This is a genomic window from Lacrimispora amygdalina (assembly GCF_003432035.1).
Taxonomy (GTDB): Bacteria; Bacillota; Clostridia; order Lachnospirales; family Lachnospiraceae; genus Lacrimispora; species Lacrimispora amygdalina.
The window spans coordinates 1-57,671 of sequence record NZ_QOHO01000005.1; the positions used below are offsets into that span (position 1 = coordinate 1).

The window sequence follows — 57,671 nt, forward strand, 5'->3', positions numbered from 1 at the left end:
TGTACCGAGATACAAAAAAAGGAAACTGCAGACCATACGGCTGCAATTTCCTCTTTTACGCTGCTTTATCGTTTATGCTGCTGAGCAATTCTCCGGAGCTAATTTTTTTAAGTATTTTTCAAATTCTTTATCCTCTCCATTCAACTGGACAGTAAGAATCTTGGATAAATCCAGACTTAAAACACCTAATATAGACTTTGCATCAATAAGAACTCTATTGTAAAAAACGTCTATGTCGAAATCACACCTGGAAGCAGCAGCAACAAACTTTTTGGCCTCAGCAACTGTTGGCAACATAATCTTAAACTGTTTCATAAGCAGACTCCCTTTTCTATAATAGCTATGAAGTACTTATAACATGTTTGACGTCATTTGTCAAATTCTGTTTCATATCCGATTATATTGCCTGTTTTTGTGCATTATTTGTAATTTTCGCTAAAAAAGTCCGCAAAAATTAAGCATCTTTTTACTAAGACAAATTTTATATAAGGAATTATCTTTGCATCGCCCTTTTTTACTAATTCAATTTCACGGTTTTTGTGTTATATTTTTATCAAAAACGCCAAACAAACCGCCTGCCACGCAAGCGAATTCATAGGTTAATATTACCACAAACATTCATTTATGAACAGCAGAATAAATTTTTTATTTTTTTCAAAAAACTGTTGCAATATAAAATGTTCTATGCTATACTTTCAAAGTGCTCGGGTGAGCACACAAATTGACCATTTAGGGGAATAGTTCAATGGTAGAGCAACGGTCTCCAAAACCGTAAATGGGGGTTCGAGCCCCTCTTCCCCTGCTAAATTATAAGCCCTGCATATAGCCTGGAAATCATTGAAATGCGATGATTTTACAGGCTTTTTTTTCTGATAGTATAAACAAGGTACTAATTAGTATTTCGATAAGAGGCACTCTTTAATCTAAGATCATTGTTTACATTTTAGGAAATCTCTTCTTTTTATTTATTGAATTTGCAAATTCAATAAAATAAAAAAGGAGAAAAAAATTATGGCAGATTATGATAACTCAAGATACACATATGCGCAGGTGCTTTCAGGTACCGGCTATTACATGGTGGATGATAAACTTCGTTACAGCGCAGGCGTAAAAACAATGCAGGGAAAACTAAATACTGCAGGATACAACTGTGGTACTCCTGATGGTAAATTCGGCAGTGGTACAGATACTGCTGTTAGAAATTTCCAGAGAGCCAAAGGTCTTACCATAGATGGCAAGGCAGGTAAAGCTACCCTTAAAGCCCTTGATGCAGCAGATTCAGGTGATGGTTCAACATATTGCAGTAATAGTTATTTAACAACGAAACAAATGACCGTAAATGCTCAATACATTCTTAATTATTTACGGAATAAGGGTTGGACCAAAAATGCTGTCTGTGGTATGCTTGGAAATATGCAGACAGAAAGTACAATTAATCCAGGTATTTGGCAAAGTCTAAAGGAAAACAACCTGAAAGGGGGGTTTGGTTTAGTCCAGTGGACTCCGGCAACAAAATATAGAGATTGGGCTGATAGCAAGAATCTGACGATAGCTAATATGGATAGCGAATTGAAACGTATTCTGTATGAGGTCCGCGAAAATATTCAGTTTACTTCTACTTCTAATTATAATATGACTTTCTCACAATTCACTCAATCTACAAAAAGTGCATATTACCTGGCCTGTGCTTTTTTGCATAATTACGAAAAACCAAAAAATGCTTCCCAGGATGAGACGCGGGGTAATCAGGCAACACATTGGTATAATACATTGAATTAAAGGCACCAGATTACATGATACTCTAAAACAACGATTGACCAAGAGCAAATCCTTAGTCAATCGTTGTTTTATCAATACCTATTAATATTCCAGGACCTTACCTGAGCATGAGTATCCAAATTGTGCCCCGTGATCATTATTTATCTTCCCAATAATTCTGTTTGGGCAGATAAAACTGCTGTATATCGCTGTATTTAAGCTGAGCTTCGAAGTGATCACTTCCAGTTGCATGTACAGCAGGCATACTCAGCACAACGCCATCAGGCTTAAGAAAACAGGAAATGTTATCATCTATTGCAAAAGGGTCCACTGTTTGATATTCCGGTGATTGAAGTTTGAGCATTTCCGGGAAACTGGCTTCATCATATGAAGTTATTGGATTTGCAGGAAAAAAAGCTTTATCAAAAAACACCTTTTCAAACTCAGCATTTGTTGTATACAAATCTTTAATGGTAATCTCTTTCATAGACTGTAAATCTATGTTAAGCGTGATTAGATCATTAACCGAATATGCACCGCCTTCGATATAACTTGTTCCCCAAAATACAATGCTTACTATTTTATCGTTTTGCAGCGTAACTGCAGACTGATAATCAACAGTCAGGCTGGCATCACTTGAGAATAATGATGGATCAATTTTTGCAAAACTCTTTACTTTATCATAAACCAGTGTATTTAGCGTATCATTGTTAATGAAATTTGGATATTGAATTTTTATTGAACTATTTTTATTGGGTGCATCTGTATAAATCGATATCGTGTAACTTTGATCAGCAGCTTGTGGCTTATCAATATTATTCGCATTCTGCGACTCATCTGCATTATTCGCAGTTTTCGACTCATCTGTATTATTCGCATTCTGCGACTCATCTGTATTATTTGTAGTCTCAGACTCCTGTTCAATTATTAAAGCTTGCGTTTCATCATTTACTGCCTTTTTTCCACAACTTACAATAAAAAAGCAAAATATCATTATAAAACTTAAAAGAATTGTTTTCTTATACATTAAAATACCTCCACTCAAATAGATACAAATTGTACCAAATCGCTAGCGCGATGGCTAGCCTAGGTACTTGTTTCCTCTACATTTTCTCTAAACCAAAGTTTTTCTCTTCTTGATACTTCACTAAAGAATTATATCATATGTCTACAGGGAAAATATTCCAAAAATTGACAATTGGTTTTGTATAATCAGTATAGAACATATTTACGATGCATACATGTTCTTATATAATGGATTCAGTATTGCTGTTTTTTCAACTATATTTTTAAATTTACCTGGCAATAAAGCCTGATCACCGTCACTTAGTGCCGTATCAGGGGCATCATGGACTTCTACCATAATTCCATCACCGCCAGCCATTATGCTGCAAAGACACATCTTTTCAATTAATTCCCGTTTCCCCGTTCCATGTGACGGATCCACGATCACTGGCAGATAAGATAAAGTTTTTATTGCGGCTACTGCACTTAAATCCAGTGTATTTCTGGTATAGTTCTCTGTAGTACGTATTCCCCTTTCACATAAAATCACTTTTCTGTTACCGCCATTTAAAATCGCATATCGTAAAATCCTGGGCATAAACAAAGACTAATTGTTTCTCTATATAACCATAACCTGTAATCACACCATCATAGGGAAACTCTGAATCACTATATGTCCCCCCATGTTCTGCTACATCTTTTCCAATCTCACAAAAACTTTCTTTATCCAGCAGCAGATTTAACCGTTCTATGGCATGCAGCTTGAATCTGGCATGCTGTTTCATAATATTATAAGCCATTCTACCACTTCTTCCTTTTTCATCTGAATACCTGTCTCTCCTTTATCCTGGTTTTAATAAAAAAGTAAAGCAAACACAATAGTAATGTCAAAAGCTCTGCAATCGGTATTGACAGGAACACTTTCTCATCCATAAATATAGAATTTAATACCAGAATGAACAGTATTGGTAATAATAATGACCGTAGCGCAGAAAAGATAAATGACAATCCTGGTTTTAACGTACTTGTAAAATACCCCGTAATCACTATATTTAATCCGCTGATTAAGAAAGCAGGCCATAACAGTCCAATATATGTAACTGCAAGCTCACTAATATGAGCCGCTTTGTTCTTTAAAAAAATACTGACCCATAAATCATCAAAGAAATATAATGCAGCAGCAATACACGCCCCCATGATCAGATTGAATAAAATAGAAACTTTTAGAAACCCGTTTACTCTTTTTAATTTTTGGGCACCAAAGTTAATACTAATGGGGCCATTCATGGAAGCTACTACACCATAACTAATAAGACAGCCGCTATACAAAAAAAAGTTTATCGTCGTAAAAGCAGCTACGCCATCGACGCCGGATTGTCTCATTAGTACATGATTGAATACAAATGCAACAATTCCGCTTGAAGTTTCATTCAGGAATTCTGATATACCATTAAATATTGAGAATAATATATCCTTAGAGAATTTTACCGGCTTTATAAGCTTAAGAGCACTGTTTTTATTAAAAAATGTAGGTAACAGAATAAAAAATGTCATTGATTGTGATAAACCAGTAGCAAATGCAGCTCCTCTTATTCCAAGACCAGATAAAACTATAAATATAAAATCAAGAAACACATTCATCACTGCACTTAACAGCAATGCAAAGGAAGTTAAGCCGGGTCTGCCATTCACTCTTGAAAAAAAACTGAGTCCAATCCCCATGAGCTGAAATGGTAAAAAATAAGTATAATTTACTAAATATGTAACAGTATTATCAGCGACACTGCTATCTGCACCAAGCAGATAAGCAACATGATACGGGAACATTAAAACGATTACCCAGGGTATCAGTATTAATAGAAACATTATCTGAATAAATTTAGAAAATGTTCTGGATGCATCTTCTGTTTTTTTCTCACCCATAAGTTTGCCGCAAAGAACGCATCCTCCAGCTCCCAGCATAGTTATAACACCTAATAGCAAAGATACATATGGAACAATTAAATTAATAACAGCCAATGCGTTAGAACCAATAAAGCGTCCTACAAATATACCATCTACAATCGATGCTGATGAAATTGCCACCATTCCAAGTATTGTAGGTATGGCATATTTGATAAATATCTTTATAATACTACCTGATGTTACATCTAAATCGTCTTCCACCTTAATTTTCCTCCAACATTCTCAATATCTGTATTTTAAAAATCTATCTCTTATATGCAAGTACTGCCGAAAATGGCGAAACATAAACATCCAAATCTGCATTTACTTTTAGTATATCATATCTGGATTTTATGATTGTATATTTTTCAGTAAAATATTGACTATTCAGAAAATAGTAAGGGGCTTCCACATTCAAGTCTAAATTTTCCACATCCTTATTTCCTAATTGTTTTAAATGCCCCGCTATTGTTGCAATTCTCAATTTCAATAAATGGCCGGATAAAACCACCCAGTTTCTTATTATCAATGTAAACAGAAGGAATAAAATTTGCTATTCTAGTCGTATTTCTTTTCTTACCAATCAAAAGAAGTAGCTGAAATTCTTTGTAAACACAAAGGATTTCAGCTAAACCTTTTATCTGACATACTTAATGGTTTCCGGATTATACTTCACAGGACAGTTTTCATAGTGTATGATTAATCCGCTTTGGATATGGCGGACTTTGTCTTTGTCAACTGCATGCCATCGTTTCATCAAGTCCGAAAACGTCAGACAGGCGTAATTACCAAGTATATTAGGATCCATAATATAAAAACCATTGTCATAATAGCCGCAAACAATAATGTAATGCGCATTCTTCCAATCACAGGAATAATCGATATCATCTTCCAGACGCCATGCCTGGATTGTAAGGATTGGAGTTATTCCTATATCAATATAATTCATGAGTTCATCAATACATAAATTTTCTTGCATGGTTGCCTTTAAGCCAAGTAACTCTGCAAAGTATAGAATACTTTTATAGTCCGTCCCTAAAATTGGCTGGGAATTTAGAACATCAGCCAAAGAACTTTGTCTGTAATACATACCATAACGTGCTAAAACAGACTGTAAACACGCTATACCGCATGTATATTCTGTCTCCTGATAACAAAGCGGTGTAAAAATAAAGTTCTTACAGCATTTTTTGAAAACCGGATCAGCAATAAAATCTTTTGAATTCGACATAAAAGTACTTCCCGCACAAATATTATTTTATTTATATATATGCGAATATCTGTTATCAGGTTATACTTTCCCTGCCAAAAACGTTATAATATAATAATAGTATGGATCGGGGGTAAAGGGTGGGTATGATAAACGGGAAACGGTTTATGGATGTTTTTACCCGGGTGAAGGTGCTAAAGCAGCTGTACCTGTTCTTTTTTATTGCTATATTCATTCCTGTAACAACGGTGGGAGGCTACCTGATTTATCATACCCGGACCCAGTTGTTTGATCACTATTCCAAACAGACTTATTCCGATAATCTCCGGGTAAAATCCCTGATTCTTGATCTGACAGGCAATATCTACAACAAATCCCAGACACTGGTCTCAGATCCGGATCTGATTGCACTTTTAAATACCACATACCCATCCCAAAACGCCAGCAAAACAGCCATGAGTGCTTATCATGGACTGGAAACACTTCTTTCCGGTGATGCCTCTCTCCGCGACATCGCCGTATATACCTGGAATCCCACCATAGCAGACAGCCCGCGCATCCATCCCATAACAAACAGTATCCAGGCTCAGCCCTGGTTTAAACATGCTTCCTCCTCCGTGACTCCTTTCTGGACAGAGGAGCTGGAGAAAAGTGAGCGATACGGCACTGAAACGCAGAATCTCTGTCTGTATACCCGTATCTTTCTGCCCCAGATTCACAGTTATGCCATATTAAAACTTACAATCAGCAGCAATCACATCCGCAACCGGATTGAAAACAGTTCCATGCATACTGTCATATGGCTCAATGACGACGGCATATTTTATACCAGTGACAGGCAGATGAAAACTCCCGGTTTAGAGAGGTACGGCAATAATGCCAGAGGAACCGGCACTTATACAGGAAAAATAGAGTTAGAAAATGAAAAGGTTATCGGCAGCATTTCGTCACTCTCTGCTGTCTGCAGCGAAGACAATTTTTACATGGCCTCCTTAAGCTATGATGGCTATCCATATCTCAATCGGATTACCGGTATTTATACTGCAATCCTGATAATGGTGCTGATTATAACCAGTGTATTTATCTGTGCTTTCTCTCATTATTTCAGTTTCCGTATCAACACGCTGCGGGAAAGCATGCACAGGGCCAGTCAGGGAAACTATGAGATTGCAGACAGTTTCCGGGGCGAAGATGAAATCTCTGAAGTATTTTCCGATTTAAAACTGATGATCCATGAGATACTGGAAAAGGAAACTTCCGTTTATCAGGCACAGCTTAAAACCCGGGACTTAATCAATAAACAGCAGCAAATGGAATTTAAAATGCTCTCAGGCCAGATCAATCCTCACTTTCTCTACAATACACTGGAAACCATACGCATGCGTTCACTGAAAGCCGGCAACACAGAGGTGGCAAATGCAATCAAGCTCTTAGGCAAATCCATGCGCTATGCACTGGAAAACACCACCACTGCCGTCACCTCCCTTGCCAGGGAGCTGGATTATATTGAGACTTACTTAAGCATTCAGAAATTGAGATTCCACGACCGCGTCAATTATTCCCTGAAAATATGCCCGGGGTTAAATCTCCGGGATTACCAGATTATGCCTCTGCTATTACAGCCCATTGTTGAAAATGCACTTCTCCACGGATTGGAGGATGTAGAGCAGAACGGAAAAATAATCCTGAAGATCTGCCTGGTAAACGAAGCACTGCGCATTCAGATATTTGACAATGGCTGCGGCATGACAGCAAAGGAACTGGAACTGATGAGCCAGCGGATCTGCCAACATCCCAGCGACTCCTCCAGCGGTATCGGTCTTTATAATATCCAGCAGAGAATTAAACTGTGCTATGGAACCGGGTACGGTCTTGGAATTAAATCAAAAAAATCAATGGGAACCATGGTAAATGTGGTAATTCCGGCACAAAAATATACAGGAGGGGCTTAAAACATGAAGATTATAATCGCTGATGATGAAATAGATGTAAGAGAAGGCATCCGCTGTCTGTTAAACTGGTCTTCACTTGGCTTTACCATCTGCGGAGAAGGGAAAAACGGCCAGGATACCCTGGATCAGATCCGCAGACTGCATCCTGACGTTGTTCTGATGGACATCCGCATGCCTCGTTTAAGCGGTCTGGAAGTAGTAAGGCTTGCAAAAGAGGAGGGATTTTCCGGTATATTTATCATTATCAGCGGATTTTCAGACTTCTCTTATGCCCAGGAAGCCATGCGCTTTGGGGTTACCAGCTATCTCACAAAACCCATTGACGAACAGGAGCTGGAAAAGGCGGTGCTGGACGCCAGACAGTTTCTCACAGAAGAACTGGGGAAACAAAAAAAGCTGGTACAGTACCGGAATCGGGCGAGAGAATCTATTTTATGTGACATTCTTAATAATCAGGCCTCTTACCCATTGCCTGACTGCCATGATCTGCAGTTAGATGCCCCGGTTTATCAGGTTGTTCTCTATACCAGCTATAATCAGGAATCCCCTCAATCCACCTGGGATTTCGCCGGAATCCTGCGACTGGCTAACCACAATCACAATTCCCTGGACTATGTCCGGATCGGAAACCACAATGTTATCATTTTAAAAGGTGATTTTGCATTAAGACGTTTTGAAGAGCTTACAGACCACTACATCAGCCAGCCTCAAAAAGGCTCTCCTCTGGACGCTTTATTTCTTACTTACGGGCGCCCGGTCTGTTCCATTGAACAGATTCATATATCTTACGACGATGCGAAACGGCTTATGAAACGGCGCTTCTTTTGCAGCTTCAACCAGCATGTACTGTGTTATAAAGATATGCCGGTTGAAATTCAGTCTCAGGGAACGGGTTTTGTCATGGAAAATACATATTCGCAACAGCTGTCGGACTACATACAGTCTGGAAACCGCCATATGATGCTTAATGTTCTGGAAAAGCTGAGCCAGGCTCTTTACTGTTCCAGTCTGGAAATTTCAAATATCAGACATTATCTGGCGGATATCATGATCCAGATAAAATCCAGTATTATTTACGCTTATGGTAATCTGGGAACACTGTTTCCCAATAATGCGGCTATCATTTACACAATTGAGGAGAAATATTATCTCTACGAAATTCTGGGTTTCTTCACTCTGCAGTTTGAGATGTGTATGAATGCCATTGGCTCTCCCACCCGGGACAGTGTACTATATAATATCCGTCAGTATATCCGTCACAATTATCAGGAGGATTTAAAGCTGGGTACCATTGCAGAGCTGTTTGGCTACAACAGCTCCTATCTTGGAAAAGTTTTCACCAAAACCACAGGAAGGAATTTTAATGCCTTCTTAGATGAAGTGCGGATTGAAAACTCCAGGCGTCTCTTGTTGGATGATAATTATAAAGTATATGAAATCGCCCAATTGGTGGGATATGGAAATGTGGACTACTTCCATAAAAAGTTCAGAAAATATACCGGGATCAGCCCGGCGGAATACCGGAGAACGCACGCCGGAGCAGACATAAAAATGTCTGCTCCGTAAGTCATACTGCTCTTTGCAGTTATCTTATTTGCCTCGGCGGTTATATTCATCGATTGCTGTTTTTCTCGTTGCTGCGCGGTCTTTTGCATTCTTTAGATCCACTTCCAGTACCCGGTCATAGCCCAGACCGCGGACGGTATCCTGCATATGCTGCAAAGATGAATCAAACTCATCCTCATTCGATGCAAAAACCATTTTCCAGGAATCATCCACGATTACTGCCTTGCACTGTCCCCGCAAAGTTGTAATATCAGAGCTTTCCTTCGGCTGAATATAGGAAGTACCTGGTGCCACCGAAAGAGCCCCCCTCTTTTCCAGTAATTCGATGGTTGTTTTCGCTCCTTGTGCATATTTCTGCCAGTCAGTATCCACCGGTGTATGATTCATCTCAAGCACGGAGCTCCACATTGTGGTTAGGTACGGTTCATTTGTCAGAGGATCAATATCCACCACTGCTAACGGCTTGTAATTTAAGGCGCTCACACCGTCCTTCCAGCTGCCGCCGCCCCACTCCTCCGGTACGGGCACATCATTGTTAGGAAGAGCCTTCCATCCATAATCCGTATAAACTGCCCTTTTGTCTTTCATCTCCCAGGTCAGACCCTTGGGACCGGCTGCACCATTGGCCTGGCCTACCAGCTCCATTCCTTCCGGAGAATACAGCCAGTCGATAAAATCCGCAAGACGCTCCGGTTCTTTTGCCTGACTGCCAATGGCAATAACGGCCTTGCCGTTTCCCATGGAATAACAGCCATCTGTATAGGGTGCCATATCTTCTATAAAAGCAGGCATAATGCCTTTTCCTTCCTCTTTGCGTTCGCGTGTATTGTAGTAACTCTGTCCCTGCCAGGACCATAAAGATGTGAGCACCTGCCCGTCACGATACTTATCTGATAAAATATCATAATTCTGAGTCGTGGATTCCGGATCGACCAGCCCTTCCTGGTTGGCGTCAAAGAGGAAATGCAGAGCTTTTACATAATAACTGTCAGAATCAATGATATTCTGGAAATCGCTTCCATCGTATTTTTCCATTACAAAGCCAATTTCCTGATAACCATATAAGGAAGCATAGTTCTTGGCAATCATCATCATGTTATCATCCCAGTCCTTAAACAGAGAAAGAGCATAGGTTTTTTTACCGGAATCACTTTTCGGGATCTCCTCCTGCAGTTTCTTCATCACAGGTATCATGTCCTCCAGCGTTTTCATTTCGGGATAACCAATTGCCTTGTAGCCGTCCCAGCGAAGATAAGGTGCTACCAGAGGCTCAATTCCTTCTGCAGATACCTTGGGTGACTGGCTGGAAATTTCGCTTGGAATGGCATAAACGCCCTCCTTTTCCAATCCCTTATTCATATTTAAAATGGCATCTTCATAATCCTTATATACATTTTTTTCCTTTAAAAGCGGAGCCATATCCATTAAAAGTCCGGCTTTTACCATATTTTCAAAACGTCCGTTCTCGGTTTTGGTAATAATCAGATCGCCTAAATTGCCGGCAGCGGAACGGGTCTGAAACAGTGTATCTCCGCCGCCTGCCACATTGGGAGCAATGATATTTAACTCCATATTGAATTTATCTTTCACAATCTTTGCAAACCATCCGCTCTGGATTCCCTGGTAATTGGCAAGGGTATCAAACACATCCACAGTGATGAATTTATCATAGCTGCTGTTGCCTGTCATGTTTCCTGATGCTGCCTCTTTTCCGCATCCGGATAAAATGGCGGTGACTGAAATTGCCGCACACAGGATCACACTGATCTGTTTCATTCTCATCTTTTCTCTCCTCCTAACCTTTTACGGAACCAATCATGATTCCTTTTACAAAGAATCTCTGGAATATGGGATAAATAAATAATATCGGCAGCACTACAATCACCGATACCGTCATTCGTATGGAGGACGGTGTCTGCTGGCTTGCAAGAGCTGCTCCGCTTATTGCACCTGTCCCTCCGCTTCTCACCATTGCTGCAAGCGAACTGGCCTGATTAATGTATGTATACAGTAAATACTGCAGGGAATACAGTTTCTGGTCCGTCACATAGATTAACGTATCCTGAAAAGAGTTCCATTGGGAAACCGCTGCAAAAATGGCGACAGTCGCCATAATCGGCTGTGCTGCTGGTAGAATAATCTTTGTAAAAACTGTAAAAATTCCAGCCCCGTCAATCTCAGCTGCTTCCTGCAGTGATTTTGGAATCGACTCGATATACGTTTTCACCAGAATGATATAAAACGGCTGTACGACGGTGGGGATCACATACACCCAGAAGGAATTGGTCAGATGCAGTATCTTCATGGTAATAAACATGGGAATCAGCCCTGCGTTAAAGTACATGGTAACCACAAGGAAACGGTACCAGAATTTCCTGTGCCACATTTTCTCCTGTGTAAACATAAAACCTAAATAAGCTGAGGCAAACACAGTACATGCAGTACCTAATACCGTTCTGGCAATGGAAACTGCCGCAGCTGCAGAAAGTCCCCGCAGCCCCATCACCTGTTTGTAGTTTCCCAGATGTAATCCTTTTGGCAGGAAATTAACAAATCCGTTGGCGCTTAAATCATTGGCGCTGATGGTATTGATAATCATATAATAAAACGGGTATGCACAAATCAGAGTGATGATGCCAAACATCAGATAGTTGACAATGTAAAAAATTTTGTCGCACAGCTCGTTCTTTTTTCGTTTCTCAGATATTACTCTCACTGCTCTCCCTCCTATATAATGGTTTCACCCCTGGTTTTTTTCGAAACAAAATTTACAATCAGCAGCAGGGTGACACTGACCAGGCTTTTAAGCATACTGACAGCTGTTGCCAGTGATAAGCTGCTTCCTGTCATACCGATGTTATATACGTAGAGATCCAGCACCTGGATATGAGTCTTATTAAAAGAATTCTGAAATACATAATACTGGTCCATACCATTGTTTAAAAAATTAGCTATGGACAGCATTAGCAATACAAAGAACGTAGGCAGCAGACAGGGAATTGTGATGCTCTTCATCAGCTGGAACCGGTTGGCGCCATCCACACGGGCCGCATCATAAAGCTCCGGATCAATCCCTGCAATAGCAGCCAGATACATGATCGCTCCCCAGCCAAGCCCTTTCCAGAGATTCCACAGCGTCATCCACAGATACGTATGTGCATCACTGTCAAGAAATTTGATCGGCGCCTGAATGATCCTGTGATTGAGGAAAAAGGTATTGACCATTCCACTGTCAGTAAACAGGCAAAACGCCACCGAGTATACCAGCACCCAGCTTATAAAATTCGGCAGGGTAGTCAATGTCTGCACCAGATTTTTAAACCACCTGCAGTGAATTTCATTCAAAAAAACAGCAAATCCAATGGGCAGAAATGAAGTTGCAATGCCAAGGAGACTCATGGCAAATGTATTCTTCATAACCTGTAGCATCTGCCCTACCTGAGTCTTGTTAGCAAACAGCGTTGTGAACCATTTCCAGCCGACAAACTCACACTGGGACAGCTTTAACGGAGGCTTATAATCAAAAAACGCGTAAATCCAGCCGTAAAGCGGAAAATAGGAAAACAGAAAACATAGAATGATAAATGGTACAATGCAATAGAACAATCTGCGGCTCTGGATCGTACTTTTTGGAGTTTTTCCGGCTGGCGATAATCTCATAGTCCACATTCCCCCCTGCGCTTCTTACTTTAATAATACCATTATAGCGAAGGGGGCACTTTCCGATTACCATCATAATCAGCGGAAAACTGCTGTACTTTTTAGAGGTCGAGGCGTATCGGTTTGTCTGTATCACAAGTTTATTAATCACAAAAACAGAGCAGAAATCCATACAATCAGATTCCACCCTGTTTTTTGTGCAATAAGTATATATTTTTTGTCATTTCTCAAAGATGAATATCCGCATAATTCAAATAACAATTCCAGTCATATTCATCCATATCATGATTCCCTGTCTTATAATGGTGTCCGATCCTTCCCTGATAAAGCGGCTGCTCCGGCAAAGGCTTTCTATCGGTCTCCAGTCCTTCGATTCCAAACAGGCGGTACACCGGATCTGCCTGTACCAGGGACTCAAACTGTCCCTCCGGATCCGCCCATTTATCGAAGGTCTTGGAGGAGGTATAAACCAGTCTGGGAGCAATTAACCCAAGCAGCATATGCTGGTCAAAAGGAAGTGTTTCTTCCTTATCTATGTACTTCTGATAATTTTTGCAGAACCAGTAAGGAAAACGGGTTAAAATATCTTTAAGCCTCTCCCCTTTTGCCCCTCTGGAAAGCGCATCTCCGCTGTTACCTGCACAGCTGCTGACAGCCATGGCAAAACGTTCATCCTGTGCAGCGCCCCAGAGAGCAGTCTTGCCCCCTCTGGAATGCCCCACCAGCGCCACTCTTTTTTCATCAATCAAAGGCTCTGTCTCGAAGTAATCCATAATCCGGCTTGCTGCCCAGGACCATACGGTGATTGCTCCCCATGCATCGTCGGGCCTGTCCGTTACAAACTCGGGGAACAGCCTTGAAAATCCGGTGGTAAAACCTTCCTCATAATCGGGGGAAATCTCCTGGGTCCGGAAGGCAGCACAGGCGTATCCCCTTGAAACAATCGTCTCAACCGGATAAAACGGACTTAAAAAATGCCTTGCAGGATCACTGTCCTTAATTCCTCTGTTACATACAGTTACAAAAGCAGGAACGGGTTTTACGGCATCAGCAGGAATAAAAACAACAAAACAGAAACTGAAATGGATTCCTTTTCGGACAGCTAAAACCTCTACGGTCTTTCTGACCGCCCTGCCTTCCAGGATATCATCAGACTGCCTGGAATCTGCCACCCGGATTTGAAGCTTAACATCACTCATATCCGGCAGACGTCCGTATTCTTCTCTTTTAAAAAGCTCAAGCAGTTCCGGTCTGCGTTTCGTCACCCATATTTCCCAATCCGTCACCTCTGTCCCATCCATACAAGTCAGAACAGAGGGCACATTTCTTTTATTTTCCGGTAATTTCATCTGCTTCTCCTTCTTTCTCACTTACTGTAAAGTTTGATATCACTGGGTGCATAGCCAAACTGTTTTTTAAATACCTGGAAAAAATAGGAGTAATCACGGTATCCCAGCATATGTGCCACTTCATTTACCCGGTTCTGCGGGTTTTTAAGAAGAATTCTGGCATTCTCCATTTTCACCATGGTAACGTAATTAACGAATCCGACCCCTGTCTCTTTTTTAAAGCACTTACTGAAATAAGAGGTGGAAATCAACAGCTCCCGGCAGATAGCTCCCAGGGAGATATTATGCTGGATATGCTGGTCAACATATTCCAGCGCTTCTGAAACTGCGGTAGAATATTCCTGTTTTTTCTGCCTGATAAAGCGGATTCTTTCTTCCAGCGTATCCGGCACTTTTTCCGTTTCAAACCGGTCTTTTTTGAGAAGCGTACCGGCTGCTTTTTCCAGTGCCTGTTCCAATTCTTCCGTCATTACCGGCTTCAGAAGAAAATCACTGGCACCATACCGGATTGCCCGCTGGGCATACTCAAACTGATTGTATCCCGATATAATAATAAACTGAATATCCGGCCTTTTCCCCTTGATCTTCTCAATAATATCCAGTCCATTGAATCCCGGCATCTGAATATCAATAATTACGATATCCGGACATTTTTTATGAATCAGTTCCAATCCTGCAATGCCATCATAGGCAACTCCGGTCACCTCACAATGAAACGCTTCCCAGTTGGTTGATTTTACAATTGCAGTTACTGCGATTTTATTATCATCTATGACGACTACCGAGTACATAACAATCCCCTTCCCCTTAACTAAAGCAAAGGAAACTCCAGCCTGACTTCTGTATAACGAAGATATCCTGACTCGATCCATACACCGTAATCAGGTCCGTACATCAGCTGAATCCGATCCTTCACATTCTTAATCCCGATCCGTTTTTTTGCTTCATTGGTTTCAAACAGTGTCTTAAGCTTTTCCGGAGGAATGCCAAGACCATCATCCCATACTTTTATGACAAGCCGTTCATCCTCACTGTAGACGGAAATGCGGATTGTGCAAAGCCCTATCTTCGGCTCCATTCCGTGAACAAGTGAGTTTTCCACAATAGGCTGCAATATACAGCTTGGCACCATCATGTCAAGAAGTGATTCATCTACATCCCATTCCACTTCCAGCCTGTCCGGATAGATATTTTTATAAAGTTCCGTATAGTTTTTAATATATTCCATCTCTGCGTTTAAGCTGCAGGTGTTTTTGCTTCTTTCTATGTTTCTTCTGAAAAATCTGGCCAGCAGACCGATCAGCCTGCTCACCTGTTTATCACCGTTAATCTGTGCAATTCCATGGATCGACTGAAGTATATTGAACAGAAAATGGGGATTAATCTGAGCCTGAAGTTCATGATACTGGAATTCCAGCAGCTTATATTCATTTTGCTGCTGTATCTCCTTTGCACTTCTGATCTCATCCATCAGGGTCTGAATGCGGCCGGCCATCTGACTGATATGTTCAGAAATCAGGTCCATCTGGTCCCCTTTGACAAATGAAGTTGGTTCCAGCTCAAAATTCCCCATTGATACATGGGTAATATTACGCAGCAGTATCCGGAGATTGCCGGCCATATTCCCGAACATCAGCCATAAAAAAATAATAATAAGTACAAAGATAAACAGTCCGATAAAAGATATAAAATAAAGCAGATCAGAAAACCGCTCATTTTTTGCCTTTAAGTCTACCTCATGAGCAATCTTAATTCTTCCCCGGTTGATCTGGTATTCGGCATATAGATAACCGCCTTTTTTTTCTTTCTGCGCCCTACCGGCCTGTAGATAATTTCTTTCACTGGTTGTAAATAAAAGATTGCCGTTTATGTCATAAAGTGCAAAGTTGCCTACCTTACTGCTGTCTATATCCTGAAAAATCTCTTTTAAAACAGTATTTTTAAGTTCTGCGATAACACAGCCGCTGAATTTCATGGTATTTTCATCAAACATATACCGCATGACGATAATTCCGTCTTCGCTTGTACTTTTTGTCCATATGGTATTGCCAGGGCGGTGTGATACATCCTCTTTATTATCATAAAACAGCTTCAGCACAGATTCTTCAGCAGGTCTTCCCTCTTTTGGTCTGCTGTCCCGGCATGCCAGATATACGGTATCAGACATATCCACTACAGAAATCCAGTTGATGTCATAATTGGTGCTGAGCATTTCTTCCAGCTGTTTTCTCACTCTGGGCTTTAAAAACGGGTCATTTGCTTTGCCCGGTCCGGTCACAGTTCTAAGAAGCGGGGTCAGACGCTGGTTAGTGGCTGTCAGGGGAATGGTCCCTTCCATCAGTTCCGTTAAAGATATATCCACATTTTTACAAATCTGCTCCGTCAATGTATCGGACTGATAGGTCAGTTCTGTCTTAAACCATTTACAGGTGACATGATAGATACATATGAGAGCAAGAAGAAATGTGGCCCCCAGCAGTGCTGTTACTGCAATCATTTTAAAATAAAGCGTTTTTCTGAAATGAATCCGTTTTTCTGCAGATTCCATAATATACCCCCCCCTGTCTTTTCCCACTATAGCAACTTGGTAAAAGAATGTCAACGCCGGATCGGGGGCAGATTTTGTAACATCATCCTTTCACCGCACCCTGGGTAATTCCTCCGATTATATATTTCTGCAGCATCAGATACAGCGCTAATATAGGAATAACAGAAAGTATAAACAGCGCAAATGCCAGTCCCAGCTCAATGCTGTTTTCTCCGAAAAAGAAATACTGGGTCAGGGGAATGTTCCTGACCTGTTTTTGCTGAAGCAGCGTCAGAGACATCTGAAAATCATTCCATACATTGAGCGCGTTTAAAACAATGGAAGTCAGAACAATGGGCTTCATCAGAGGAAACACAATCCGAAAGAAAACGGAATACAGGCCTGCACCGTCAATGGCTGCAGCTTCCTCTAATTCCTTTGGAATACTTTTTACAAACCCCGATACTAAAAGCACTGTAAATGCAATCTGGAATCCGATTTTTGCAAAAATAAAGCCATGAAGCGTATTTAACAGCTTCCACCGTGTCATGTCAATATAAAGCGGAGTCATGATTGACTGAAACGGAATAATCATAGCACCTACAAAAAGATAGTAGATCAGGTTATAGAACCGGTTATTTTTTCGTGCGATAATATAGGAAGCCATCGTACAGGTCAGCGTGATGAATAAAACTGCCAGTACCGTTGTAACAAGGCTGTTTCTCAGTGCCAGTCCAAAATTCGAAGTTTCAATGGCTCTGGTAAAGTTATCCCAGTGTATGGTTTTCGGAAATGCCAGGCGGTCTGTTACCATCTCCTGCTTCGACTTCACGGAATAAATCAAAGCAATATAAAACGGACTGATCACAAGCAGCGTCATTGCCAGCTTTATAAGCACCGACAAATATTTCTGAATTTTTTTACTCATCAGATCTCCACCTCCCTGGCTCTTAAGGTTTTTGAAACCAGCGTGCTGACTGCAAAAATAGAAATGGTAAACACCACTGCAATCGCCTGCCCGTATCCCGCCTTAAAATAAGTAAACAGATTGTTGTAAATCAGCATTGCCACCGTTTCCGATGCTCTTCCTGGACCGCCTGCAGTGGCTGCCATGGGATAATCAAATACCTTCATTCCCCATGCCAGCAAAAGGGTAAAATTAGCGGTAACTGCGGGAGCAATCATTGGAAATGTAATTGCTTTAAATTTCTGCCAGGAAGTGGCACCTTCAAGCTCTGCCGCCTCATAATAATCTTTTGATACTCCCTGAATGGCTGCGATATAAACCACCATGCAGTATCCCGCATCCCTCCATATAGAGATAACAGCAAGTCCAATCATAACCCAGGCTGTACTTCCAAGCGGGCTGGCAATCCCAAATTTGTCGTAAAACACATCACTGTAAACGTATCGCCAGATATAAGAGGAAAGCACCAGACTGAGGCAGTAGGGCATAAAGATACAGGTTCTTAAAACGTTATTCAGTTTTGATTTCTTTGAAATCATCAGGGCAAACAACAAACCGAACAGATTGGAAAAAACCATTGTAACAGCCGTAAACAGCAGGGTATTCTTAACGGCATTCGTTACATTTGCATCCTGAAAGATTCTGATATAGTTTTTAAGCCCGACATATGCCTTGACAGGACTCATGCCATCCCATTTGGTAAAAGAGATGGGAAATCCCTGCAGAAACGGATATGCTACAAATATGGTAAACATAACCAGTGCAGGCAAAATAAAAGTAAACTCCTGAAGCTGTTTTTTCATTTTTCGGTTCATACTGCCTCCAACTTGGAATAAAAAAGCCAGGGAGTCATATAGCTCCCGCTACACTGCCACCCTGACTTTCTGAATTTATATCATTTCTTCAAAAAATTACTGTCGAATGGATGCGATCTCATAATCAATGTCCTGAAGCAACTTGGCAACATCACGCTGGCTGTCATCTAATGTGACAAATTCCTGAAGTTTGGTACGGAACGCGGTGCTGTACTCAGATGTATAATCCGGAACCTGACTCTTGGATACTATCATATCGTTATCGATGTAAGATTTGATTTCTTTAATGAACTCATCGGAATCATCCGTTGACACATTCACATTGCTTGTCATAAGCTTTGCTGTTTCCATCCAGATCTTTGAGGACTGCTCGTTAGCGAAAAAGCTCAGTAATGCCATAACTTCATCCTTGTGCTCTGTCTGGGAAGATACCACAAATACATCATCAATACCAACCCAAAGCTTATTGTCCTCCGGCTTATCAGACCATGGGGTGGGGAACATACCGAATTCTCCGTCAGGGCTTGCAGCCATTACATCACCCATCAGCCATCCGCCGTTCATATACATCGGTCTCTGTCCTGCTGCGAAGTTCTGAATTCCCTGGGTCTGGTCAACAGCAGTGTCTCCCGGATCTTTATAAGAAGCAAACTTGGAGAACATCTCCATTGCATCTTTGACAACTGCGTTATCAGATAACTCTTTTGTTCCCTCCTGGGAATCTCTCCAAACCGTCTTATTGTCTGTTCCCACAGCCATGGAGGTAAAGAAGGAGTCTAACTCATGGAATACTCCATGAATGAAATTATATGGATGGATAAACGGGTTAATTCCTTTTTCCTTAAAGGTATCAGCGACTTTAAAGAACTCTTCTCTGGTCTTTGGAACCTCTACTCCCGCTTCCTTAAACATCTTTTTATTATAGAAGCATGCCTTTACCTGTGCATCCAGAGGGAACCCGTAAACGCCTCCGTTTACTGTACATTCATCCTTTAACATAGGGAGAACGTTTTTCATGCACTCTTCATTGGAAATATCCATGAAATATCCGCCATCTACGAATTCCTTCATCGTCTGGGGTTTTCCGAACATGATATCAGGAGCTTCTCCTGCTGCAATGTAATTCTTATAAGTAGCAATATAGGAAGAGGAAGCTACTACCTCCACTTCAACATTGATGCTTGGATATTCTGCTTTAAATGCTTCCAGCATGGCATCCAGTGCATCTCGCTTGGACTGCTCTCCCATATAGTGTACCAGACGCAGTGTTACGGCATCCCCTCCTGCAGTTTTGCTCTGGTCTTCCGTTTGCTTTACCTCTGCTTTTGTGGTCTGCTCTGTTGCTGCCACTGTGGTTTCATCCTTGCTGCCTTTGGAGCATCCGGTGGCAGATGCAGCCATCAGACCGGCCAGCAGAAGAGCAGAGATCCGCTTAAAATACGTTTTTCTCATAATACATCCTCCTAATAACTATCATATTTAATGTTGCATGATAGTTATATTTTAGCAGACGAAAGCGTCAGATTATATATGAATTTTTAGCTGTATTATTATATATCTTGTCATTTTCTGTAGTCATACAGCGAAAAAGGGCAGGTTTTATAACTGCAATGCAGATACAAAACGCTGTCCTTTAAAGCTCTCTGTTTCTTTCATTAATTTGAAATGCCAGCAATTGCTTCCCTTACATTTTCCACGCCGATCAGCTTAATCCCCTCAACAGTTCCCATCTTCTCCAGAGAAATCTTTGGCAGAATGCAGGTATGAAATCCCAGCTTCTTTGCCTCATTTACTCTCTGCTGTGCCATGGAAACTGCTCTCACCTCTCCAGATAATCCCACCTCTCCGAATATGATGGTTTTGGAATCAATGGCCCTGTCCTTCATGCTGGAAACAATTGCCATAAGAATTGCCAGATCCAGTGCCGGTTCATTCATGCGAAGTCCTCCGGTAATATTCACATAAGCATCAAAATGGGACAGATCATAGTGTCCCCTCTTTTCCAAAACTGCCATCAGAAGATTTACCCGGTTATAATCTGTACCTGCCGCCGTACGCCTTGGCATACCAAAGGCAGTGGGGGTAATGAGAGCCTGTACCTCAATCAGCATGGGCCTTGTTCCCTCCATGGAACAGGCGACTACTGCCCCGGAAGCATCCTCCGGCCTTCCGCTTAACATAAATTCAGAGGGATTCTTCACCTCAGCCAGTCCGCTTTCAACCATTTCAAAAACACCGATCTCGTTGGTGGATCCGAACCGGTTCTTTACTCCCCGGATGATCCGGTAGGATGCACTTCTCTCCCCTTCAAAATATAAAACCGTGTCCACCATATGTTCCAGCACTCTGGGACCTGCAACCACGCCTTCTTTTGTTACGTGGCCTACGATAAATATGGCAATTCCTTTGCCTTTTGCGATCTGCATGAGCAGATTGGTGGATTCCCTCACCTGGCTTACGCTGCCTGGAGCAGATGAGATCTCTTCCCGGAACATGGTCTGTATGGAATCAATAATCACAACATCCGGTTTTTCCTCATGAATGGCGGTTTCTATGAGATCCAGGTTTGTCTCACATAAAAACAGCAGATCTCCCTTCACTTCTCCGATCCGGTTCGCCCGCAGTTTAATCTGCTTTAATGATTCTTCGCCTGATATATATAAAACCTTCTTCTCTGATAATGCCAGATTCCGGCATACCTGCAGCAGAAGGGTGGATTTTCCGATACCCGGATCTCCGCCCACCAGGACTAAAGAGCCTCTTACCACACCTCCGCCTAAAACCCGGTCTAGCTCCTCATACCCGGTTTTCATCCGGTCCTGTTCGTCAAGTACAATCTCAGACAGTCTGGCAGGTTTTATCTTCCCGCTTATCCCTCCGTCAGCTGCGATCTTTGAAATCCCCCGTTTTGCGGAAGCTTCTGCCTTTGATACCGGTTCCTCCACAAATGAATTCCATTCACGGCAGACCGGACACTGGCCAAGCCATTTTGCCGATTCGTAACCGCATTCCCTGCAAAAAAATGCAGTTGTTTTTCCTTTCGCCATTGGTACCTCCTGGTTAAACAAGAAAAATCCGGGTCCGAATCTCTTTCAGAAAAAGAGCCGGACCCGGACTAAAGTTTCATTACTTTCTGCTGATCTTTACCTTCACTGGTGTTCCTTCGTTCAGTTCCACACTGGCTGACAGCTTCCCGCTCATGTTCGTTCTCATGCCGCCTGCTGCTGCGCCGTCGACAAACACTTCATACTCGGTATCTTCTGCCAGCTGGACCGTCAGCTGAGCATCCTTATCGCCTTCTACATCAAATTCCACACCGTCATCAGATACTGTAAACATCTCCACTGCAGTCCCTGGTACGGATTCGTATACAAACATTCCGTTACGCTCCAGCTTGGTTATCTCATAAAATGTCTTGACTTTATATAAATCACCATCGTGCTCAAAATCCTGTAATTTTGACTTTGTTCCTAATTTGTAATTACCAAAGCTGATTGTACCGTTCTTTTCTGTGCGGATTAATTCTTCAATTACCGGCATCGGTTTGCCCTCCTAGTATTTTCTTTACTTATCCCTGTTGGCGAAGAAAAGATCCTTTCGCTTGTAGTTATTATACACGAATTGCAATCAATTGGCTAGCTGTTTATCAGCTCTCTTACAGAAAATTTCAGTCCGTCATCTCCTGCAGTAACCAAAACTGTATCGCCTGTTTTTACAGTTCCGGAAAGGATCTCTTCTGCAAGCTTATCCTCTAAACTGCTCTGAATGGTACGCCGCAAGGGTCTCGCACCGTATTTTTCATCATAACCCTTCTGAATCAAATAATCCTTAGCCGCCTCATCAATCTCAATTGTGATGCTCATCTGATCGGAAGTACGTCTCATAATATCTTTCATCATAATGGTCACAATATCTTTCATATGAGTCTTATTCAACGGATGGAACACAATAATCTCATCAATTCTGTTAACAAATTCCGGTTTAAACAGCTTTTTGACTTCTTCCATAACCCGGTCTTTCATAAGCTTGTAATCAGCCTTTTCATCGGCTGCAGCACCAAATCCCAGACGTTTTGGAGAGATGATATTTTCTGCTCCTGCATTGGAAGTCATAATAATTACGGTATTTTTAAAATCAATCTTTCTTCCCTGGGCATCTGTGATATGACCGTCATCAAGCACCTGAAGAAGAATGTTGAATACATCGGGGTGAGCCTTTTCGATCTCGTCAAAGAGAATTACGGAATAAGGGTTTCTTCTTACCTTTTCACTTAACTGTCCGCCTTCATCATAGCCCACATATCCTGGCGGGGAACCGATAATTTTGGAAACACTGTGCTTCTCCATATATTCAGACATGTCGACACGGATCAGAGCACTGTCCACGCCGAACATGGCTTCTGCAAGGGCTTTGGAAAGTTCTGTCTTTCCCACTCCCGTAGGTCCAAGAAACAGGAAGGAACCGATGGGGCGCTTAGGATCCTTAAGCCCTACCCTTCCTCTTCTGATCGCTTTTGCAACTGCAGTAACAGCCTCTTCCTGACCGATCACCCGTTCATGAAGAATGGATTCCAGATTCCGCAGGCGCTCGCTTTCTCCCTCTTCCAGTTTCTTTACGGGGATCTTTGTCCAGGTGGATACAACATCTGCAATCTCCCCTTCATCAACAGTTGGTATCTTAGTTGCTTTTTCTTTCTGCCATTTATCACGGATCTTATCGATCTTTTCTCTCTTTTTCTCCTGCTTTTTCTTTATAGCACCAGCCTTTTCGTAAGCCTCTGACTTGATGGCAGCTTCCTTCTGGTCTTCTAAAAGCTCAATTTCTGCCTCCAGCTCCTTGATTTCAGAGGGCTCCGTAAAGGTGGCAAGCCGAACCTTGGAGGAAGCCTCATCAATTACATCAATGGCTTTATCCGGAAGGAACCGGTCATTGATATAACGGGAGGATAACTTCACTGCTGCTTTTATGGCTTCATCCGTAATTACAACCTTATGATGCTCCTCGTATCTGCCTTTCAAACCTCTTAATATACCCACCGCTGCCTCTTCGGAAGGCTCTTCCACAGTCACTGGCTGAAAACGCCGTTCCAGGGCGGAGTCCTTTTCAATGTATTTGCGGTATTCTTCAATCGTGGTTGCACCAATTAACTGCAGTTCCCCTCTTGCCAGAGACGGTTTTAATATATTAGAGGCATCAATGGCACCTTCCGCCCCTCCTGCTCCGATGATGGTGTGAATCTCATCGATGAACAAAAGTACTTCACCGTCTTCAATCACTTCTGCAATCACTTTTTTGATTCTTTCTTCAAATTCCCCACGGTATTTGGAACCTGCCACCATGCCGGATAAATCCAGGGTGAGAAGCCTTTTGCCTGCAATCGTCTCCGGTACTTCTCCCGATGAGATCATCTGGGCAAGTCCTTCCACTACAGCGGTCTTACCTACGCCAGGTTCACCGATCAGACAGGGATTATTCTTCGTTCTGCGGCTTAAAATCTGAATGAGACGTGTAATCTCTGATTCTCTTCCGATTACCGGATCTAACTTACCCTTCGCCGCAAGCTCCGTTAAGTCACGGCTGTAGCTGTCCAGAGTCGGAGTACTGCCCTTGCTTTTGCCAGATTTCATTAACTCCTCCTTGTTGGCAGGTGCATCCTCTCCCATGGCTGCCAAAACATCAATGTAGAGTTTCTGAACGCTGATGCCGATGGTATTAAGCAGTCTGGAGGCAACGCAGTCGTTATCCCGGATAATGGAAATAAGAAGATGCTCAGTTCCGATTAAATTGGCTTTAAAACGGACTGCTTCCCGGTAACTGTTTTCCAAAACTCTTCTGGCTCCTGGTGTGTAGCCGCCGTCTTCCCTCACCCTTACGGCCTGGTCCGGAGCAATCAGCTGGCTGATCAGACCCAGAACCTTATCTTCTCTGACACCATTCTCAATGAGTACTCTGGCTGCAACACCGCTGCCCTCTTCCAGCAATCCCAAAAGCAGATGCTCGGTTCCCACATAGCTGTGACCCAGCCGCCCTGCTGCCTGTTCTGCCAGATTAATGGCCGTTCTGGCCTTTGTCGTAAATCTGTCTATCATAAATGCAATCCTCCTGTCAATTTAATTCCGGCAGTTCCTCCCGGATGAATTCCGCCCTTGCCATATCAAGCTCCTCCTTATTCAGAGGACGATCGGAAATCTTCTGTAAATTTGCCGGCCAGATGCCAAGCATCAGGCGGTAAACGTTAAACTCTTCTTTTGTATGAATCAGACCATCCTCCAGTCCGGCCATCATCTGGGATAAAAAAATCATGGCATCTCTGGAAGTCAGTCTTCTGGCATATTTGAGTACACCGTAAGATTTATAGATCTCATCTTCTCTTTCAATTTTCCGGCGCTGCAGGGATAACTTTCTCACCTGCATCTCCTGATTGGTCAGCTGAATGGCTGCTTTTGTGACAGTATCAATAATTTCCCGCTCCGTCTGTCCAAGTGTTTTCTGGTTGGATACTTCATAAAGAGCTCCGAAATTATCTTCTCCTTCTCCGTAAACCCCCCGTACAGCAGCTCCGAAGCGCCCCATCTCTCCAATCAGACTTGAAAATTTACGTCCCTGGGAAAGCATGGGAAGATGTACCACGACCGATGCCCGAAGCCCGGTTCCCACATTGGTTGGAAAGGCCGTCAGATAACCGTACCGGTCATCAAATGCATATGGAAAACGTTCATTCATATAATCATCAATACCGCTGGCCTGCTCCCACATTTCTTCCAGATGCAGCCCTGTTTTTAAAACCTGAATACGGATATGATCATCTCCGTTAAAGACAATCTCTGTATCTTCATTTTCTGAAAGCAGAATTCCTACAGGCGTCTTTTTGGCGGCAATGGAAGAATTTAAAACCCTTCTTTCTTTAAATGCCACCCGGTCCAGTTCATTTAATTCATCCAGCATGGAAAAGACCATGGGTTTACCAAGTTCTTCTCCCAGATCCTTTAAACCGAATTCCAGCCGGTGAATCATCTCGGTGCTTTCCTTATCATCCAGTTTAGAGGGAAATTTATACTCCTTCCAGTTTCTGACCAGACGGATCCGGCTGCTTATTACTCCAGATCTGCTGCTGTCAGTCTGTTCAAACCATTTAAGCATCGCCTTCATTCCCTTTCTTTAGTTCTTTTATCCGGTCCCTGCAAACGGCAGCCGTCTCGTAATCCTCAAACCGGAGCGCTTCTTTCAGCTTTGCATCCAGTTCAAAGAGTTCGTCATTCTTACTGCTTATATCAGAACCTGCTTCATCCCGGTTCTGGCTTTGATCCATATGGTCCATTCTTTGATAGACCGGAGTCTTTCCCGTATGCATAAGACTCCCCTGCAGCTGTTTGATGCTGTCCTCCATAAGAGGACCAAACACACTGTAACAGTCTGCACATCCAAAACGGCTGTCTTTCACAAACTCACTGTAGCTGGTGCCGCAGGTGGGACAGGCGATCTGGGAAAGCTTATCCGGTCCTTTTTCCGTATCTTCAATTCCTAAAAGACCTGATAACAGCTTGCCAAGGGGAAACTCCCCGTCAAATATGGCAGCATAGACACCAAAATCCATCTCTTTTGCACATTGGGCGCAGAAGTGGTGTTCTCTCTTTACACCATTCACCACTTCCGTATATTGAATATTTGCTTCGCGAATCTTACACTTCTCGCACAACATATAGAACCTCCAATCCAGGGAATCACTGTTATCTCTGGCTTTTTATAAAAGACTGAAAAATCTCATCAACCAGCTGGTGAACCTCATCACACGAAATATTTTTGCAGATGCCTCTTGCTAATACTACGCTTAAATCCCTGCGCATCTCATCAAGAACCTGTATTTTATCTACATCCAGGGAAACAACCGCTCCTTTCCTGCGGTCCAGTTTCACAAATCCCTCCTGTTTTAAAACAGAGTACGCCTTATTTACCGTATGCATATTAATGCCTATATTATCGGCCATCTGGCGAACGGAAGGCAAGGGGTCTCCTTCTCTGATACTTTCTGTGGCGATTCCTATGATTATCTGGTTCCGAAGCTGAATGTAAATGGCTTCATCACTGTTAAAATCAATTTGTAATATCATCTTTTCACCATCTTTCGTTATATCTGTTATACACATAATAGCACACGATAAGGCATTTTTCAATATATAATATATGCCAATACTCAAAACTCTGTTTTTAAAAGGCAATTTTTCTTTTAATCTCAGACAATCATTATAACAAACCAATTTACGCTTTTCAATAGCAGAGGCTTTACAGGAATTGATGATTTTCCCTTAAAAATCTTAATGATAAAACAAAAAATGCTGCTTCATCGCAAAATAGCGATGAAGCAGCACCAAATCTCCCCTTAGTAAACTCTTAAATTTAAAATAATTAATACCTAACTTATAACAACCTTTGTACATTGGTTCAAAATCTTTTCAGGAATATCCTGACCGATACCAGGACGGTCAGGTATCGTAATATAGCCATTAACCGGCTGATCTTCATATGTTCCCAGGCTCCTGGTAAAATCGGTCAAATTCCCAACATGATGTTCATGAATGCAAAAATTTGGAATAACCGCTTCTATCTGCAGTGCAGCTGCGTTAGAAATAGGTCCTCCGCAGACATGCGGCTGAACTAACACATCATAAATCTGAGCCATATCACATATTTTCTTTGCTTCGGATATTCCTCCGCAATTGGCAACATCAGGCTGTATAACGTCCAAAGCTCTGCTCTGTATAAATGGCTGAAATCCATATCTTGAGTATATACGCTCCCCGGCAGCCAGTGGTATGTTTGTTTTTTCTTTCAATCGTGACATTAACTGGGGATTTAACGGGCCGCAGGGCTCTTCCATATAATAAATATTCAGATCCTCAACAAGCTTACTGATTTGTAACGCTGCGTTTATGTCCGTCTTTGCATGAAGCTCCAATATAATATCCATTTTATCGCCAACAGCATCTCTGATGGCTACTAACCGGTCTTTGCATAAACTGAGTTTCTCCCCTCCCAGCAAACCATCGTTCCGGTAATTCTTTTTTCCAAACTCATCCCTTTGTAACGGGTCAATTTTCAGGGCTGTATAACCATCTGCCTTTGCTTTTGCCGCAGCTTCCCCATACTCTTTCACCCCTCCTAACGGATGGGAATCTTTATCCCAGTCAAACTGGATCTGACTGGCATATGCCCTTACTTTATCGCGAACCTTTCCACCCAACAATTCGTAAACCGGCGCACCTAATACCTTTCCTTTTATATCCCAAAGCGCAATGTCAATTGCACTTATGGCGGAAAAAATCACGGTACCGCCTCCCAGCCCCCAAAAAGTTTCTTTATGAAGCTGATTCCAGATTTTTTCTATTTGCATCGGATTTTGTCCGATGATTAATTTAGCAAAATCCTGAATCTGCCCAATCGCACCCAGTTTGGAATTTCCATAGGCCAGACCGGCCTCACCTAATCCGTAAACCCCTTCATCGGTATTGATCCGGATAAATATGGGTTCATTTGGTGCACTTTTGTCAAAATCTGCGCAAAGCACTTCCACATTCGTTATTTTCATTTCAATTCCTCTTTAATTTTTTATTTGCAGCAATTCATCATTTACGGATAGTTCACCTTTGCCTGTTACCGAGATATCATTATTTGTCGTATTTAATACCAGAACGATAATACTGGTATCATATCCATTTTCTTTCACTAAATTTAAATCGACATCAACCAGCCGGTCCCCGGAATGAACCATCGCTCCTTTTTCCACATAAGTTTTGAATCCTTTACCATCCAGCTTTACAGTATCAATCCCTATATGAATCAGGATATCCCTTCCGCTTTTGGTTGTTATTCCAATTGCATGTCCAGTTGGGTAAATCATTGATATCTGGCCTTCAACCGGGGAATAAACAGTTCCTTCCGATGGCAGAACAGCAACTCCGCTTCCTAATGCACCTGACGCAAACGCCTCATCCTTTACTTCTTCCAGCGGAATCACGGTACCACGAGCTACACTTTTTAAAGTCTCATTTGTTTTATTATTGTTTTGAAGATTCGTTTGTTCTTCTTTTTCTACTTTTACAAATATAAAGGTCAGGACAAATGAAAGTACCAAAGCGATTATTGCAGTAATAACTGCATTGATTATATTTTGAGGATTTTCGCCTATAAATACAGGTAAGGATAAAAATCCTGCTGATGCAATTGCATATCTTACTACTCCGGTAATACCAGCATAAAATCCTGCAATTCCACCGGAAATCATAACACAGGCTAATGTCCTCTTGTATTTTAATGTAACACCATATAATGCAGGCTCTGTAATACCGGATAATGCTGTTATAGCAGCAGAAACTGCAACTTCCCGTTTTTCCAGTTTCTTTTCTTTCACAGCAATTGCTAACGCCGCTCCGCCCTGGGCAACGTTACTTCCCAGCATTCCAGGACCCATAAGCGTCTCATAACCTAATTGGGATACAGACAATACTGCAAATGGAGTGATTGATAAATGCATGCCTACCATGACCAAAACAGGTGCGAAAATACCCATTAAAGTTGGTACAGCCCAGGGAATGTTTTCATCAATATTCTTAATAACAAAATAAATTCCATCTCCCAAATAAGCGCCGATTGGTCCAATTACAATCAATGCAACAGGTGCGGTTATGATTAATAACAGCATAGGCCTTAACATGGTCTTTATCATTTTGGGTGTGAATTTCTCAACAACCTTTTCTACGTAACTCATAAACCATACAGTCAGAATGATCGGGATTACACTGGCTCCATACTTCACGGAGTGTACAGGTAATTGAAACAAAGCAATTTTATCACCATCAGCTACTAATTTCAAGAAATTCGGATGAAGCATGACACCGGCAATTACCATTGCCATATAGCTGTTTGTCTGAAACTTCTTCGCAGCACTGTTAGCGATATAAAACGGCAGGAAATAAAATGGTGCGTCGGATATCAGTGATAAAATTTTATAATTTTGAGTATCATTGCTCATACCCATAATTACTAATACGGCAAGTATAACTTTTACCATACCACCAGCAATAATGATGGGAAGAATTGGTGCCATGATACCCACAATTGTATTTAAAACAGCTTTCAAAGCACCTGTTACGCTAAACGGGGTTTTTGAACTTACTTCCCCGGTATTTTTCCCGATCCCCTGAGTCTGCAGATCATTGTAGAATTTATCCACATCTGCTCCAATAATTATCTGGGATTCTTCTCCGGACTGAACCGTATTAATAACCCCTGGGATTTTTTTCAACTCCGCTGAGTTAAATTTTTCTTTATCAATCAGATTAAATCTTAATCGGGTCATGCAGTGATATAAATCACTGATGTTCTCCACTCCACCAACGTGTTTAATTATTAAATTAGTTATCTCTCTCTGGTTCATACTAATCCTCTCCTATACATCAAAATATTTGGAACCCCTGGACCGTGTTACAGAATTCACTTCAATCAATATCCATTTTTCATTAAATCTGCCACTACCGGATCTTTTGTCTCCACCCCCTGATTTTTTAACTCAGCTATTTTTTCTTTAAACTGCGGAAGATATTTTTCATGCGCAACCAACAGTTCATTTAATACCTGCTTCGCTTCACCTCCCTTTTGTATTAAAGGATTTATGGTAAATGCCTGTAATGCCATTCCATAATCGCCTGACAATGCTGCACTGATTGTACATTCTTCCATTGCTTTCATAATCTGAAGCTGTCCTTTTTCAAATGAACCCATGTCTCCCCATGCCATAGGCGTAGCTCCTTTTGCGGAAATCAAACAGGATACTTCTACTACCGAATCCGGCTCCAGACAGGTGAGGGCTCCATTATTCTGTGTACTAACCACCATATGAATACCTTTATTATTATAGATTGCATTAATACATTCACAGGCAGCCTCACTATAATAAGCGCCCCCCCGTTTTTGAAGCTCTTCCGGCTTTTTATTCAGATCCGGATTTTTATAAATTTCAAAGAGGGAAGCCTCCACCGCCTTCATCTGTTCTGCACGGGTTCCGCCCTGTCTGAATTCTTCCAAGCTATGCTCCAGCATCTCTTTTTCCAGATAATAATAACGATGATATCCGCAAGGCAATAAATTAGTCGAATGCAGCAATTCCAATGAAAATTCAGCCTGATAAATATTGGCGGGTGTTCCGCCGCTCTTTTCATTAATATGGTCTATCAGCTGTCCTGTTACTTCTCTGCCTTCTTCATCAAATACTCTGTGCCAATGGAAATGGTTCAGGCCTGCAAATTGGTAATTTAACTCAGAAGTCTGTTTTCCAATAACCTTGGGTTCATTCATCATTGAGATTACTGGTACATTACACAATCCAATGCATTTTTTCCAGCCAAAGTGTTTTATAACTGCTTCTGTTATTATACCGCTGGGATTCGTGAAATTAATCAGCCAGGCTTCCGGACACAATTCCTTCATATCCTCAACAATTTCTTTCATTACCGGAATTGTCCGAAATGCTTTGAACATTCCGCCGGCACCATTGGTTTCCTGTCCCAGCATTCCATGAAGCAGCGGGATTCTTTCGTCTTTAATTCTTGCATCCAGCAGCCCCACCCGGAACTGAGTTGTTACAAAATCAGCATCTTTTAAGGCCTCTCTTCGATTTAAAGTTGTAATAACCTTTACCGGATATGGTGTGGCATCCCACATGCGCTGAGCTAATTCTCCAACTATTTCCAGCTTTTCTTTTCCATCTTCAATATCAACTAACCATATTTCGCTTATAGGCAATTCTTTATACCTTTTAATGAAACCTTCCATTAATTCAGGTGTATAACTGCTTCCGCCTCCGATAGTTACAATTTTTATAGAATTATTCATTACATACCTCCTGTTAAGTTACAGTAATGGAATACTACCCATTTATCATCTGTATCTTATCTGCTTTCTTCTGTTAATTCAATATATGTAAGCGATTCAGGCTCTTTTTTCCAAAAAAAGCACCAATTTTTTTTGTTTTATTGAAACTTTTTGATACTTTTCTTTATTTCTTTCTCTATGGTATAATTAACTTGTACAATGGAATGATAGAACAGATCGTAAAATTTACAAAAATTAATTAAAATAGAAAAGGTGAATAAGAACATGCTGCTAGAAAATACCATAAAGCTTTGTGAAACATTAACTCCTGTCGAGAATGATATTGTAAAATATATATTGGCAAACAAGAGTTTAGTAGTGGAAATGACTATTCAGCAGCTTTCAATTAACATTTCCGTTTCCAAGTCAGCCGTTCACAGGTTGTGCCGGAAATTAGGGCTGAAGGGTTTTAATGAATTGAAAGTAAAGCTGGCTCAGGATTTAGCAGATATTGAAAAAGGACAGGAAGTTATTGACGTCAACTATCCATTTGAACAGCATGACAGCCCAAAAATGATTGCCAGTAAGCTGATGAAATTATATGAAACCACAGTACGCGACACATTCGATTATATAGATGCTGTAGAACTGGAAAAGATCTCAACTTTACTTTATAATGCTGAGGTGATAGATATCTATACGCATGCGCATAATCTAAATCCTGCAGAGAATTTTCTCGATAAAATGCTGACAATCGGAAGAGTCGTAAACTGCCCGAGTTCGTTTTACAAACAGCGTATGACTGTATTAGCTGCAACTAAAACTCATGTTGCCATGGTTCTTTCCTATTCCGGGAAAGCCTCTTTTATTTTTCCGATTCTAAAACAGCTTTATGTAAGAAAAATCCCTGTGGTCTTTATTGGAAAAGCGGGGAGCAATTTATACCCCAATTATGTAACCCATCATCTTCCTATCAGTGATAAGGAAAATCTGCAGGATCGAATATCCCAGTTTAGTTCTCATATAGCATTGCAATATATGTTGGATGTTTTGTTTGGATGCATTTATAACAAAGATAGAAAAAGAAATATCAGATATCTTCATGAATCGATCAGTTTTATGGATGACAGGATTTAATACGAAAATGATTATGACCACTAAAATAATAACGAAAGCGCCCGTGAAAAAGGGCGCTTTCGTTATTATTTAGATTTATATAATTGATCAGTCATCCAGATCCATGAATTCAAAGTCATCATCCTCATTCTCATTCATCTTTGGATTTCTTCGGGCATTGACTGCCCTTTCCTTCGGCTGCGTCTGATGTTTCCTTACTTCTGGCATTAAATTCAGCTCCATCTCTTCCAGGCTTGACTCTTCCATAAAATCATCCTCTTCCTCATAAACAGGGGTCTTGGGGATGAACGTATCAGGCTCGTCCATGATATCATCTTCAAAACCGGATTCCAGTCTGCCGGTCCGTTCTCTTTCGCTGTATTCCTCTCTGCTGTAACGTTTTACGTTCGCAGGCGGCGCATCTACCGCCCGGTTCTCCCTGCGGCTCTCAGGCTCGTCCTTCCTCTTGTTATCATGCAGGGGTTCATCAGGCCTTAAATCCGGTCCGCCGCCTCGTTTAATCAGGAAAATTACGATTACCAGTAATGCCAGAGCCAGTACGCTGACTGCAATTAAAATATAAAACTGTAAGTGATAATCCTTAAGCAGATCACTGTAGGTTTTCGCCAGCTCCACATATTTGTCATTGGTGACTCCGGAAGCAAAATATCTCTGGACTGTCTTTTCTGAAAGATCATACCGGTAGAAATTCTTTTCTCCATTCCAGTTCATTCCATAGAACAGGCAGTATTCGGCTTTGGATTCTGTATTGGCAACCCAGCCGGTTACTTTAATTCCGTCAATTTCAATCTGCTGCTCTTTAAAGCCTTCCGGAACCGCTGTATCTTTATCAAGAGGCATGATCACAACTGCTTTTTCTGTTGTTTTTACCTCAACAAACTGAGACCAGCTGTCCGCACTTTCATTATAGATAAAGAATCCGCCGTTACCGCCCTCATCCTTTAAGTATAATAAAAGAATGTCTTTCTCCAGTCCCTTTCCAGCCATCACCTCAGTTCCTTTATACTGATAGGTTTTAGCCTCAAAGCCTTCCGGCAGTGTGGATTCATCGAATGAAGAAGCGATGCTGTACACAATATCATGAATGGTCACGGAGGCGGAGCTAAACTTAGCTTCACTGGTCTCTCCGCCATCACTGGCTGCAGGAGTGGTTTCTCCGCCTTCCGGTTTCGTGACTTTAATCGTATAATTCTTAATTGTCTGCCCATCTTCTGCCGTAACCTTGACAACGACCTGATTCTCTCCGGCTTTCAATCCTTTTTCACCCTGAAGGGTAACATGCGCTCCCGCATTGGAAGCAACTGCATTGACAACAAGATCCGCTGTGCCCGCATCAACCTCAGCCGTATAGCTGTCCACAGATGGGGAAAATGCAGGAGTTAATGTTCCGGGAGAAATCTTTAAGGATTTTAATGTGGCATCCTTTGAAGTTGTTGCAGGTGATGTAACTTTCACAGTGGAGCTTCCCTGCTTTGATAAAGTAACCGCACCGGAATTCACATCATAAATCTCCTGGGAGGTAACGCTTATCTTTCCGCTTCCGGCTTTTAAAGTTTTAAATTTTAAAGTAAAATTAAAGGCTTTCTGATCTGCAGAATCCATGGTACCAAGAATCTTGATGGCCCCGGCTCCGCCGTTGGCGTTGGTTCCGCTTACAAATTCCAGTATTCCCGGATCATAAGACAGCATGATTTCTGCAGTCCCCAGTGCGGTATCGCTGGTCACTTTCATATTCACGGTCACATCATTGCCCACCATAACGGAAGGGTCGGAAAATGAAATCTTCGCCTCCGCTGCTAAGGATACGATGTGGCCCCAGGGGCTTAATACAGCCATCATACAAACCAGCATAAAGCTGGTGATCAGTTCTTTCAGTTTCCTGTTCATATAGTCTCCTATTTCATAAACTTACATTCCAAGTACTTTCTTCTGCATAAGAAGAAGATCCTGAGAATTCACTTTTCCGTCGCCGTTTAAATCGGCTGCTGCTTTTCCAGCCTCTGATAAGGCCTCCAGGCCAAGAATATATCTCTGCAGCTTCAGCACATCCAGACTGTTGACTTTTCCGTCGCCATTGATATCGCCGCTTCCCTTTGAAACGGTACCTGCAGAGGATGACTGGGTCTGCTGTGCCTGAGTCTGAGCCTGTGTCTGGGCAGGACTGGTAACATCTGCCGACTGCCCCGGTCCCTGTGTAACTACTCCGATCGATGCCTGAACCGATATGTTGGAGGAACCATCCGGCGCTATGGTAATGCTGCTTCCGCCTGGTGTTCCTGCTCCATCTCCCGAAGAAGAATTGGAAGCTCCCGGTCCCCTGCTGCCGGAGGAACTGTTGCTGCCCGAAGAGCTGCTGCCTCCTGAGGAGCTGTTACCGCCTGAAGAACCGGGGTTTGCCGGGGTACTGCTTCCGGAATTATAGGTAGGTCCGTTTGCCTGACGGACTACATGAAGGATATACTCCCTCACATTACCGTTCTGTGCTGTAACTGAAACTTTAATATCATTATTGCCACTTTGAAGCGCGATAGTCCCGGTTCCGCTTACGGAAGAAGCAGAATTCAGTGCTGAAGCGTTCACCTTAATACTGGTCACACCAGAATCCACAATCAGGTTATATTCCCTGGTATCCCGGTCAAAGCTTGGTGTCATAACAAATCCATCCACACTAAGTCCTGACAGCTTGTTATTGGGATTACCGTCACCTGTCGGCTGGCTGCATGGATTTTCAGGCATATTATTATAAACCGGTATTTTAAATTCAAGTGCGGTCTGCTTCATATCACTGTTATATGCCTTTGAGTAAACCGCTGCTTCGGATGCCGCACCCTGTACATTGGTCATATACTGATGTTTATACAAATTTGACCCCTGTACATTATATTTCTTCAGATAAAATGTATCCTGCCCAACTTTTACGTAGTTATTACCATAATATAACGCACCGCCCAAAATTGATTTTTCCGGTGTATTCCACGGGCGCTCGTAATTGCCTGCCTGAGATGCCCACCACAGGCCTCTTTGCACAGCAGTCATGTTACCTGACTGGTATGCTTCAATATTAAAGAAATTGTAATAACCGGCATAGCCTGATTCTGTGCCGGAAATGCTTTTGCCGGTTCCTGCCGATCCCTGTTCCTGTATGATCATGGCAGCCAGTACATAAGGATTCACACCTGACTGAGTGGCTGCATTCATAATCATATTCGTATAAGAGCCGCTTCCTGTGGTGGTTCCTGTTGCAGGTGAGTCGGCAGAAGGTCCCGTAAGACTCGCTCCTGGCCCATATTCCATAAGAACAGCTGTATGGTTGGGTGTGATGGATGCCTGAGGTGATTCCAGGCTTACATTGCCATTACCGGAAGAGGAACCCTGAGTTTCTGTTTTACCGCCAGGCCCTATATTGGCTCCCGGGCCGGTGCTGCTGCCCGAATCTGTAGAAGATCCGCCTTCCGGCGGGGTAACTGCAGATCCCTGGGAGGTGCCGGTATTCGAGGTGCTTCCTGACAGGAATGTCCCCTTAACCATGGTATTTAATCCTTCCAGTGTATGTTTGCTGCTGTCATATGTATGCGTCAGAAACTGAAATACATTGGTCTCATCCAGGAAATTTCTCGGATCCATATAATACTTCACAATATCCTGGGATGCGGTAACCCAGCTGCTGCCATCGAAACCGACCCAGGTGCTGTTATTCCAGTCATAAGCTCCGTTTTCCGTGGATTTCCAGGAGGACATGCTGTTGGTATGTACCAGGGTTTTACCCACCAGACTTTCTTCCTTCACTGCGGTATTCCAGTCTAAATTGGTTTTCTGTGCAGTAAACACCCAGTTGGGATATTGGGCATGAAGCGCTCTTAAACGCACCTTATAGCTTTCAGGAAACCCCTGTGCAGACAGTTTTGACTCAAAATCAGCATTGCTTGTATAAACTGCGGCAAATTTCAGATAGCTTTTTGTAACATAACCCGTCACTGCCTGTCCGTTGGAATTGTTAAAACGTATCTCATACCACAGCGCTCCGTCAGATCCGTTCTTTTCATTGACCACAGTGACAGAAGCACCATTGGTCAGTTTCGTAACGATTGAATAGGAAGTCCCCGGTCCGCTTCTCACATTCAGTGTTGTAGCGTTTACCGTTGCCGCCTTATTCGTATAAGCATACGTATCTATGTATGGTGATATTGGTCCTGCAAAAGAATTGATCACCAGAATACCGGCAAGAATAGCTGCCATCTTACCAGCTTTTTTATACTTTCTCATCTGTTTCTCCCATGATACACTCAAGTATTTTTATTTCCAGTTATATGTAAATCATACATTATTTTATTATAATGACAAATGATACCATGTGTCAACAGAATCAGTTAATCTTCAGCCAATTGGAAATATTTGTAAGAAAATCTTTCATTTTATACAAATGACAAAAACAGCAGGATGCACAAACACCCTGCTGCCGTCAAAACCTGCTGATCTTAATTTATAATGTTCTTACCTGCATGATTCAATGGCGGATTCCAAAATAGCAAGCCCGCTTTCAAGCTGTGCATCCGTCACAACTAACGGGCACAGAAAACGGATCACGTTGGAATATGCACCTGCACTTTCCACAATTAAGCCATGGCGGACACAGTAGTCAACCAACTCTCTCACCAGAACTGTATGAGGCTGTTTGCTCTGTTTATCCGTTACAAACTCAATTCCCATCATACAGCCGATTCCTCTCACATCTCCTACTTCTTCAAATTTATCCTTCCACAATTCGAACCGGCTCCTGCATACATCTGATATCTCACCGGAACGGGAACACAGATCCTCCCGTTCCATGATTTCAATTACTTTTAAAGCAGAGGCGCATGCAAGCGCATTTCCCCCGAAGGTTCCTCCTATAATCCCGCCTTTTACACCGTCAAATATTTCGGCGGAAGCAGTGACCGCACTTAAGGGCAATCCTCCGGCAATTGATTTGGCGGAAGCCAGAATATCCGGAGCGCAGCCGGCATCCTTCCAGTAGTTGGAAACGAACATTCTGCCGGAACGTCCAAAACCGGTCTGAACCTCATCAGCGATCAGCAGAATCCCTTTCTCGTCACAGATTTTCCTTAACGCCTTCACCCATTCCATGGGAGCCGGAACAAAACCGCCCTCCCCCTGTACCGGCTCTACCACAATTCCAGCCACAAATTCTGCAGGAGAAGCTTCTTCAAACACCTTCTGCAGTTTTTCCATATAATAGTCAACCGCTGCAGCATCGCTTAATCCCACCGGCTTTCTGTATAAATACGGGAATTCTGCACGGTAAATTCCATCTGGAAACGGCCCGATCCCGAACGCATATGTTTTTTTCGCAGTCATCGTGGCAGCAAGAAGGGTTCTTCCATGAAACGCTCCGGAAAATACAATAATATTGGGTCTTCCTGTATAGGATTTTGCAATTTTTACCGCATTCTCGATAGCTTCAGCTCCGGAATTTGCAAACATGGTTTTTCTTTTTTCTGATTTGAGAGGAACAATTTCATTCATTTTTTCGGCAAGCTCTATGTATCCTTCGTGTGTGACAATATTCATCATCCCATGAAAATATTTTTCCGACTGCTCTTTAACCGCTTCTACAATTTCCGGGTGGCTGTATCCAATATTCAATACACCGACACCGCCAACCCAGTCGAGAAACCGGTTTCCATCCAAATCTTCCAGCATGGCGCCTTCTCCCCTGCTGATCACGCAGGGATATACCGATTTAATGGCACCTGGCACCGCTTCCTCTCTCCGTTTTAAAACAGCTTCTGCTTTCGGTCCCGGCAGGAGAGTTTTTATTTCTGGTAATGCATCTCTCAGCATAAGATCCTCCTTTTTGCCATCATGAGGCAATTTATATTGATTTTGTATAAATACTGTTTATCTCTTCCCGGCTAAATATGACCGGATGATTTGCAATACTGGCGGCAGATATCTTCATGCAGTTTTCTGTCAGCCATGGTACGTCAGATTCCCTGATTCCCATATCTCCCAGTGTTTCTGTCAAATGAAGTTCAGTAATTAAATCCCTGATCTGGCTGACAAAATCAGTCTCATTTTTCCCTCCCAGCATTTTTGACATGGCTGCAAATTTATCAGGCGAGCCTTTTATGGAAGCTTCATAGACATAAGGAGCCAGTGCAGCCAGCCCTCTGCCGTGAACCGCATTTTTAAGCCCGCTGACCGGGTGTTCCATTCCGTGAAGTGCAGTCACTCCCGCTGTGTTAATCACCATTCCGCCTAAAGTACTTGCAAGACACAGTTTGTCCCAGCTGTCTAAATCATCCCTGTCTTCACAGACTCTCTTTAAGCTTTCTGCAGCAAGCCGGATTCCTTCCAATGCCATCAGTTCGGTAAGCGGCTGGGATATGGAAGATATATAAGCATCCATGTTGTGGCAGAGGGCATCAAAGCCTACCGATGCCAATACTGCTTTTGGCATGGTGGTCATCAGCAGTGGATCAATGATGGAACATGCAGGAACAATGGCACTGCACCGGAGTGATTTTTTATCTGACGTATCCGGGTTTGTCATAACGGCAAAACCATTGCCCTCACTTCCGGTCCCGCAGGTAGTGGGAACTGCCAGAACCGGAAGTGCCTTATCGCTGACCTTTCTGCCGAAAATGTACTCGTTGATATCGCCTCCGTTTACCGCCTGAAAAGCGATTCCCTTTGCTGCATCCAGACTGCTCCCTCCTCCAAGAGCGACTACAAGATCACAACCTTCTAAAGTAGCGATGCCGGCCCCCTCATATACCGTAGTCGTTAAAGGATTGGGCTCGACTTTATCAAACAGTACACTGGAAACTCCCTGCTTTTTAAGCAGTTCCTCCGTTCTGGCAAGAAGACCGGATTCTTTTGTACTCCTGCCTCCCGTTACAATTAATGCTCTCTTTCCAAGTCCGGCCGCTTTTTCTCCGATTAAATCCGCTTTCCCCCGTCCAAATATCAGATTAACCGGCAGGTAATATTGAAAATCCATATAAATGCCTCTCTCTTTCACAACTATTTTACGTTCTTTGTTTTCCCTTCCTCTGCTCCGACAAAATAATCATCAGTCAGACCATAGGATTTTAATATTCCTGACAATGTACCGTCTTCTTTCATTTCATTCAGACACTTGTTGATTTCGTTTAAGAAATCCTTATCCTGGAAACGGACTGCAGCTCCGATCTGTCCGCTGGCCTCCGCTTCGTAGGGCGCTAAAAGCTTCAGCTTTAAAGAACTGTCGGAAGAGAGTGTAAAGCCTGCGACAATACCGTCAGTCACAACTGCATCAACCTTCCCCGTATTAACTGCCGTCATCAGTGTTGCCTGATTGTCGAATGCGAGAAGCTCCCCTATTTTTCCTTCATCCAGCCATTTTTGTGCAGTTTCGTAGAATGCAGTACCTGGCTGTGCACCAATTTTTTTGCCTTTTAGATCCTCTTTGCTTTTAATGTCTGAATCAGCGGGTATTACAACTGCCTCACCCTCCTGATACCATTTATCTGTAAACGCTGCAATTTCCAGCCGCTCATCCTTTACATACATACCATCCACTACCATATCAATATTGTTGTTATTCAGTTCTACCAGAAGATTGGAAAAATCGATCTCCTTCATTTCGATATCTCCAATCCCCAGCCGTTTGCAAAGTTCTTTTAAGATTTCGATATCAATTCCCTTTAATTGTCCGCTTTCCACATCTTTATAGCAAAATGGCGCATCGTTGGAAGAACCAATCAGTATCGATCCCTTCTCCTTTATTTTCTTTAACATGGCAGACTCTCCTGTACTCTGGCCGGAAGCGGTGTTTTGTGTCTTGCCTGCCTCTGTGCCTTTTCCTGCCGCCTCCTTCCCGCTGCACCCCGTAAGTAAAACTGCGGTCATCATTGCCAGCACTGCGATTCTTTTTCCTGTTTTCATTTTTTTCATAATTCTCCTGCCTTTCTTTCCTTGTTGATAGATTCATATAAATTTACGGCATACGCTTGAGTCTTCGTTCCAGAATCCCGGTTAACTGGGAAAGGGGAATGCTGAGTAATAAGTAGACAACTGCCAGAAGAGTATAGGCCTCTACCGTTAGAAATGTCTGGGAAGCGTAGGTTTTTGTACGAAGAAGAAGTTCCTGCACAGATATCATTGCCAGCAGGGACGTATCCTTTATCAGCATAACCAGATAATTTCCAAAGACCGGTACGGAATTTCTCAGTGCAGGAGGTATGATAAAATGAAACATTACCTTCGCTTCGCTGAACCCCAGTGCCAGCCCGGCCTCTCTCTGCCCCGGGTCTACTGCAAGAATTGCGGAACGGATGACTTCTGACATGTAACAGCCGTAGTTAACGGCAAATCCGATGATTCCGCAGGTGGATGCTTTCAGCTGTATATTGGTTTCGTACCCTGCCATGGCGAGGATTCCGTTTAACAGAGTCGGAATCACATAATAGATATAAAAAAGCTGAACCAGAAGCGGTGTTCCTCTGATCAGTTCAATTAAAACCGATAAAATCCGGCTGACCACCCTGTTTTTTGAAAGGCGTCCGATTGCAATGATAAGCGCCGCTGCCAATGCACAGAAAAAACCGGAGAGTGTTATATAAAGAACAATTCCCACTCCTCCCCACAGGCTGGGGCCTAACGTATGAATTGCTTTTCCAAAATTCAATTCCATCCCTTCACCTCCTTAGAGTACTCTGGACAAGAATGTCCTGGTTCTTTCATTCTTTGGATTCGTAAATATGTCCTTGGGAGCCCCTTCTTCTACCACAAACCCGCCATCCATAAAGATCACACGATCTGCCACATCTTTTGCAAATCCCATTTCATGGGTGACCACAATCATGGTCATTCCCTCTTTTGCCAGCTGTTTCATTACCTCCAGCACATCCCCTACCAGCTCAGGGTCCAAAGCGGAAGTCGGTTCATCAAAGAGAAGTATCTCCGGCTTCATTGCCAGCGCCCGTGCAATGGCCACCCGCTGCTGCTGTCCGCCAGATAATGCGGAAGGATAGGCATGTGCCCTGTTTTCCAGCCCCACCTTTCTAAGAAGATCCATTGCCTGTTCTTTTGCCTCTTTAACAGGAACCTTATTGAGTTTTACAGGTGCATACATTACATTTTCCAGGGCGTTTTTTAAAGGAAACAAGTTAAATCTCTGAAATACCATTCCTACCTGTTTTCTGTAATCTGTAACCTTTTTCCCTAACTGTGTGATATCCTCTCCCTGATACAGGATCTCTCCTCCTGTAGGGTTCTCCAGCAGATTAACGCAGCGCAGAAGCGTACTTTTACCCGATCCGGAAGGTCCTATAATCACCACTACTTCACCCTTTTCTACCGACAGATTGACATCTCTTAAAACTTCCAGATCTTCAAAGCATTTAGACAGATTTTTTATTTGCAGCATGATGAACCTCCTTTTTATCCTTTTTGATACAACAAAAAAGGCAATGTCTTTTTTTCAAAAGCTCCATTGCCCGGAAAGTTATATGCGGATATTTTTTTACAGCATATTCTGAAATTTTTTACGGATAATCTCTGTTAAGATTTCACAGGTGCCTTCCACGCCCAACAGGCTGGAATCAATCATAACATGTTTATGCTCCTTATCTGACATGACATAACCGCAGTAATGCCTGTGATAGGATTCTCTTGCCTTGTCAACCGAGGCGATCATCTTCCTTGCCTCATCCGGTCTCATATTCAGGCGCTCAACGCAGTTTTTTAATCTTGCCTCATATGGGGCGTATATAAAAATGTGGATGATATTCTTATAGTCCTCCAGAATATGATCCGCACATCTGCCTACGATGATACATGATTCCCTCTCAGCCAGATCGATGATTATCTTTTTCTGGACTGCAAAGACAGAATCCTGAATGGCGGTGGTCCCCATTCCAAGAGGATAGTTCATATTAAAGAATGCTGATTTGGCACTTTCTTCCACATCGCTGACAGCAGAGACCGGAAGATTTAAATCTTTCGAAGTCATTTCAACAATATCTCTGTCATAATATTCGATACCAAGATTCTCACTGACCATTCTGGCGATAGGTCTCCCCAGGCTGCCAAACTGTCGTGTTATGGTAACAACAAACTTTTCTTTCATATGGTACACCTCTTTTCTAAAGGTATTTGTTATAGCGTTTATTATACTCCCTCCCTGTTTCCCCTGCAATGTTTTCAGATTCCAATCTTTTTACTGGTTATTGTACTTTAAGTACAATGTGTGATATACTTACTCTCAATCAGAAGGGAGGTAACTACAATGAGAACAAGGGTTTCTGATCTCTATCACTCTGGCATTGATCAATACAGTCTCATCCTTCACAGCGGCGACAACGGACTGTCAAACTCAGTCTCCTGGATCTATCTGGCAGAGGATATACAAAATATGTCTTTTTTAAAGGGAGGGGAGCTGGTTATCACCACCGGTCTCTTTACTCAAAGCGGAACCTGCCTGTTGGATTTTATCCGCTCACTGGTGACTTACAACTGCAGCGGACTTATCATTAATGTGGGGAAATATTTAGAAACAGCAGACATCACGGCTGAAATTCTGGAATTTTGCAGAATCAGCAGATTCCCTTTAATTACCATGCCCTGGAAAGTCCATCTGGTTGATATCATGCAGGATTACTGTAAGGCTCTCCTCCAAAACACGCAGAGTGTGGACCATTTGAATGCTGCGTTTCAGGGTGCTCTCTATCAGACCACGCTTCACGAAACCACTCTTATGACCTTAAACCAGAACGGTTTCCCCACTGCATCCGACTACCGGATCATTGTCATTTCCAATCTGCGCAATGCCACCAGAATTACCTTCTCCTTAAACCGTCTTCAGTTAAAATACCATCTTTTTGAACATGATAATCTGCAAATCTTAATTTATCTCGCTTCCCAGTCTGCGCCTACCCTTAGTGAAATCATGGATATTCTTATGTATTATGACGGCATCACACTGGGAATCAGCAACGAATTCCATTCCCTGGAAAAAACAGGGATCTGCTATAAACGCGCCCGGTTTGCACTGGCCGCCTCCTTATTCTGGAGTATTCCTTCTGTTAATTTCGATGAACTGGGATTTTTTCAGATACTTTTTTCATCTTCTGACCCGGTATTGCTGCAGTCTGTCTGCCAAAAAAGCCTGGGAGCGCTGGAAGACTTTGATTCGGCCCATGATACGGATTACATGGAAACGTTAAAAGTCTTCCTTCTGTCTGACTGCAATCTACTGAAAACAGCCGATAAAATGCACACCCACAGGAATACGGTCATATACCGATTGAAAAAAATCAAAGAATTGTTAGGAACTGAAATGGACGATTCCAAAATTAAATTCGATTTGCTGATGGCTTTTTACATCAGAGAATATTTTGCCATATGATCGATATGAAGAGAAAGTCTTTTGTCATTCTTCTCTGCCTCCGGCATCAAAACGCTCCAGATTAACGCACATATGCTCCATAACTCTGTAAAATACATCAATATCTGCCTGAGAGATTCCCTCACTGACAATCTCCTCGAACTGCTCAAATACTTTCCGTATTTCCCTCGCTTCCTCATATCCCTTCTCTGTCAGGCAGATGGAAAATGACCTCCTGCAGTCAGGATTGCTCTCCCTGACAAGCAGCCCCAGTCCCTCCAGCTTATCAATGTTTCTTGACATTGCTGCAGCATCAATTCTGCATCGGTCTGCCAGTTCTTTCTGGGTAATGCGGTCCTCCTGCTGAAGATGATATAATATTTTTGCCTGCCCCTGGCCGGGCGTCAGCCCCAGATCAGACAACAGCGGGAAAAAGATCTGCTTCCTTGCCTTTTCCCCCCGCACCAGCAGTTCCCTGATATTTTGTTTCTTCACAATCTGCCTCCTTCTTTCTTTTATTCCAGTTCAAACTGACCTGTATAGAGCTGATAATATTTTCCCTGCTCTGCAAGCAGTTCTTCATGATTTCCACGTTCAATGATCTCTCCTCTTTCCAGAACTAAAATGGCGTGGGAGTTCCGGACAGTTGAAAGTCTGTGGGCAATGACAAACACGGTCCGGCCTTTCATCAGTGTATCCATGCCCTTCTCAATCAGCTTTTCGGTCCGCGTATCAATGGAACTGGTGGCCTCATCCATCACCAGCACAGGCGGGCGGGATATGGCAGCCCGGGCAATGGCGATTAACTGTCTCTGCCCCTGTGATAAATTGCTGCCGTCATTTTCAAGCAGAGTATCGTAGCCGGCAGGAAGTCTTCTGATAAAGGAATCCGCATTTGCAATTCTTGCAGCCTCCCGTACATCGTCCTCAGCCGCATTCAGCCTTCCATACCTTATATTATCGGCAATCGTGCCCGTAAATAAATGAGTATCCTGGACAATCAGGGAAATGGAACGCCTTAAATCATCCTTTTTTATCTGGCGTATATCAATTCCATCATAGGTAATCAGCCCTTCATTTAATTCATAGAACCGGTTGACCAGATTGATGATGGTGGTTTTTCCCGCTCCGGTAGAGCCCACAAAAGCAATTTTCTGGCCAGGCTTTGCGTACAGGCTGATTCCGTTCAATATGGGGTGTTCCCGTTTGTAGCCAAAAACAACTTCATGAAAACGAACATCTCCCTTAAGAGGCACCAGCCGGTATCCATCTTTTTCATCAGGCAGCTTCCATGCAAAACGTCCTGTATAAACCTGGGATTCCACAAGAATTCCATTCTCCCCTTCTCCGGCCTTTACAAGCGTTACGTTACCTTCGTCCACTTCCTGTTCTTCTTCCATCATCAGAAAGATTTTCTCCGCACTTGCCAGCGCTACCATCAGGAAATTAATCTGCATGGTAAACTGGTTCATGGGCATGGCGCTTTGTCTTACATATACCAGATAGGAGGCTAAAGTGCCCAGATTAATCAGCCCTGAGATTGCAAACAAACCTCCCACACAGGCAGATACTGCATAGTTAAAATAAGACAGCGCAACAATTGTGGGAACTGTAATACCTGTGTAAATGGCTGCTTTTGTAGAGGAAATCCGAAGTGCTTCATTTAACTCACAAAACTTTTCAAAATCCTGCTTTTCATGGCGGAAAATCTTTTCCTCTTTCTGCCCTTCCACCATTTCTTCCACAAAACCATTGATGCTTCCAAGATTCCTCTGCTGCTTTGCAAAGTAATTTTTACTTATCGTTCCGTTATGGCGGATATAAAGCAGCATGACTGTAAGAAAGAAAACAACAATCAGGGAAAGACGTACATCAAGAACCAAAAGCATGATGATGGTTCCTGTAGAAGTAATGAAGCTTTGAATCAGCAGCGTAAAACTGTTGTTTAACGCTTCCGAGATGGTATCCACATCATTGGTAAAATGACTCATCAGCTCTCCGTGGGTGTGGGTATCAAAAAAAACAAGAGGAAGCTTCTGCGTGTGACGGAATAAATCCATCCGGATCTCACTCACTACCTGCTGGGAAACATGAACCATCATTCTGCTGTAAATCAGACAGGATAGTGCTCCAGCCAGATACAGACAGCCCATGATAAAAATCATACGGATCAGCCCGGGAATATCTCCCGGAATAATATAGCGGTTTATTACCGGTTTTAAAAGATAGGTACCCATAATTCCGGAAAATGCACTGATGCATACCAGAACTGCGATCAGCAAAATGGAAAACCTGTAGTGCCCAATGTAGTTTAACAGATGGATCAGGGTCTTTTTTGCATCCTTTGGTCTTGCACGTCCTGTCTGTTTCATGAGGAAAGCCCCCCTCCTTTCTGCTGGGATTCAAAGATATCCCTGTAGATTTCATTATCCCTTAAGAGTTCTTCATGGGTACCGACCGCATTTACTCTGCCGTCATCCAAAACAATAATCTGGTCTCCATGGGAAACGGAAGAGATTCTCTGACTGATTATAATCTTGGTCATATCCGGAAGCGCATCTTTTAATCCGTCATTGATCTTCTGCTCCGTGGCTGTATCCAGTGCACTTGTTGAATCGTCCAGAATCAGGATTCTCGGTTTTTTTAAGATCGCCCTTGCTATGCACAGCCTCTGCTTCTGCCCGCCGGAGAGATTAACGCCTCCCTGTCCCAGAACTGTATCATATCCATCTTCCAGACGGTCAATAAATTCGTCCACACAGGCAATCCGGCATGCTTCTTTGATCTCATCGTCAGAAGCATTCTCTTTTCCCCAGCAAAGGTTTTCTCTCACTGTTCCTGAAAATAACGTGTTTTTCTGTAAAACCATACCAATGGCTTCCCTTAAATGATCCTGGGTATACTGATAAATCGGCTGTCCGTCTATCCGAATTTCCCCCGAGTTTATCTCATACAGCCGCTGTATCAGCTGGACCAGCGTGCTTTTTGCAGCACCGGTCTGCCCGATGATTCCCACTGTCTGCCCTGGCAGAATCTCAAAGGATATATCCGAAAGCACATACTCTTTTGCAGTTTCCCTGTATTTAAAATATACATGATCAAATTGTATGCCTCCCATGGTAATCTCCAAGTCGGAAGCACGGTCATCGCGGATCGCGGGTTCTTCCACAAGAACTTCTGAAATTCTTCTCCAGGAAGTCAGGGATCTGGTAAATAACAAAAACACATTGGAAAACATCATAAGAGAATTCAGGACCTGTAGCACATAGCTTAAAAAGCTGGTAAGTGCGCCCACCTTCATATGTTCTCCAATTACAAGGTTCCCACCAAACCAAAGAATGCTTAAAATAGTTCCGTACATGATAAACTGCATGGCAGGCATATTAAGAGCTGCCAGTGAAAAGGAACGCTCAGAGGTATTTTTTAAATATGTATTGACCTCTGCGAATTTTTCCGTCTCATAATCTCCCCGGACATAAGCCTTTACCACACGGATGGCTCTTAAGTTCTCCTGTATGGTACGGTTTACAAAATCCATGGCGCCCTGCATTTTCCCATAAAGAGGTCTTACATTCTTAATAATAAAAAATAAGATCACTGCCAGCAGGGGAGCGGCAATAAAAAATACCATAGCCAGACGGGCATTCAGCCGGAACGACACGACCAGTGCTGTAAGCATCATTACAGGAGAACGAAATCCAGGACGCATTCCATTGGTTATGGAATTCTGGATGGTGGTAACATCACTGGTCAGCCTTGTTACCAGGGATGATGTGCTGAAACGGTCCGTGTTGGCAAAGGAATACGTCTGCATCTTCTGAAATTCCGCTTTTCGGATCTCAGCACCAATTCCATTGCCGCAGACTGCAGTAAGACGGGCGCAGGCATGCCCCAGTAAAAGAGCAACTGCTGCAAAGGCAATCATCTGTCCTCCCTTCATCAAAATGTAGCTTTTGTTGCCGCTTGCAACACCTACATCAATAATGTCCGCCATTATCATCGGTATGATCAGTTCAAATACGGTCTCGGCCTCGATGCAGATAATTGCAAGAATCAATTCATTTCTGTACTTTTTGGCATAATGCAGCAGATTATTCATTTTCTTTTCTCCACATTGATTATTACAATAATTGTATTTGCAACTATTGACTATACAACTATTATATTCTCTCTGACGGAAATGTCAATAAAAATTCCGTCAAAAAATCAGGCCCGGCGCGCCCCCGTAACGGGGCATTCCAGGCCTGATTTTTTAAGTTTATTAAACGGGATATGTCTTATTCTGCTTATCAGCCAGAGTGGAATCCACACCTGTCTGCTGTGCTGCGCGGTATTCAAAGAATTCCTTAGCAACACTGGGGAACAGGGCATAGGACAGAACATCCTCATCCTGCTGTTTCCACTGTGCACATTCTTTCTCAAACTGAGGAAGCTGCGGTGCAATTAAGTCAGCCGGACGGCAGGTAATCGGCGTTTCATCACCAATAATCTTTTTTTGAACTTCCGGATTAAATGGCTTTACTGTCTGTCCGAATTCACCCATAAGAATTTTTTTGGTCTCCTTGGTTACCATCTTGTAGCGCTCACCGCTGATTACATTTAAAACAGCCTGGGTTCCTACAATCTGGGAAGACGGAGTAACAAGAGGCGGCTCACCAAAATCGGCTCTTACTCTTGGAACCTCTTCTAATACCTGTAAATATTTATCTTCCTGTCCTGCTTCCTTTAACTGGCTTACAAGGTTGGAAAGCATACCGCCTGGTACCTGATACTGCAGTGTCTTAATATCCACACCCAGCACCTTGGGATTTAACCGGCCGCTCTTTAATGCTTCTTCCCTGATTGGCTGGAAGTGAGCTGCAATCTCAGCCAGCAGGTTCTGGTCATATCCTGTATCATAAGGCGTTCCACGGAAGGTTTCCACCATAACTTCAGTCGCTGGCTGGCTGGTACCTAAAGCCAGTGGTGACATTGCCGTATCGATAATATCACAGCCTGCTTCTACTGCCTTCAAATAGGTCATGGAAGCAACACCGGATGTATAATGGGTATGAAGGTCAATCGGAAGTTTGGTTGATTCCTTTAATGCTCGAACCAGAACATCAGCATTATACGGTGTTAAAAGTCCGGCCATATCCTTAATGCAGATGGAATCTGCACCCATGTCCTCAATTCTCTTTGCAATGTCTTTCCAGTAGTCCAGAGTATAGGAATCACCCAGTGTATAACTTAAGGCAACCTGGGCATGACCTTTTTCTTTATTACAGGCAGTCACTGCAGTCTGCAAGTTGCGCATATCATTCAGACAGTCAAATATTCGAATGATATCAATACCGTTTGCAATGGATTTCTGAACAAAATATTCCACTACATCATCAGCATAATGATTGTATCCCAGAATATTCTGACCGCGGAACAGCATCTGCAGTTTTGTGTTTTTAAATCCGTCTTTCAGTTTTCTCAGTCTCATCCAGGGATCTTCTTTTAAGAAGCGCAGGCATGAATCAAAGGTAGCACCGCCCCAGCATTCAACTGCATAATAACCAACCTGGTCCATCTTCCCCACGATCGGAAGCATCTGTTCAGTTGTCATTCTTGTAGCAAGCAAAGACTGATGAGCGTCACGAAGAACTGTCTCTACAATCTTAACCGGCTTTTTTTCTATATCTGCCATTTTCTTACCTCCTGGTTATAGTTCATTTACTTTGCTGCCGGAAATTGTATTCTCCGGTCATATTATTTCACTCCGAAAATAGCCATGAATGTACCGGCTGCAACCGCAGTACCGATAACACCGGCTACGTTTGGCCCCATGGCATGCATCAGCAGGAAGTTCGTCGGATCAGCCTCAGCTCCCACCTTCTGGGATACACGGGCTGACATGGGAACTGCGGATACACCGGCGGAACCGATGAGCGGATTCACTTTGCCTCCTGTCAGCTTGCACATGATCTTTCCGAACAAAACACCTGCAGCTGTTCCAAATGAAAATGCAACCAGACCCAGGAAAACAATTTTAAGTGTATTGGAATTTAAGAACGCTTCCGCACTGGTGGTTGCACCTACTGATGTACCAAGAAGAATAACCACAATATACATCAATGCATTGGATGCAGTCTCCGTTAACTGTTTTACGACTCCGGATTCTTTAAATAAATTACCAAGCATCAGCATACCGACCAAAGGAGCAGTTGTTGGCAGGATCATACAAACAACAGTCGTTACGATTATCGGGAACAGAATTCTCTCAAGCTTGGATACCGGCCGGAGCTGTTCCATCTTAATTTTCCGCTCCTTCTCAGTTGTGAGAAGTTTCATAATCGGCGGCTGTATAATCGGAACCAGTGCCATATAGGAATAAGCTGCAACTGCAATGGGGCCCATCAGTGAAGTCATTCCCAGTTTACTTGCCAGGAAAATAGACGTAGGACCGTCTGCACCTCCGATAATGGAGATCGCCGCTGCTGCTTTATCGCTGAATCCCAAAAAAATCGCCAGAAAATATGCGGTATAAATGCCAAACTGGGCTGCTGCCCCTAACAGAAAGCTCTTAGGGTTTGCAATCAGAGGGCCAAAGTCTGTCATGGCTCCAACACCCATGAAGATAAGCGGAGGAAGAATCCCCCATTCATCCAGTTTAAAGAAATATTGCAGCAGTCCGCCGCCGGCACCATCCGCTCCAACTTCTTTCATAATATCCGGATAGATATTTACAAGCAGCATACCAAAGGAAATCGGCACCAGAAGCAGGGGTTCAAATCCTCTACGAATCGCCAGATATAAAAACAGAAAAGCGACGAGGATCATAAGCATGTTACCTGCAGTCAGGTTGAAGAATGCGGTCTGCTGAAGAAGATTGGTGAATGTATTACTAATATAATCCATGTTAATCCCTCCATAAGGAATCCGCGCTATTTATTGTTTTAGCGGATCTTTCCGTACTAGTTTAATGTAGCCAAAGTTGCGCCTGCTTCTACGGAATCACCCACAGCTGCCTGAACGCTGGCAATTGTTCCATCGGAAGGTGCTACGATTTCGTTCTCCATCTTCATGGCTTCCAGAACAAGAAGGACTTCGCCTTTTTTTACAGACTGTCCTGCACTTACCTTAACACCAAGAATCTTACCTGGCATGGGTGCAGTTACTTTTACGGAACCTTCCGGTCCTTTTGCGGTCTCTTTCTTAGGTGCTGCAGCGGGAGCTGCTGTTTTAACGGGAGCGGATACCGCTGCCGGAGCAGATGCTGCTGCTGTACCAGTTGTTTCTTCTACGGTTACATCGTAAACATTACCATTCACTGTAATTTTATAATTTTTCATGATGACAATCCTCCTGATTTTATGCTTTTTTCCAATTACCGGCTGCTGCACGTTTAATGGAACGGACAACAAGGCCGCTTGGTGAAACTCCTTCAGATGCTGCAATCGCTGCTGTTATTACAGCGGCCAGTTCCAGATCATCCTTCAGCTCATCTTCCTTAGCAAGGGGTGTGGCAAATACCGGTTCGGCTTCAGCAGCCACCTTTGTCTCCGGTCCTTTTCCCTTATTAAGCATTTTCTCTTCAAATATACTGATATAACGGAACCCGCCAATCAGCAGACTGATAAAGATCAATACCACAAATACCGTTCCCATTCCCATCAGTGTATTAAAACCGGCCTTTTCCATCTTTTCAGCTATATTATACTGTGGAATAAATGCAACACCGGTTATCTTGGAAAGCTTATGGTCAAAGGTTACGGTGAAATCCATATTTCTCTTTTCAAATACGGTATTGACCGTAGCAGTGTATCCATCCTTGCTCTCTTCCAATTTTACAGAATCCGAAGCCGAAACAAAACCGCCTAAATCACCCTTTACATTATTCCAGGAATCGATTCCCTCTGCCAGCGCAGCCACCTCATCCTTTTTAGCCAGGCTCTTTCTCATCTGCTCGGTATCTTTGTCCTCAAGACCGGTGTACAGCTCCAGATACGAGGCGACGGGAATCTGCTCAAGCTGCGCTTTCATATCAGCATCGATGCCTTCGGATTTAGTACCGGCAGCACCGCATGCAGATAATGAAAAGAGGCAGACTGCCATAGTAAGACCCACTACTGCTCGTTTCAAATTTAATTTCATATACCTGTCACCTCATTCTATATCGTGCCATGTTTTTTCGCCGGACGATCCTCTCTCTTTGTGAATAACATCTCAAATGCAGCGATCACTCTGGCTCTTGTTTCACTGGCATCAATGATATCATCAACATATCCTCTTTTTGCTGCTGAAAGTGCACTGGACTGAAGGGCACGGTAGCTTTCCGCCTTCTCCTCCATCACTGCCTTTCCGTCTTCTCCTTTTGCGATCTCATCCGCATACATGATCTTTGCAGCCTCAACCGGATCCATCATTCCTATTGCTGATTCCGGCCATGCATATACAATATCAGCACCGATGGATTTGCTGTTCATGGTAAGATAAGCACTTCCCAGTGCCTGTCCAATCACAACGGTTACTTTCGGTACGGTTGCGTTAGCAAATGCATAAGTGAGTTTTGCTGCTGCCTTAGCAATGGTTTTTTCAGATCCTGTTGTGTTCTCATACCCGGTTACGTTCACCAGAGTGAGAAGCGGGATGTCAAATGCGTCACAGAAACCAACGAATTCAGCCGCCTTCTCACAGCCTTGACCCGTTAATTTCGCTTCATAGGACATCGTCTTTAAACCATTGTCGTCATAGGATTCTGTTCGATTGGCAACACAGCCCACAGTAATACCGTTTAAACGGATAAAGCCGGTAACCATAGAGGAGCCATATTCTTTCCTGGTCTCCATAAAGAAATGATTATCAGAAATCTGTGTGAGCGCAATTTTCGTATCTCCAACATAGTTAGCCAAGTCGGAACATACCCGGTTTAAATCATCCGTGCACTCATCGTAAGACATGTCATCCTCGCTATTGGCAGGTAAAATCGTAACAAGGGTTCTGATATTATCAAAAATCTCTTCTTCCTCTCCGATAAAATCTACCAGTCCTGCTTCCCTGCTCTGAAATCCAGCGGAAGCGGTATTTAGTTTTTCCGTATAGTTGTCCTGAATGGCATTGGGTGAATTGACAAACAGCTTTGCAGACTTTCCTTCCATAAAAGTGAAATCTGCCATAGCTGCAGAGACAGCCATTCCGCCGCCGCAGGTGCCGAAGACCGCCATGATCTGGGGTACCACTCCTGATGCTAAAGTCTGGCTCATATAAATCTCACCAAAGCCATTTAAGGCATCTGTTGCCTCCTGAAGTCTTAATCCGGCACAGTCGACCAAACCGATCACCGGTGCTCCCATCTTCATAGCCATGGTGTAAAGTCGTGTAATTTTTTTAGCATGCATCTCTCCTACAGCCCCTCCGAAAACAGAAGAGTCCTGGCTGTACACATACACAAGGCAGCCCCCGATGGTACCGTAGCCGGTAATAACACCGTCAGAAGGAGTTTCCCTTGCTGTCATGTTAAAGTCAGTGCTTCTTGCTGTTACATAACCGCCGACTTCAACAAAACTGTTTTCATCAAGCAAAGCGTGAATTCGGTTACTTGCTGATGTTTGTGTTGAATTACTCATTTTGCAATCCTCCATTTTGTAATATTTGCATAGCCTCCGTTATAAAAATAACGATAAGACTATATAATAACACCAATTTCTGCCAATTATAATTGTATAATTAATCACAAGATATTTCAAGTTCTTTTTAGTAAAAAAAGAGCAAAAAACTATGGATTTCTTACAATCCATTGTCTCTTGCTCCTAATTTCCGTTGGCATTTTATCGATTGGTGTAGATTTTTCCGGCATTTTGTACATTTTTGTCGAACTTTTTTGTATGTTGTATACAAAGTCATTCTTTAATTTCCGTGATTCCGATGCTTCCCTCGGGCGTTTCCTGGAATATAATCCTGGATGCTCCCTCTCCCAGCACGATACCTTCTTCGGTTTTCTTAAGTGTAGCTGTATCCACCTTGGCCACAGAAACCATTAAATCATCCCCAAACACCATATCCGGATTCTGCTTTAAGAGATCCTCCTGCTTTTTTAAGAGTATTGTTTCCTGATCACCGTTAATAAATACACATGGATAGGTAATAAGTTCTGCCAGCGCCTCTAAATTCCGGTCTGAAACTGCTTCCTGTATTTTTTCCGCAAAGGCTTCCGCCTGCTTTCCCGGTCCCTTATAGGTCTCGTCAGCCAGCGGTTCTCCCTGATCGTCCGTAAGTGCGCCCGGCTCTTCTTCCTGGGAATCAGCCGTTCCTTCTGTACCGCTTTCCGTCAAGGATTCTTCCATAATGCTGGCCGCAGTCTCCGATTCAGTCATCTGCGCAGCTTTGGAACCGGCGGTTGAATCTCCCTTTTTTCCGCAGCCGGCTGCAAAAGATACAGCCAGTGCAATGACAAAACAAATGATACCGAATCTTTTCCTGAGCATCTTTTTTCGTTCCTCCCTGCGTCCATTTACTGCTTCGGGCACAGTATAGCACCGGTAAAGATTGGAAGTCAATAGAGTTTCCAAAACCGTAAACCTTAGTCATTTTTCCGTAAGATATTTGTCCGCATTTTTAATTATTTGTATTCTTTATGAAGCGTAAAGCCTCTTCCCCTCACCTCTGTTACCTGGTTGATAATCATAAAAGCATGAGGATCCAGTTCGAGAACCAGTTCATTCAGCTTAGACAGCTGCCTGCCTGAAATCACAGTGAGAACAGCAAAAGAGGATTCCCTTAAATGGCCTCCTTCACTGGCAAGCAGTGTGGTTCCTCTGTCCATCCGCCTTTGTATCTCATGGCTGATCTGGTCATATTTTTTACTGATGATCTTTACCTGCATCTGATTCCGGCCAGTCATAAGAACTTTATCCAGAACCATGGTGTATAAAAGAACAAGAAGAATTCCATACAGGATCTGCTCCATGCCGGAAAATATCATCTGGGAGAGAAGTATCAGGCAGTCAAATAACGACATTGTGAGAGAAATTGACAAATTCCACTTTTTATTAATGATGAGAGGCGGTATATCCATGCCTCCTGTGGACGCTCCAGCCCGTATTACCATGCCGATACCCGCACCGATTAAAAGTCCTGAAAAAACGGTCGCAAGCATTCGGTCCTGGGTAATGACCATATTGCCAAAAAGATTCTCAAAAATCCCCAGAATAAACGGATAATAGAAGGTACTGATTAAGGTTGTCAGTGCAAACGCCTTTCCAAGTACAAATGCGCCGGCTGCAAACATGATGATATTAAATACCCCTACAAACAGAGCAATTGAAATTCCAAGTTTTGCATGGGCAACTAAAGCGAGGCCTGTCGTACCTCCTGTAATCAGCCCGTTCGGAAGAATAAACAGGGAAACAGCAAGCGCATATACGGTGTTTCCTGCCAGCACCGCAGCTATTTTTTTCAAATTCATACTTCAGTAACTTCCTTTCGTATACTTATTGCGCTAAAAACTTTGCTCTGAGCGCATCCCTTTTTTCCTGAGTCACAAACAGCCGTTGTGTCAGATACTGGTCTATGGTTCCAAAGGACTGTTCTATGGAAGAAAAAGCTCGTAGAATATAAGACTCCGAAACAGTAAATAATACTCTGACACAGTCTGCAAGGCCTCTGTCCCCAGTCTCCTTTTCAATCAGGCAACAGGTGAGATTCACCTGCTCCATAACATAATCATTGGTCTTTACGAAATCCTTTATAATGGTTTCCCGCTGAACCCCAAGTGCAGTAAGAAGCAGTGCAGTCCCTACTCCCACCCTGTCCTTTCCTGCTGTGCAGTGCCATAGAACCGCCCTGTCATCTGCTTCCAGCAAAAGATCGAAAAACCTGGAATAGGAGTATGCGGCATGGTCATTTAAAACAAGATCTTCGTAAAGCCTGTCCACATACGATTCCGGCTTTCCCCCTAAGGAAGAGGCATGGAGAAGGATTGATTTTATTGCATCAGGTTCCCCTTCCTCTGCCTCCTGTTCTTCTTCAAAGGTAATCCCCACTGTCTTTTCGTCAAGAATGGGATTGAATATATTACGGACTCCCGGCATTTCAGGATCCGGCTTCTGCTTTCTTTCCGTCGCTGTTCTGAAATCAATGACGGTTCCAAGGCCGCACCCATCAGATAATATCCGGATATCTTCACCGGTTGCCTCGTATAAGGTTCCGCTCCGGATCAGCCTTTTAGGCAGTATCCTCTTTCCGTCCTGGGTTTCTAATCCGCCTAAATCTCTGGTATTATGCAGCTTCTCAAGCTTTATTCTCCCCATGGAACCGGTATTTTTCTCATTCATTTTATCATTTCCTCCCATTTTTCCTGCAGTACATTACGTCGTAGGAAATTGTATTTTGTCAAGTATATCATAATTTAACTTCAAGAGGAAGCGAGTATTTCCGTAAATCCCGGCATGGAAAGATAGCGGGTAATAATATTTTTAAAGCACCAGTAAACAGTCAGGCGTTTTGTCCCTTCTGTTAAATAAACCGGAAACTCCTTTACTGCTTTGCCATTTAACCAGTATGTAACAGCACCCACTGCCTGCCCTTTTTTAACAGGAGCCTCTAACTTATCTGGAACGCTGGTCTTTACTGTCACCTTCTCATCATCTGCCAGCAGAAGCTTGATGCTTTTCTCCCTGTCATCTGCCATGGCACAGGCTATTAAAACTGGCCGGTCAAGCCCTCCTGTTAAGGGAATCCCTTCATTTATCAGCACTTTAGGCAGCTTTACTTCTTCATATACATCCCGGTAATGGAACCGGTCCATACCATACTGAAACAGCTTTCTGGCATCGGACCATTTCCAGGTTTTATGGGGAGGCCAGCCGCAGCCTAAAAGAGCGATGGTAAAGATTCTTCCGTCGCTTTTAACAGCTCCCACATAGGAGTAGCCTGCCCCGCCGGTAAATCCTGTTTTCCCGGAAAATGCCCCGCCCAGGGAATTTAAAAGGGCGTTGTGGTTTGTGCAGCTAAAGGATCTTTTACCATTTACATCCGTAAAGGAATAGTTCTGTGTTCCCGTTATTTCCAGGAATTGCCTGCTTTTTGGAGATTCACCGATACAGTAATTCATGATTCTGGCTAAATCAGCCGCAGTGGTAGCATGCTCTTTTATTTCTCCGTCTTTTTCTTCCTTTGCGTCCAGGCCGTTGGGGGTAATAAAGTATGTATTGCTGCACCCTAACTCCTTCGCTTTCTGATTCATGAGCTTTGCAAATCCCTCTCTGCTTCCTCCTATATGCTCTGCAATCATCATGGCTGCATCGTTGTGGGACTCAAGCATCAGACTGTAAAGTAAATCTTTTAAACAGATTGTTTCTCCTTTATAAACTCCCAAATGAACCTTGGGCTGGTTTGCCGCATTCTGGCTGGCAGTTACCGGATCAGACAGATTGCCGTTTTCAAGAGCAATAATACAGGTCATGATTTTTGTGGTACTGGCCATGGGACGCACCAGTTCCTCGTTTTTCCCGTATAAAATCCGGTTGGACGAGGCATCCATTAATACTGCTGACTGGGCATAAAGATTCAGTTCATCGGT

Annotated in this window: 50 protein-coding genes and 1 tRNA gene (1 of these 51 running past the window's edge); 6 read left to right on the forward strand and 45 right to left on the reverse strand. The window is 42.9% G+C overall.

Going from position 1 to position 57,671, the window contains the following annotated elements; translation table 11 throughout:
• Positions 1-72: 72 nt before the first annotated feature.
• Entirely contained in the window at positions 73-315 is a 243-nt protein-coding gene (locus DS742_RS01100; protein WP_117415199.1) for an HPr family phosphocarrier protein, read from the reverse strand.
• Positions 316-731: 416 nt separating this feature from the next.
• Here DS742_RS01100 and DS742_RS01105 point away from each other — a divergent pair.
• Positions 732-802 (forward strand) — tRNA-Trp (locus tag DS742_RS01105).
• Between the two features lie 209 nt (positions 803-1,011).
• Positions 1,012-1,779, forward strand: coding sequence for a phage tail tip lysozyme (locus DS742_RS01110; protein ID WP_117415200.1), 768 nt, complete (start codon positions 1,012-1,014; stop codon positions 1,777-1,779).
• Positions 1,780-1,915: 136 nt separating this feature from the next.
• On the opposite strand, the gene DS742_RS01115 is transcribed toward DS742_RS01110, so the two are convergent.
• The 6 genes from DS742_RS01115 to DS742_RS01135 form a co-directional block, all read right to left on the reverse strand.
• A complete protein-coding gene (locus DS742_RS01115) occupies positions 1,916-2,785 on the reverse strand; it encodes a hypothetical protein (protein WP_117415201.1) in 870 nt (289 codons plus the stop codon).
• A gap of 201 nt (positions 2,786-2,986) precedes the next feature.
• Complete coding sequence (locus DS742_RS01120; RefSeq protein ID WP_242996354.1) at positions 2,987-3,313, reverse strand: hypothetical protein; 327 nt, start codon at positions 3,311-3,313, stop codon at positions 2,987-2,989.
• A gap of 7 nt (positions 3,314-3,320) precedes the next feature.
• Positions 3,321-3,563, reverse strand: a complete 243-nt coding sequence (locus DS742_RS01125) for a carboxyl transferase domain-containing protein (protein WP_117415203.1) — start codon at positions 3,561-3,563, stop codon at positions 3,321-3,323.
• Between the two features lie 19 nt (positions 3,564-3,582).
• Positions 3,583-4,929 carry an MATE family efflux transporter gene (locus DS742_RS01130; protein WP_117415204.1) on the reverse strand — a complete coding sequence of 449 codons (1,347 nt, stop codon included), beginning with the start codon at positions 4,927-4,929 and terminating at the stop codon, positions 3,583-3,585.
• Between the two features lie 43 nt (positions 4,930-4,972).
• Complete coding sequence (locus DS742_RS28675; protein ID WP_170313326.1) at positions 4,973-5,140, reverse strand: hypothetical protein; 168 nt, start codon at positions 5,138-5,140, stop codon at positions 4,973-4,975.
• A 204-nt stretch (positions 5,141-5,344) separates the two neighbouring features.
• Positions 5,345-5,938 carry a cysteine peptidase family C39 domain-containing protein gene (locus DS742_RS01135; protein WP_117415205.1) on the reverse strand — a complete coding sequence of 198 codons (594 nt, stop codon included), beginning with the start codon at positions 5,936-5,938 and terminating at the stop codon, positions 5,345-5,347.
• Positions 5,939-6,063: 125 nt separating this feature from the next.
• Here DS742_RS01135 and DS742_RS01140 point away from each other — a divergent pair, with 125 nt between their 5' ends.
• Positions 6,064-7,869 (forward strand): sensor histidine kinase, encoded by a 1,806-nt coding sequence (locus tag DS742_RS01140; protein ID WP_147325714.1) that lies wholly within the window; start codon positions 6,064-6,066, stop codon positions 7,867-7,869.
• Between the two features lie 3 nt (positions 7,870-7,872).
• Positions 7,873-9,435, forward strand: coding sequence for a response regulator transcription factor (locus tag DS742_RS01145; RefSeq protein WP_117415207.1), 1,563 nt, complete (start codon positions 7,873-7,875; stop codon positions 9,433-9,435).
• Between the two features lie 24 nt (positions 9,436-9,459).
• On the opposite strand, the gene DS742_RS01150 is transcribed toward DS742_RS01145, so the two are convergent.
• From DS742_RS01150 to DS742_RS01235, 18 genes are all read right to left on the reverse strand, one after another.
• Complete coding sequence (locus DS742_RS01150) at positions 9,460-11,217, reverse strand: extracellular solute-binding protein (protein WP_205692726.1); 1,758 nt, start codon at positions 11,215-11,217, stop codon at positions 9,460-9,462.
• Positions 11,218-11,230: 13 nt separating this feature from the next.
• Complete coding sequence (locus DS742_RS01155) at positions 11,231-12,151, reverse strand: carbohydrate ABC transporter permease (protein WP_341457587.1); 921 nt, start codon at positions 12,149-12,151, stop codon at positions 11,231-11,233.
• A gap of 11 nt (positions 12,152-12,162) precedes the next feature.
• Positions 12,163-13,095, reverse strand: coding sequence for an ABC transporter permease subunit (locus DS742_RS01160; RefSeq protein WP_170313327.1), 933 nt, complete (start codon positions 13,093-13,095; stop codon positions 12,163-12,165).
• Positions 13,096-13,322: 227 nt separating this feature from the next.
• Entirely contained in the window at positions 13,323-14,444 is a 1,122-nt protein-coding gene (locus DS742_RS01165) for an alpha/beta hydrolase family protein (RefSeq protein ID WP_117415209.1), read from the reverse strand.
• A gap of 17 nt (positions 14,445-14,461) precedes the next feature.
• On the reverse strand, positions 14,462-15,235 hold the full coding sequence (locus DS742_RS01170; protein WP_117415210.1) for a response regulator transcription factor: 774 nt from the start codon (positions 15,233-15,235) through the stop codon (positions 14,462-14,464).
• Positions 15,236-15,255: 20 nt separating this feature from the next.
• Positions 15,256-16,992, reverse strand: coding sequence for a sensor histidine kinase (locus DS742_RS01175; RefSeq protein ID WP_117415211.1), 1,737 nt, complete (start codon positions 16,990-16,992; stop codon positions 15,256-15,258).
• A gap of 82 nt (positions 16,993-17,074) precedes the next feature.
• Positions 17,075-17,899, reverse strand: coding sequence for a carbohydrate ABC transporter permease (locus DS742_RS01180; protein WP_117415212.1), 825 nt, complete (start codon positions 17,897-17,899; stop codon positions 17,075-17,077).
• Complete coding sequence (locus tag DS742_RS01185; protein ID WP_117415213.1) at positions 17,899-18,753, reverse strand: carbohydrate ABC transporter permease; 855 nt, start codon at positions 18,751-18,753, stop codon at positions 17,899-17,901. The genes DS742_RS01180 and DS742_RS01185 overlap by 1 nt, the downstream gene beginning before the upstream one ends.
• Before the next feature lie 96 nt (positions 18,754-18,849).
• Entirely contained in the window at positions 18,850-20,205 is a 1,356-nt protein-coding gene (locus DS742_RS01190) for an ABC transporter substrate-binding protein (RefSeq protein ID WP_117415214.1), read from the reverse strand.
• Between the two features lie 203 nt (positions 20,206-20,408).
• Positions 20,409-21,800, reverse strand: coding sequence for a DNA repair protein RadA (gene radA / locus DS742_RS01195; RefSeq protein ID WP_117415215.1), 1,392 nt, complete (start codon positions 21,798-21,800; stop codon positions 20,409-20,411).
• Positions 21,801-21,879: 79 nt separating this feature from the next.
• Positions 21,880-22,293 carry an endosialidase gene (locus DS742_RS01200; protein WP_117415216.1) on the reverse strand — a complete coding sequence of 138 codons (414 nt, stop codon included), beginning with the start codon at positions 22,291-22,293 and terminating at the stop codon, positions 21,880-21,882.
• A gap of 95 nt (positions 22,294-22,388) precedes the next feature.
• Positions 22,389-24,842 (reverse strand): ATP-dependent Clp protease ATP-binding subunit, encoded by a 2,454-nt coding sequence (locus tag DS742_RS01205; RefSeq protein WP_117415217.1) that lies wholly within the window; start codon positions 24,840-24,842, stop codon positions 22,389-22,391.
• Between the two features lie 16 nt (positions 24,843-24,858).
• Positions 24,859-25,893 (reverse strand): ATP--guanido phosphotransferase, encoded by a 1,035-nt coding sequence (locus DS742_RS01210; protein ID WP_117415218.1) that lies wholly within the window; start codon positions 25,891-25,893, stop codon positions 24,859-24,861.
• Positions 25,886-26,452, reverse strand: a complete 567-nt coding sequence (locus DS742_RS01215) for a UvrB/UvrC motif-containing protein (RefSeq protein WP_117415219.1) — start codon at positions 26,450-26,452, stop codon at positions 25,886-25,888. The genes DS742_RS01210 and DS742_RS01215 overlap by 8 nt, the downstream gene beginning before the upstream one ends.
• Before the next feature lie 28 nt (positions 26,453-26,480).
• Positions 26,481-26,861 carry a GntR family transcriptional regulator gene (locus tag DS742_RS01220; RefSeq protein ID WP_117415220.1) on the reverse strand — a complete coding sequence of 127 codons (381 nt, stop codon included), beginning with the start codon at positions 26,859-26,861 and terminating at the stop codon, positions 26,481-26,483.
• A gap of 302 nt (positions 26,862-27,163) precedes the next feature.
• Positions 27,164-28,336, reverse strand: coding sequence for a mandelate racemase/muconate lactonizing enzyme family protein (locus tag DS742_RS01225; protein WP_117415221.1), 1,173 nt, complete (start codon positions 28,334-28,336; stop codon positions 27,164-27,166).
• A 12-nt stretch (positions 28,337-28,348) separates the two neighbouring features.
• Entirely contained in the window at positions 28,349-30,184 is a 1,836-nt protein-coding gene (locus DS742_RS01230) for a beta-glucoside-specific PTS transporter subunit IIABC (protein WP_117415222.1), read from the reverse strand.
• A 65-nt stretch (positions 30,185-30,249) separates the two neighbouring features.
• Complete coding sequence (locus DS742_RS01235; RefSeq protein WP_117415223.1) at positions 30,250-31,638, reverse strand: 6-phospho-beta-glucosidase; 1,389 nt, start codon at positions 31,636-31,638, stop codon at positions 30,250-30,252.
• Between the two features lie 264 nt (positions 31,639-31,902).
• Here DS742_RS01235 and DS742_RS01240 point away from each other — a divergent pair, with 264 nt between their 5' ends.
• Complete coding sequence (locus DS742_RS01240) at positions 31,903-32,754, forward strand: MurR/RpiR family transcriptional regulator (RefSeq protein WP_117415224.1); 852 nt, start codon at positions 31,903-31,905, stop codon at positions 32,752-32,754.
• Between the two features lie 87 nt (positions 32,755-32,841).
• Here DS742_RS01240 and DS742_RS01245 read toward each other — a convergent pair whose 3' ends face one another.
• The 8 genes from DS742_RS01245 to DS742_RS01280 form a co-directional block, all read right to left on the reverse strand.
• Positions 32,842-34,641 (reverse strand): cadherin-like beta sandwich domain-containing protein, encoded by a 1,800-nt coding sequence (locus tag DS742_RS01245; protein WP_117415225.1) that lies wholly within the window; start codon positions 34,639-34,641, stop codon positions 32,842-32,844.
• Between the two features lie 21 nt (positions 34,642-34,662).
• Complete coding sequence (locus tag DS742_RS01250; RefSeq protein ID WP_117415226.1) at positions 34,663-37,017, reverse strand: dockerin type I domain-containing protein; 2,355 nt, start codon at positions 37,015-37,017, stop codon at positions 34,663-34,665.
• 228 nt (positions 37,018-37,245) lie between these two features.
• A complete protein-coding gene (locus tag DS742_RS01255) occupies positions 37,246-38,595 on the reverse strand; it encodes an aspartate aminotransferase family protein (protein WP_117415227.1) in 1,350 nt (449 codons plus the stop codon).
• Between the two features lie 31 nt (positions 38,596-38,626).
• Positions 38,627-39,757, reverse strand: a complete 1,131-nt coding sequence (locus tag DS742_RS01260) for an iron-containing alcohol dehydrogenase (protein ID WP_117415276.1) — start codon at positions 39,755-39,757, stop codon at positions 38,627-38,629.
• Between the two features lie 23 nt (positions 39,758-39,780).
• Positions 39,781-40,692 carry a substrate-binding periplasmic protein gene (locus DS742_RS01265; RefSeq protein ID WP_117415228.1) on the reverse strand — a complete coding sequence of 304 codons (912 nt, stop codon included), beginning with the start codon at positions 40,690-40,692 and terminating at the stop codon, positions 39,781-39,783.
• A 43-nt stretch (positions 40,693-40,735) separates the two neighbouring features.
• Positions 40,736-41,431 (reverse strand): amino acid ABC transporter permease, encoded by a 696-nt coding sequence (locus DS742_RS01270; protein WP_117415229.1) that lies wholly within the window; start codon positions 41,429-41,431, stop codon positions 40,736-40,738.
• Positions 41,432-41,443: 12 nt separating this feature from the next.
• The gene (locus DS742_RS01275; protein ID WP_117415230.1) at positions 41,444-42,166 is read right to left on the reverse strand and encodes an amino acid ABC transporter ATP-binding protein; all 723 of its coding nucleotides are present in this window, start codon (positions 42,164-42,166) and stop codon (positions 41,444-41,446) included.
• A 96-nt stretch (positions 42,167-42,262) separates the two neighbouring features.
• On the reverse strand, positions 42,263-42,868 hold the full coding sequence (locus DS742_RS01280; RefSeq protein WP_117415231.1) for a cytidylate kinase-like family protein: 606 nt from the start codon (positions 42,866-42,868) through the stop codon (positions 42,263-42,265).
• 159 nt (positions 42,869-43,027) lie between these two features.
• On the opposite strand from DS742_RS01280, the gene DS742_RS01285 reads away from it, so the two are divergent.
• On the forward strand, positions 43,028-44,146 hold the full coding sequence (locus tag DS742_RS01285) for a PucR family transcriptional regulator (protein WP_117415232.1): 1,119 nt from the start codon (positions 43,028-43,030) through the stop codon (positions 44,144-44,146).
• A gap of 24 nt (positions 44,147-44,170) precedes the next feature.
• Here DS742_RS01285 and DS742_RS01290 read toward each other — a convergent pair whose 3' ends face one another.
• From DS742_RS01290 to DS742_RS01345, 12 genes are all read right to left on the reverse strand, one after another.
• A complete protein-coding gene (locus DS742_RS01290) occupies positions 44,171-44,620 on the reverse strand; it encodes a MarR family winged helix-turn-helix transcriptional regulator (RefSeq protein ID WP_170313328.1) in 450 nt (149 codons plus the stop codon).
• A gap of 20 nt (positions 44,621-44,640) precedes the next feature.
• Positions 44,641-46,497 (reverse strand): ABC transporter ATP-binding protein, encoded by a 1,857-nt coding sequence (locus DS742_RS01295; protein ID WP_117415234.1) that lies wholly within the window; start codon positions 46,495-46,497, stop codon positions 44,641-44,643.
• Positions 46,494-48,224, reverse strand: a complete 1,731-nt coding sequence (locus tag DS742_RS01300) for an ABC transporter ATP-binding protein (RefSeq protein ID WP_117415235.1) — start codon at positions 48,222-48,224, stop codon at positions 46,494-46,496. Before DS742_RS01300 ends, DS742_RS01295 begins: the two co-directional genes overlap by 4 nt.
• Before the next feature lie 162 nt (positions 48,225-48,386).
• Positions 48,387-49,799 (reverse strand): oxaloacetate decarboxylase subunit alpha, encoded by a 1,413-nt coding sequence (locus DS742_RS01305; protein WP_117415236.1) that lies wholly within the window; start codon positions 49,797-49,799, stop codon positions 48,387-48,389.
• Between the two features lie 62 nt (positions 49,800-49,861).
• Positions 49,862-51,010: a sodium ion-translocating decarboxylase subunit beta gene (locus DS742_RS01310; protein WP_117415237.1), complete on the reverse strand. Its 1,149-nt coding sequence runs from the start codon at positions 51,008-51,010 to the stop codon at positions 49,862-49,864.
• 56 nt (positions 51,011-51,066) lie between these two features.
• Positions 51,067-51,444, reverse strand: a complete 378-nt coding sequence (locus tag DS742_RS01315) for a biotin/lipoyl-containing protein (RefSeq protein WP_117415238.1) — start codon at positions 51,442-51,444, stop codon at positions 51,067-51,069.
• 19 nt (positions 51,445-51,463) lie between these two features.
• Positions 51,464-52,246, reverse strand: coding sequence for an OadG family transporter subunit (locus DS742_RS01320; protein ID WP_117415239.1), 783 nt, complete (start codon positions 52,244-52,246; stop codon positions 51,464-51,466).
• A gap of 17 nt (positions 52,247-52,263) precedes the next feature.
• A complete protein-coding gene (locus DS742_RS01325; RefSeq protein WP_117415240.1) occupies positions 52,264-53,718 on the reverse strand; it encodes an acyl-CoA carboxylase subunit beta in 1,455 nt (484 codons plus the stop codon).
• A gap of 273 nt (positions 53,719-53,991) precedes the next feature.
• On the reverse strand, positions 53,992-54,576 hold the full coding sequence (locus tag DS742_RS01330) for a hypothetical protein (protein WP_117415241.1): 585 nt from the start codon (positions 54,574-54,576) through the stop codon (positions 53,992-53,994).
• Positions 54,577-54,710: 134 nt separating this feature from the next.
• Positions 54,711-55,556 (reverse strand): YitT family protein, encoded by an 846-nt coding sequence (locus DS742_RS01335; protein ID WP_117415242.1) that lies wholly within the window; start codon positions 55,554-55,556, stop codon positions 54,711-54,713.
• A gap of 25 nt (positions 55,557-55,581) precedes the next feature.
• Entirely contained in the window at positions 55,582-56,424 is an 843-nt protein-coding gene (locus DS742_RS01340; protein WP_170313329.1) for a tyrosine-protein phosphatase, read from the reverse strand.
• Between the two features lie 80 nt (positions 56,425-56,504).
• Positions 56,505-57,671 carry the 3' portion of a D-alanyl-D-alanine carboxypeptidase family protein gene (locus DS742_RS01345; RefSeq protein WP_117415244.1) on the reverse strand. Its footprint extends 156 nt past the window's final position, so only the last 1,167 of its 1,323 coding nucleotides appear in the window; its start codon lies off the right edge, out of view — the gene reads right to left on this strand; it ends in the stop codon at positions 56,505-56,507.

Coding starts and splice junctions, on each gene's coding strand:
- DS742_RS01100 (WP_117415199.1), bottom strand. CDS start 315: ATGAAACAGTTTAAGATTATGTTGCCAACAGTTGCTGAGGCCAAAAAG.
- DS742_RS01110 (WP_117415200.1), top strand. CDS start 1,012: ATGGCAGATTATGATAACTCAAGATACACATATGCGCAGGTGCTTTCA.
- DS742_RS01115 (WP_117415201.1), bottom strand. CDS start 2,785: ATGTATAAGAAAACAATTCTTTTAAGTTTTATAATGATATTTTGCTTT.
- DS742_RS01125 (WP_117415203.1), bottom strand. CDS start 3,563: ATGGCTTATAATATTATGAAACAGCATGCCAGATTCAAGCTGCATGCC.
- DS742_RS01135 (WP_117415205.1), bottom strand. CDS start 5,938: ATGTCGAATTCAAAAGATTTTATTGCTGATCCGGTTTTCAAAAAATGC.
- DS742_RS01140 (WP_147325714.1), top strand. CDS start 6,064: ATGATAAACGGGAAACGGTTTATGGATGTTTTTACCCGGGTGAAGGTG.
- DS742_RS01145 (WP_117415207.1), top strand. CDS start 7,873: ATGAAGATTATAATCGCTGATGATGAAATAGATGTAAGAGAAGGCATC.
- DS742_RS01150 (WP_205692726.1), bottom strand. CDS start 11,217: ATGAGAATGAAACAGATCAGTGTGATCCTGTGTGCGGCAATTTCAGTC.
- DS742_RS01160 (WP_170313327.1), bottom strand. CDS start 13,095: ATGAGATTATCGCCAGCCGGAAAAACTCCAAAAAGTACGATCCAGAGC.
- DS742_RS01165 (WP_117415209.1), bottom strand. CDS start 14,444: ATGAAATTACCGGAAAATAAAAGAAATGTGCCCTCTGTTCTGACTTGT.
- DS742_RS01170 (WP_117415210.1), bottom strand. CDS start 15,235: ATGTACTCGGTAGTCGTCATAGATGATAATAAAATCGCAGTAACTGCA.
- DS742_RS01175 (WP_117415211.1), bottom strand. CDS start 16,992: ATGGAATCTGCAGAAAAACGGATTCATTTCAGAAAAACGCTTTATTTT.
- DS742_RS01180 (WP_117415212.1), bottom strand. CDS start 17,899: ATGAGTAAAAAAATTCAGAAATATTTGTCGGTGCTTATAAAGCTGGCA.
- DS742_RS01185 (WP_117415213.1), bottom strand. CDS start 18,753: ATGAACCGAAAAATGAAAAAACAGCTTCAGGAGTTTACTTTTATTTTG.
- DS742_RS01190 (WP_117415214.1), bottom strand. CDS start 20,205: ATGAGAAAAACGTATTTTAAGCGGATCTCTGCTCTTCTGCTGGCCGGT.
- radA (WP_117415215.1), bottom strand. CDS start 21,800: ATGGCGAAAGGAAAAACAACTGCATTTTTTTGCAGGGAATGCGGTTAC.
- DS742_RS01200 (WP_117415216.1), bottom strand. CDS start 22,293: ATGCCGGTAATTGAAGAATTAATCCGCACAGAAAAGAACGGTACAATC.
- DS742_RS01205 (WP_117415217.1), bottom strand. CDS start 24,842: ATGATAGACAGATTTACGACAAAGGCCAGAACGGCCATTAATCTGGCA.
- DS742_RS01210 (WP_117415218.1), bottom strand. CDS start 25,893: ATGCTTAAATGGTTTGAACAGACTGACAGCAGCAGATCTGGAGTAATA.
- DS742_RS01215 (WP_117415219.1), bottom strand. CDS start 26,452: ATGTTGTGCGAGAAGTGTAAGATTCGCGAAGCAAATATTCAATATACG.
- DS742_RS01220 (WP_117415220.1), bottom strand. CDS start 26,861: ATGATATTACAAATTGATTTTAACAGTGATGAAGCCATTTACATTCAG.
- DS742_RS01225 (WP_117415221.1), bottom strand. CDS start 28,336: ATGAAAATAACGAATGTGGAAGTGCTTTGCGCAGATTTTGACAAAAGT.
- DS742_RS01230 (WP_117415222.1), bottom strand. CDS start 30,184: ATGAACCAGAGAGAGATAACTAATTTAATAATTAAACACGTTGGTGGA.
- DS742_RS01235 (WP_117415223.1), bottom strand. CDS start 31,638: ATGAATAATTCTATAAAAATTGTAACTATCGGAGGCGGAAGCAGTTAT.
- DS742_RS01240 (WP_117415224.1), top strand. CDS start 31,903: ATGCTGCTAGAAAATACCATAAAGCTTTGTGAAACATTAACTCCTGTC.
- DS742_RS01245 (WP_117415225.1), bottom strand. CDS start 34,641: ATGAACAGGAAACTGAAAGAACTGATCACCAGCTTTATGCTGGTTTGT.
- DS742_RS01250 (WP_117415226.1), bottom strand. CDS start 37,017: ATGAGAAAGTATAAAAAAGCTGGTAAGATGGCAGCTATTCTTGCCGGT.
- DS742_RS01255 (WP_117415227.1), bottom strand. CDS start 38,595: ATGCTGAGAGATGCATTACCAGAAATAAAAACTCTCCTGCCGGGACCG.
- DS742_RS01260 (WP_117415276.1), bottom strand. CDS start 39,757: ATGGATTTTCAATATTACCTGCCGGTTAATCTGATATTTGGACGGGGG.
- DS742_RS01265 (WP_117415228.1), bottom strand. CDS start 40,692: ATGAAAAAAATGAAAACAGGAAAAAGAATCGCAGTGCTGGCAATGATG.
- DS742_RS01270 (WP_117415229.1), bottom strand. CDS start 41,431: ATGGAATTGAATTTTGGAAAAGCAATTCATACGTTAGGCCCCAGCCTG.
- DS742_RS01275 (WP_117415230.1), bottom strand. CDS start 42,166: ATGCTGCAAATAAAAAATCTGTCTAAATGCTTTGAAGATCTGGAAGTT.
- DS742_RS01280 (WP_117415231.1), bottom strand. CDS start 42,868: ATGAAAGAAAAGTTTGTTGTTACCATAACACGACAGTTTGGCAGCCTG.
- DS742_RS01285 (WP_117415232.1), top strand. CDS start 43,028: ATGAGAACAAGGGTTTCTGATCTCTATCACTCTGGCATTGATCAATAC.
- DS742_RS01295 (WP_117415234.1), bottom strand. CDS start 46,497: ATGAAACAGACAGGACGTGCAAGACCAAAGGATGCAAAAAAGACCCTG.
- DS742_RS01300 (WP_117415235.1), bottom strand. CDS start 48,224: ATGAATAATCTGCTGCATTATGCCAAAAAGTACAGAAATGAATTGATT.
- DS742_RS01305 (WP_117415236.1), bottom strand. CDS start 49,799: ATGGCAGATATAGAAAAAAAGCCGGTTAAGATTGTAGAGACAGTTCTT.
- DS742_RS01310 (WP_117415237.1), bottom strand. CDS start 51,010: ATGGATTATATTAGTAATACATTCACCAATCTTCTTCAGCAGACCGCA.
- DS742_RS01315 (WP_117415238.1), bottom strand. CDS start 51,444: ATGAAAAATTATAAAATTACAGTGAATGGTAATGTTTACGATGTAACC.
- DS742_RS01320 (WP_117415239.1), bottom strand. CDS start 52,246: ATGAAATTAAATTTGAAACGAGCAGTAGTGGGTCTTACTATGGCAGTC.
- DS742_RS01325 (WP_117415240.1), bottom strand. CDS start 53,718: ATGAGTAATTCAACACAAACATCAGCAAGTAACCGAATTCACGCTTTG.
- DS742_RS01330 (WP_117415241.1), bottom strand. CDS start 54,576: ATGCTCAGGAAAAGATTCGGTATCATTTGTTTTGTCATTGCACTGGCT.
- DS742_RS01335 (WP_117415242.1), bottom strand. CDS start 55,556: ATGAATTTGAAAAAAATAGCTGCGGTGCTGGCAGGAAACACCGTATAT.
- DS742_RS01340 (WP_170313329.1), bottom strand. CDS start 56,424: ATGAATGAGAAAAATACCGGTTCCATGGGGAGAATAAAGCTTGAGAAG.